This is a genomic window from Mycolicibacterium doricum (assembly GCF_010728155.1).
In the GTDB taxonomy this organism is placed as follows: Bacteria; Actinomycetota; Actinomycetes; order Mycobacteriales; family Mycobacteriaceae; genus Mycobacterium; species Mycobacterium doricum.
This window is the reverse complement of the sequence record NZ_AP022605.1, coordinates 3,142,114-3,198,627: the sequence shown is the minus strand read 5'-3', so window position 1 is coordinate 3,198,627 and position 56,514 is coordinate 3,142,114. Positions and strand designations below refer to the sequence as shown.

Here is a 56,514-nt window from a genome sequence, read left to right as displayed (position 1 = left end):
CCAACCCGAACGGGATGGTGATGATGAGGACAAAGCAGACGATTCCCGCCAGCGCATACCCCAGCGCAAGCCACAGGCCGCCGAAGATCAACCAGATGATGTTGAGTATGACTCGCATATCGGGCGCACTTCTTCCTCCAGCGGTGGCACAAAGCCTACCGATAAGGGTGTGAAGTCGCCGGTCGAGTCCGAGTAGGATCGGCATCGACGCGTCCCGGCGCAAGCGGGACGCTTTTCCTTATGTTGGTGCGAGACGACGAGCAGGTGACCAAAGTGCCGACCGGCAGGGTGAAGTGGTACGACGCCGAGAAGGGCTTCGGCTTTCTGTCCCAGGAGGACGGCGAGGACGTGTACGTCCGGTCCTCGGCGTTGCCCGCGGGTGTCGACGGTCTCAAGGCAGGCCAGCGCGTCGAGTTCGGCGTCGCGGCGGGCCGCCGGGGCCCCCAAGCGTTGAGCCTCACGCTGATCGATCCGCCGCCGAGCCTGAGCAAGACTCGGCGCGAGGCCGAACGTCCCGAGCACAAGCACAGCCCGGACGAACTGCACGGCATGATCGGTGACCTGATCACGCTGCTGGAGAGTGCGATCCAGCCGGACCTGCAGAAAGGCCGCTACCCGGACCGCAAGGTCGCGCGCCGGGTGTCGGAGGTCGTCAAGGCCGTCGCCCGCGAACTCGACGCCTGATCTTTCGTCTTCCGCGCTGGTGCGAAACCACTGCGAATTCCTCGGGATTTCTCCCGCCGGCTTCACACTCGGAGAAGGGGCACACTGCGGCCATGAGCTACGTCGCAAGCGGAGGCGAATTCGACCGCGACACCGACTACATCGAGACCCGGATCACCGCCGACGGCCGCGACGGCTACCCGGTCGAGCCGGGGCGTTACCGTCTGATCGTGGCGCGCGCCTGCCCGTGGGCCAACCGCACGATCATCGTCCGTCGACTGCTCGGCCTCGAAGACGCGCTGTCCATCGGCTTCTGCGGGCCAACGCACGACGAGCGCAGCTGGACCTTCGACCTCGACCCCGGCGGCGTCGACCCGGTGCTGAAGACCCCGCGACTGCAGGACGCCTATTTCAAGCGGTTCCCCGACTACCCGAAGGGCATCACGGTGCCCGCGGTCGTCGAGGTGTCGACGGGCCAGGTTGTCACCAACGACTTCCGACAGATCACGCTCGACTTCTCGACGGAGTGGACCGCCTACCACCGCGACGGTGCGCCTGACCTCTACCCCGACAAACACCGCGACGAGATCGACGAGGTGGCTCAGCGCATCTACACCGAGGTCAACAACGGCGTCTACCGTTGCGGATTCGCCGGTTCACAACGTGCGTACGAGAAGGCCTACGACCGGCTGTTCGCCGCGCTGGACTGGATCGAGGACCGGCTGGCCGGGCAGCGATACCTGGTCGGCGACACCATCACCGAGGCCGATGTCCGGTTGTTCACCACACTGGCCCGGTTCGATCCCGTCTACCACGGGCATTTCAAGTGCAATCGAGCCAAGCTCTCGGAGACGCCTGCTTTGTGGGGGTACGCCAGGGACCTGTTCCAGACTCCCGGCTTCGGCGACACCGTCGACTTCGTGCAAATCAAGCAGCACTACTACATCGTCCATTCCGACATCAACCCGACACAGGTGGTGCCCAAGGGCCCCGCTCTGGCCAACTGGCTGACGTCGCACGGGCGGGAAGCGTTGGGCGGCAGACCGTTCGGTGACGGGACGCCGCCGGGCCCGACGCGCGAGGGCGAGCGGGTGGTCCCCGAGCACACTCCGCTCTAGGGCAGCTCTTAGGGCCACACCATCCGCACGGACCACTCCGCGTGCGGAATCTCGAAGACCTCCCCGGCCTCGTCCTGCACGAGCGTCAGCAGCTGCACGGCGATCCCGGTGAGCCGGCCGCGCTGCGGGTCGACGGTCGGGATCGTCACCGCGAGCCGGGTGTCGGGCCGGAACACCGATTCGGTGGTGTCGGCGGGGCGTTCGTAGACGCGTAGCAGCCGCCACGGCGCCTCGGCGATCGCCGCTGGAACCGACAGCTGCACCGGATCACGTTCGTTCACCGCCAGTTCCCCCTGATGACCGGCGGGCATGCAGTCGGTGGGGTCGATGACGTCGCAGAACTGGAAGGGCCCGACGCGGGTCAACTCTCCGTGGGTGAACGCGCTGATCTGTGGCAGTGCGGGCTCGTGGTCGCGGGTCAGCTGCCCCACGATGAATACCGTGGCCGCGGCCGCCAGCACCGCGACGGCCGCCAGCACGGCCGGTACGCGCTTCACTCGTACGCCACCCCGGCGGCGTCGGGGCGACGGCCTTCCTGTTCGGCCAGCACCGGCCGGTTGCCGCCGAACCCTGGGATCAGCGATTCGCCGCGGTAGCTCACCACGGTCTGGGCCAGCCCGAGAATCAACACGGCCGTGATAGTAGTGAAGCCGATCCACAGGTCGGTGTAGACGAGCACCCCGGTGGCGCCGCCGGCGACCCACGCGAGCTGCAGCAGCGACTCCGAGCGCCCGAACGCCGACGCCCTGGACTCCTCGGGGAGGTCGTCCTGCAGCGACGCGTCCAGCGAGGCCTTGGCGATGGCGCTGGCACCCGAGGTGATCAGCGTGGCGACCGCTGCCACCAGCAGGTTCCCTGTCACTGCGGTCAGCAGCGCGACCGCGGTCACCGCGGTGGCCGCCCGCACCACCAGCCGCGCGGGGTGGCCCAGTTCCAGCCTCGCGCTGGTCATGTTGCCGATGAAGTTGCCGACGGCGGCCGCAGCACCGATCAGGCCGAGGATGCGCAGCTGTTCCCAACCGCTGGCGTCGTGCGATTTCGCGACGAACGCCGGGTAGAGGAACAGGAACCCGACCATCACCTTGATCGTGCAGTTGCCCCACAGCGCCGTGATGGTGTTCCGGCCCAGCGGCTGGCGCGCCTTGCCGGACCGCTCGGGCGGCGGCTCGCGCCGCACGACACCGCTGCCACCGTGGTAGCTCAGCGTCGCGGGCACCTCACCCGCGGTGACCTCCACCCATTTCGGAATCCGCATCGACAGCGCCGCGCCCGCGATCGTCGCGGCGACGAGGACGTACAGCGCACCGGGCAACTGGAACAGGTTGAGCAGGTATTCCGCACCGGCGGCGACCGCACCGCCGACCACGGTGCCGCCCAACAGCCCGAACGTCGTGAGCCGTGAGTTGACCCGCACCAGGTCGATGCTCGGGGGCAGCACCCGGGGGGTGACGGCGCTGCGTAGCACCGAAAACGATTTCGACAGCACCATCATCCCCAATGCGCAGGGATAGAGCACCCACGACTGGTAGCTCCCGGTCACGCCGTCGTAGTTGGCGATCAGCAGCACCACCAGCGCGGTTCGCGCCAGGAACGAGGCGGCCAGCGCGACACGGCGGCCGTGCTGCAACCGGTCGAGGGCCGGGCCGATGAGCGGTGCGATCACCGCGAACGGCGCGATGGTGATGAGCAGGTACAGTGCGACCTTGCTCTTGCTCTCCCCACTGGCCGCGGCGAAGAACAACGTATTCGCCAACGCCACCGCCATCGCGGCGTCGACGGCGAAGTTGGCCACCACCGGCCAGGTGAGGGCCGTCAGGCCCGACTTGTCCGCGCCATCCGCGGTCGCGGCCCGGTGCACCAGGCCGTACATTTTGGACCCCATCTCGCGGCCGCGCAGCGCCGCGGCGCGGGTGACGGTGACCCTGCCCGCAGCCCCACCCACACCGGGCGGCGGATCGTAGTGATATCCGGGAGGGGGCGTCGGCTCGTCCAGCGGGGGCAACCAGCGGTTCGCGCTGGGAGTGGGCTGCCTGCGCGGGCGGCGGTAGCCACCCCCGTCGCTCGGGTAGTTCGCCATTCCGGGGTGGTCGTGGCCGGCGGGCGGCCGCGGAGGGTGGTAACGAGCGTCGCGCCGGGAGTCTTCGTCACTCTTATCGCGTCGGCCGGCCACGCCACGATTGTCCCCCATGGCGCCGACTGGCGGCTTACCGCCGACCGGTGTGGCTTTCCGGTATCGCTCTGCGGCACTATGGGAGGCGATGGACAGTCTGACCGGGACCGCCGCCGACGTGGCCCAACCCCCTGCCGACCTCGAGGCGGTGCTGATGGGCGCCGCCGAGCAGGCCCGCGCTGCGCTCGTCGAGTTCAGCGGACCGGACACGATCGGGGAGTACCTCGGCGCGTCGCTCGAGGATCCGACGTCGGCGACCCACCGGTTCCTGGCCGACATGCCCGGTTACCGGGGCTGGCAGTGGGCGGTCGTCGTCGCCGCGTACCCCGGCGCGGAGCAGGCCACCATCAGTGAATTGGTGCTTGTCCCGGGTCCGACGGCGCTGCTGGCCCCCAAGTGGGTTCCGTGGCATGAGCGGGTGCAACCAGGGGACCTCGGCCCCGGCGACATGCTCGCGCCGCCGCGCGAAGATCCCCGGCTGGTGCCCGGCTACCTCGCCAGCGGTGACCCGCAGGTCGACGAGACCGCGGCGGAAGTGGGGCTGGGCCGCAAACAGGTACTGAGTCGGTGGGGGCGCATCGATGCCGCTCAGCGTTGGCACGACGGCGAGTTCGGGCCCGGTTCGGCGATGGCCCGCTCGACGAAGCGGGTCTGTCGCGACTGCGGGTTCTACCTGCCGCTGTCCGGTTCGCTAGGGGTCATGTTCGGCGTGTGCGCCAACGAGATGTCGGCCGACGGCCACGTGGTCGACTCCGAATACGGCTGCGGTGCGCACTCTGACACCCCGGCGCCGCAGTTCACCGGGTCGCCACTGTACGACCCGTACGACGACGGCGTGATCGACGTCGCCGGCGACGACTGACTACCGCTCCGCGGCGGCCTTGATCTTGGCCAGTGACTCGTTCATCCCGACGACCAGCTCCCGCTCGAAGCTTGGGACGCCGCCGAAGAATGCGTTGACGGTCATGTTCGACACCGCGGTCGTACCGTTCTCGGCGTTGCGGGTCTCGACCAGCCGCGTTCCGGTGTCCGTCGGCTCGAGTTCGTAGCTCCACACCGTCTTGTTGGCATCGACGCGGAACGCCACCTTCTTCTCGGGTACGAACTCGGTGACGGTGCAGGTGGTCGGCCAGACGAGGAACTTGCGCCGGTTGAGGTTGATCGTCTTGGCGCCCGGCCGCAGCGGGCCGAGCACCTTCATGACCCGGCACTGCGGGCTCCACTGCGGCATCCGGCCGAGGTCGGAGACCAGTGACCACACCTTGGTCACCGGGGCGTCGATATCGATCTCCGCACGAAGCAACTTTGCGGCCATGTGTCCTCCTGCGATCGGGGCGGTGAGCTGAGTCCTCAGCGAAGTCCGCTCTGGGCGCCGCGCGCGCCGCGGCGTACGGCGTGACGTTGCCACAGAAAGACGGAAGTGCCAAACACGCCGATGCCCAGCCCGGCGATCGTGAACGGACGCCATTCGTGCAGTGCGGCGACCGTGAACGCCAGCACGGCGGCGATGAGCCACACCGCGGCGATCACGAGAATGACGGGCCGCGGATCGAGCAGGGCGTCCGGCAGTGGGGGTGGCTGCGGTGATTCACTCTCCGGGGCGTGTTCGTCGGCCATCAGTGCCAACCTAGCCCATCGAATAGGGACCGTAGCCAGCGTTGTCGGTTCTGCTCGCGGGTTCATGCCGATCGCGCTGACCTGATGTCGGCGTTGGCCGAGCACAGCGCGTAAGCTTCGCCGCCGTGCGGAGATCGAGGCGTTGACCACCGTCATCGACGTCGGCGACCCCGCCGACCCCCGCCTCGACGACTTCCGAAACCTCAACAGCATCGACCGCAGACCCGACCTGCCCGGCGGCAAAGGGCTGGTGATCGCCGAGGGCGTGCTGGTGGTGCAGCGCATGCTGGCATCGCGGTTCGCCCCCCGCGCGCTGTTCGGGACCGACCGTCGGCTCACCGAACTGGGTGCGGACCTCGACGGTGTCGACGCCCCGTTCTACCGGGCGGACGCCGAGGTGATGGCCAAGGTGGTCGGCTTCCATCTGAACCGGGGTGTGCTGGCGTCGGCGTCACGACCGCCGGAGATCAGCGTGGCCGACGCGCTTTACGGTGTCCGCACCGTGGCGGTGCTCGAAGGTGTCAACGACCACGAAAACCTCGGATCGATGTTCCGCAACGCCGCCGGACTCGGCGTCGGCGCGGTGATCTTCGGGGCGGGGTGCGCCGACCCGCTGTACCGGCGGGCGGTGCGGGTGTCGATGGGCCATGCGCTGCTCGTGCCGTTCGCGCGCGCCGCCGCGTGGCCGGACGAGCTGAAATTATTGCGTGACCAAGGGTTCGGCCTGCTCGCGATGACGCCGGACCCCGCCGCGGACACTCTGGCGACGGCGATGGCCGCGCTGCGTGACGAGAAGGTCGCGGTCCTCGTCGGTGCGGAGGGCCCGGGTCTTACCCAGCGGTCGATGCGGGCCAGCGATCGGCGGGTGCGCATCCCGATGTCACGGGGCACCGATTCGCTCAACGTGGCCACCGCCGCCGCGTTGGCGTTCTACGAACGGGCACGATCCGGCTAGATTGACCCGGTGACCGACGAATCCACGCCGTGGAGCACGGGTTTGACGGTGGCCGCCGGAGTGGCAGCGGTGATTGCCACGGCCGTCATCGTGCTGAGCCTCGGGCTGCTGCGGGTGCACCCACTGCTGGCGGTCGGCCTGAACACGGTCGCCGTGGGAGGGTTGGCGCCGACGGTATGGGGTTGGCGGACCCGGCCGGTGTGGCGCTGGTTCGCGTTCGGTGCGGGCGTCGGCGTGGCGGGCGGATGGATCGCCCTGCTCGCTATCACGCTCAGCGGCTTGGCGCCGGCTTAGCGCTCATCGGGTGTTGTCGGCTCTTCGCGCGAGCGCTCATCGCTGACCGCCGGAGCGCACGCCGAGCAACACGTCCTCCCACCCGGGAACCGTCGGGTGGGCCTTGGCTTTGCGCGACTTCGCCGGCTTGGGTTGGGGTTCCGGCACGGTCCCGGCTGCTGGGGGAGGTTCCGGTTCGGCCGTGAGTTCGGGCTCAGGTTCGGGTTGGTGCAGCGGTGCAGGGGCGGACGCGGCCACGGGTGCCCGCGGGGCGACGGGAGCGTCGAAGTCCAGCTGGGCGAGCGGTGCGACGGGGCGCAGCGGGCGGCTGAAGTCCGGGTCGATGAGCTGGTGAGCCGCCTCGTCGAACGCGGTGACCGTACCGCCGTGCGAGCCGGGGGAGAACCGGAAGTGGGCGACGTTGTCGGACCGGCCGGCCTTCCACGCCACCTGTACCGTCCAGCGTCCGTCTTCGTTGCGCCAGGCGTCCCAGTTCGTCGCGTCCGGGTCGAGCCCGCGGGCGACCAGCGCGGTGCTGACTGTCTCGAGGAGAGTGAGCACCGCCGGGCCGTCGGACAGCACCGGATGCGCGGCGGTCGCGAGCTCGGCGGCCCGTGACCGTTCCAACAGCACCGGGTGGGCAAACCGTTCGACCCGCTCGATCGGCATCCCGGAGGCGTTGGCGACCTGCTCGACCGAGGCCCCGGCGCGGATCTTGGACTGGATATCCCTAGGGCGCAGCGCGTTGTGCACCTCGACATCGATCATGGTCTGGTCGGCGGATCGATTGAACGCGGCCCGGTCCCCGCGGGCCGCGGCGCGGAACCGGTCGTCGATGCGCAGGGTGAACCTCTCGCCGGAGTCGGTCTGGCAGAGCACCGTGTTGCCGTCGACGTCGAGTTCGACGACCTTGAGTTCCCGCACTGCGACCTCCTCCGGGCTCGTTCGCGGCGCCAGGCGCCAGCCCGATTAGCTGGTCAGCCTACTGCGTTACCTGCCTATCACCACGTTGACACGCGGCACCGACTACAACCGTTCGACGACCCAGTCCACGCATTCGGTGAGCGCACTGACGTCCTCGGGATCGACGGCAGCGAACATCGCGACGCGCAACTGGTTGCGGCCGAGTTTGCGGTACGGCTCGGTGTCAACGATCCCGTTGGCGCGCAAGACCTTTGCCACTGCGGCGGCGTCGACGTCCTCGGAGAAGTCGACGGTGCCCACGACCTGCGAGCGCAGCGCCGGGTCGGCGACGAACGGGGTGGCGAAGCTCGACGTTTCGGCCCACGAGTACAGCCGCTGTGACGAGTCGGCGGTGCGCTTGACGGCCCAGTCCAGCCCGCCGTTGCCGTTGAGCCAGTCCAGCTGCTCGGCGAGCAGCACCAGCGTGCCGATCGCGGGGGTGTTGTACGTCTGGTTCTTGACGCTGTTCTCCACCGCGATCGGCAGGGAGAGGAAGTCGGGTACCCAGCGGCCGGACTGCGCGATCGCCTCGATGCGCGTCAGCGCGGCGGGGCTGACGACCGCGAGCCACAGGCCGCCGTCGCCGGCGAAGTTCTTCTGCGGGGCGAAGTAGTAGGCGTCGGCCTGCGCGATGTCCACAGCGAGTCCGCCCGCACCGGAGGTCGCGTCGATGACGATCAACGCGTCGTCGGAGCCGGCGGGGCGCTGCACCGCGACCGCGACACCGGTCGAGGTCTCGTTGTGTGCCCACGCGATGACGTCTACCGACGGATCCGCCTGCGGTGCCGGCGCGCTGCCGGGATCGGCCTTGACGACGATCGGGTCGCCGACGAACGGATTCCTGGCGACGGCCGAGGCGAATTTCGCACTGAACTCGCCGTAGGTGAGATGCAGGGAGCGCTGGTCGATCAGCCCGAACGCCGCGGCGTCCCAGAACGCGGTGCTGCCGCCGTTGCCGAGGATGACCTCGTAGCCGTCGGGCACCGAGAAGAGCGCCTTGACGCCGTCGCGAACCCGGCCCACGAGGTTCTTGACCGGAGCCTGGCGGTGCGAGGTGCCGAACAGGTCCCCGGCGGCCGCGAGCGCGGCGAGTTGCTCCGGACGCACCTTCGACGGCCCGGACCCGAAGCGTCCGTCGCGGGGCTTGAGGTCGGCGGGTATGGAGAGTTCGGCCATGGCTCACCAGCCTAGTTCCCGGCGATTTCGGAGCGGTAATCGACGGTCGGCGCCCGTCAGCGCACTGAAAGCCCGGCGATGCTCAGCAACCCTCAGTCGGCCCATGGACTTCTACCCGATACCTGCGGTACTGTGTACAGGAGACGGCTGAATGTAAACCCGCACGGGAGGTTCTCATGGCTCGCACACGCACCGTCCGCCGGTGGCGTCGCAACATGGACGTCACCGAAGACAAGGCTTACGTGGACACACTGACCACCCTGTCCGAGGGGTCGGTGCGACGGAACTTCAACCCGTACACCGACATCGACTGGGACAGTCCAGATTTCGCTGTGATCGACGACGACCAGCGGTGGGTCCTTCCGCGGACCGATCCGTTCGGGCGGCATCCGTGGTATCAGTCCCAGCCGCTGGAGCGGCAGATCGAGATCGGCCGGTGGCGGCAGGCCAATGTCGCCAAGGTGGGCCTGCAGTTCGAAATCATCCTCATCCGCGGCCTGACGAACTACGCGTTCTGGGTGCCCAACGGCTCACCCGAGTACCGCTACTGCATGCACGAGACGGTCGAAGAATGCAACCACACCATGATGTTCCAGGAGATGGTGAACCGCATCGGCGCTGACGTACCCGGAATGCCGCGGATGCTGCGCTGGCTGTCTCCGTTCATCCCGCTGGTCGCCGGTCCCCTGCCGATCCCGTTCTTCTTCGGCGTGCTCGCCGGCGAGGAGCCCATCGACCACACACAGAAGAACGTGCTCCGCGAGGGCAAGGACCTGCATCCGATCATGGCGCGGGTGATGGCCATCCACGTCGCGGAGGAGGCGCGCCACATCTCGTTCGCCCACGAATACCTGCGCAAGCGCCTGCCGCAGCTACCGCGCCGGCAGCGGTTCGTCCTGTCGCTGTACGTCCCGTTGGCGATGCGGGTGCTGTGCCAGGCGATCATCGTCCCGCCGAAATCGTTCTGGCGTGAGTTCGACATCCCGAAATCGGTGAAGAAGGAGTTGTTCTTCCGCGCTCCGGAGTCGCGGCAGTTCCTGCGCGACATGTTCGGTGACGTCCGGATGCTTTGCCACGAGACCGGCCTGATGAACCCCTTGGCGAAGCTGATGTGGCGCATCTGCCGGATCGACGGACGCCCTAGCCGGTACCGCAGCGAACCGCATCGCCAACACGTCGCCACCGCGGCGTAGGAGGGCGCACGGCCTTGCCCCATGTGATCACCCAGTCGTGCTGCAGCGACGGGTCGTGTGTGTTCGCATGCCCGGTCAACTGCATCCATCCGACCCCTGACGAGCCGGGCTTCGCGACCGCCGAGATGCTCTACATCGACCCGGCGGCCTGCGTCGACTGCGGGGCGTGCGTGAGCGCCTGTCCGGTCGGTGCGATCGCCCCGGTGTCGATGCTGACCGAGGCGCAGTTGCCGTTCGTCGAACTCAACGCCGCCTTCTACCCCGAGCGCCGACCCGACGAGAAGGTGCCGCCGACGTCCAAGCTGGCGCCGGTGCCAGACGCTCCCGTCGTCCACTCGCGTCCCGGCGGCCCGCTGAAGGTCGCCATCGTGGGGTCGGGTCCTGCCGCCATGTACGCCGCCGACGAACTCCTCACCCAACGCGGGGTGCGGGTGACCATGTTCGAGCGGCTGCCGACGCCCTACGGCCTGGTCCGTGCGGGCGTCGCGCCCGACCACCAGAGCACCAAGCGGGTGACGCGGCTGTTCGACCAGGTGACGGCCCGGCGCGAACTGCGGCTGTATCTCAACGTGGAGGTCGGCACGCACGTGAGTCACGCCGACCTGCTGGCCCACCATCACGCCGTGGTATACGCCGTCGGGGCTCCCAACGACCGCCGCCTCGACATCGACGGAATGGGCCTGCCCGGCACTGCGACGGCCACCGAGGTCGTCGCCTGGTACAACGGCCACCCCGACTACGCCGCCCTACCGGTGCGCCTGGACCACGACCGCGCGGTGATCATCGGCAACGGCAACGTGGCCCTCGACGTCGCCCGCATCCTCACCACCGAACCGGACCTGCTGGCCGCCACCGACATCGCCGACCACGCGCTGGCCGCGCTGCGCGCCTCGCGGGTCGAGGAGGTGGTAATCGCCGCTCGTCGCGGGCCCGCGCAATCGGCGTTCACGCTGCCCGAGCTCATCGGGTTGACGGCCACATGCGACGTCGTCCTGGAGGCGGCCGACCATGACCTCGTTCGGCGCGACCTGACCGACGAGACCGACCCGCTCACCCGCAACAAGCTCGAGATCCTCGCGAAGCTTCCCGACGCCTCCGCGCCGGTCACCCGCCCACGGATCCGGCTGGCCTACCGGCTGACACCGCGACGTGTCACGGGCGAGACGCGCGCCGAGGGCGTCGAATTCACCGTCACCGGCACCGATCAGGCGTGCCGCCTGGACGCCGGTCTCGTGCTGACGTCCATCGGCTACCGCGGCAGGCCGATCACCGGGTTGCCGTTCGACGACGCCGCCGGCGTCGTGCCCAATGACGGCGGCCGCGTCGTGGACCCGGCGTCGGGGCGACCGGTCGCGGGCAGCTACGTCGCAGGCTGGATCAAACGCGGACCGACCGGGTTCATCGGCACCAACAAGTCCTGCGCCGCGCAGACGGTGCACCACCTGGTGGCCGACTACAACACCGGGGTGCTCGCCCCGCCGTCGGCCGGCTACCGCGAGCTCGACCGGTTGGTGCGAGATCGCCGGCCCGACGTGGTCGACACCGCGGGCTGGCGCGCGATCGACGCGGCGGAGACCGCACGCGGTGGCGGGCAACGCCCTCGGGTGAAGTTCACCTCGGTCCCCGACATGCTGGAGGCCGCGGCGGCCGCACCGGCGCCGACTCTCGGGCGGCGCCTGCTCGCCGGATTGCTCGGATAGGGCACGTTTCGGTCGGCGGTCGGCGGTCACTCTCGCTCGCGTAAGCGAAATGGGAAGGAGCGACCGCATGCCGAATCCGATCGATGTGCAGAAGACACTGGGCGGGGTCTCGTACCCTTGTTCGAAGGAAGACCTGATCGAGCACGCCAAGAGCAACGGCGCCGACCAGGACATCCTCGACGGGCTGCAGAAGCTACCCGACGGTGAGATCAGCGGCCCGGACCAGGTTCAGAAGGCGGTCTTCTGACTTTCCGGCTGCCCACCCCCGCGCCACCGACAGATCTCATCGGTCAGACGAGGGAGAACCCCGGCGGTAGTGCAACCCGTCCCGTCAGTGCCAGCAGCACCTGCGGACCGCGGTCGGAGATGACCGCGATGTCCGCGGCCAACCGCACCGCGTCGGCCAGCACTTCGGCCGGCGGCGCGTAGTCGACACCCGCCGCCCGCGCGATGTCCAGACCGTGCACGACGAGCTCGAACGTCCGCGTCGGTAGGTAATTGCTCAGCCGGATGCCCAGCCCGCCGATCACCTCGATCAACGGATCATCGGGGACGACGTCTACGTCGGCCCGTGCTCGCGCGAGCAGGCTGGCGACGCTCGCCGCCGGATCCTCCCCGAGATCGCGGCCCGCCTGCCTGCCGCGCTGCGCCACGGCCGCCGGGTCGATCCCGAGCGCGGCGGGGGTCACCTTGACGTAGTACTCGGCGGCGCTGGTGACGTCCTCTCGCGCCGCGGTCGTCTGCAGGTAGGCGCTGACGGTGATCAGCGAGCGCGTGGTGTGGCCGACGAGCGCCCGCAGATCCCACTCACCCAATCCAGGACCGTCCCACGAGGCGGCGGGCAGCCGGCCCACCAGATCGGCGAAACTGTCTGCGGCTCCGGCGAATATGCCGACCGGATCTGCGCTCACTTGGCGGCGATGCGGTCCCAGCCCTCGACAGACTCGGGGCTGCGGGGGTCGGGTCCGACGTAGATCGCCGACGGGCGCACGAGCTTGCCCAGTCGCTTCTGCTCGAGAATGTGGGCGCACCACCCGGCGGTGCGCCCACAGGTGAACATCGCCGGCATCATCGAGGCGGGTACGCGGGCGAAGTCGAGGATCACCGCAGCCCAGAACTCGACATTCGTCTCGATTGCCCGGTCGGGGCGGCGCTCGGCCAGTTCGGCCAGTGCTGCCTGCTCGAGCGCGGCGGCCACCTCGTAGCGCGGGACCTCCAGACGTTCGGCGGCGGCGCGCAGTACGCGGGCCCGCGGATCCTCCGCGCGGTACACCCGGTGCCCGAACCCCATCAGCTTGTCCTTGCGGTCGAGGATGCCCTTGACCACGGCGCGGGCGTCACCGGTGCGCTCGACGTCGTCGAGCATCGGCAGCACCCGCGCCGGTGCGCCGCCGTGCAGTGGGCCGCTCATCGCGCCGACGGCACCGGACAGCGCGGCCGCGACGTCTGCGCCGGTGGAGGCGATGACCCGGGCGGTGAACGTCGAGGCGTTCATCCCGTGTTCGGCGGCGGTCACCCAGTAGGCGTCGATGGCTTCGACGTGCTTCGGATCGGGGTCGCCCTGCCACCGGGTCATGAAACGCGCTGTGACGGTGCTGCATTCGTCGATCGACCGCTGTGGGATCGCCGGCCGGTGGATTCCCCGCGCGGATTGTGCGACGTAGGACAGCGCCATCACCGAGGCACGCGCGAGTTGGGCGCGGGCGGTGTCGTCGTCGATGTCGAGGATCGGTTTGTAGCCCCAGATCGGTGCGAGCATCGCGAGGCCGGCCTGCACGTCAACGCGGACGTCGCCGCTGCGAATCGGCAACGGGTACGGTTCGGCAGGCGCCAGCCCGTCGCCGAACTTCCCGTCGACCAGCAGCGCCCACACGTCACCGAAGGTCACCCGGTTGGCGACCAGGTCCTCGATGTCCACGCCGCGGTAACGCAGCGCGCCGCCGTCCTTGTCGGGTTCGGCGATCTGGGTGGTGAACGCCACCGTTCCCTCGAGCCCCTCGACGAAGTTCTCCGGCACCGACGGCGACGTCTGAGTCATGGCCAGATTCTCGCACCCGGGGCAACAGTCGCCGGGGACCGGTCGGCGTAGCGTTGGCGCGGTGACGGAGGCCGACAACGAGCACTTGGCGTGGATGCGGGTGGAATACGGATCGGTGGAGAAAGACGGCAGCGCCGACCTCGACGTCGACTGGCTGGCCGACGGCTGGGTTGCCCTGCTGCGCAGGTGGTTAGCCGATGCGGAGGCGGCCGCGATCTGCGAGCCGAACGCGATCGTGCTCGGCACCGTCGACGCCGCCCGACGCCCGGTCACCCGCACTGTGTTGTGTAAGAGCGTCGACGACACCGGTATCACCTTCTTCACCAACTACGGCTCCGCCAAGGGTGCAGATCTGGCGGGCGCACCCTACGCCTCGGCGACGTTCCCGTGGTTCGCCCTGGGGCGTCAGGTCCATGTGCGCGGACCGGTGACCAAGGTGTCGGCCGAGGAGACCGCCGACTACTGGTCCAAGCGGCCCCGCGGATCGCAACTCGGCGCGTGGGCCTCGCAGCAGTCCCGGCCGATCGCCTCGCGGGAGGCGCTGCTCGATCGACTCGCCGAGGTGACCGAGCGGTTCGCCGATCACGACACGGTGCCGGTGCCGCCGGACTGGGGTGGCTACCGCATCGCAGCCGAGGTGGTGGAGTTCTGGCAGGGTCGGGAAAACCGCGTGCACAACAGGATCCGGCTGAGCGGGGGGCGCGTCGTGCGGCTCCAGCCCTAGCGGGAGGCGGTTCTTCGTAGTGCCGGTGCAGCCCGCGCTGGCGGGGAACAACCTGTGGGTGCTGCACGGTGTCGTCCGCGTGTTGGCGGCGGTGGGCTTCGTCGCCGCCGCGCTCGCACCGGCGTTCGTGGCTACCGCACCCTGTCCGAAAGTGACAAAGCCCGGAGAACAGGCGATCTGCGCCGGATGGCAAGATCAACTGCTTTTTGCCTCCGGTGGGACTAGCATCCCAACGGTGTCTGATCTCGACGGCGCACCGGTCCTGGGCCTGCGCGAACGGAAGAAGCAGCGCACTCGGACCACCTTGATCAACTCCGCGGTGGAGCTGTGCGACCGACAGGGTTTCGAGAACACCACCGTCGATCAGATCGCCGCGGTCGCCGATGTCTCGCCGCGCACCTTCAGCCGGTACTTCGCGACCAAGGAAGCGGTGGTACTGGCCGCCATCGACGACATCATCGAGGTCGTCGCCGTCGAACTCCGTAAGCAACCGCCTGACATCAGCCACCTCGAGGCGATCTTCCGCAGCCACATCACCGCGTTCACGCGCACCAAGTCGGCACCGCCGACCGGTCTGACCGAGCAGCGGCTGCTGGCGTCGGCGCGCATCGTGACGTCGTCGAAGGCGCTCATACACGCCTCGACCCGATTTCGCCTCGGCGCGGTGAACTTCGCACTCGTCGAGCGCATGGGAACCGGACCCGACGACCGGCGGCTGCAACTGGTGGCCGCGGTGTGGGGCGCGATCATGATGGCCGCACTCGCCGATTTCGGTCCGGACATCGACCGGGGAACCATGACCGTCGACGGCATCGTGTCCCGCATAGAGATGGCGTATGCCCGATTCCTCGACGTCACCGCCGACGTCAGGCAGCTGGTCTGAGCAACTGCCCGCCCCCCGCAAGCACGTCCGTCACGATGGGGCTACCTTTTGTAGACGAGGGTCTGCATCCGCGGAGCGACGATGAAGGGATTCCCGTGGCCGAAAATCCGTCCAGTGCGACTGAGCGCGCCAAGCTGAGCTACCCCGGCGGCGAGCTTGAGCTGGATATCGTCCCGGCCACTGAGGGTGCCGACGGCATCGCACTGGGGTCGCTGCTGGCGAAGACCGGCTACGCCACTTTCGACGGCGGTTTCGTCAACACCGCATCGACGAAGAGTGCGATCACCTATATCGACGGGGACGCCGGAATCCTGCGCTACCGCGGTTACCCGATCGAGCAGCTGGCCGAGAAGTCGACGTTCATCGAGGTGAGCTACCTGCTCATCTACGGTGAGCTGCCGACCGCCGACCAGCTCGAGGACTTCACCACCAAGATCCAGCGGCACACCCTGCTACATGAGGATCTCAAGCGCTTCTTCGACGGGTTCCCGCGCAACGCCCACCCGATGCCGGTGCTGTCGAGCGCGGTCAACGCGTTGAGCGCCTACTACCAGGACTCGCTCGACCCGATGGACAAAGGCCAGGTCGAGCTGTCGACGATCCGGCTGCTGGCCAAGCTGCCGACGATCGCCGCCTACGCGTACAAGAAGTCCGAGGGACAGCCGTTCCTGTACCCGGACAACTCGCTGACGCTGGTGGAGAACTTTTTGCGGATGACGTTCGGCTTCCCGGCCGAGCCCTACGAGGTCGACCCCGAGATGGTGCGGGCGCTCGACATGCTGCTGATCCTGCACGCCGACCACGAGCAGAACTGCTCGACCTCGACGGTGCGGTTGGTGGGGTCGTCGCAGGCCAACCTGTTCACCTCGATCTCGGGCGGCATCAACGCACTGTGGGGCCCGTTGCACGGCGGCGCCAACCAGGCGGTGCTGGAGATGCTCACGAAGATCCAGCAGTCCGACGGTGACGTCCGCGAGTTCGTACGCAGGGTCAAGGACCGTGAGGACGGCGTGAAGCTGATGGGCTTCGGTCACCGCGTCTACAAGAACTACGATCCGCGCGCCCGGATCGTCAAGGAGCAGGCCGACAAGATCCTCGGCAAGATAGGCGTCGAGGACGAGCTGCTCGACATCGCGAAGTCGCTCGAAGATGTCGCGCTGACCGACGACTTCTTCGTCGAGCGCAAGCTGTACCCCAACGTCGACTTCTACACGGGCGTGATCTACCGGGCGATGGGCTTCCCCACGCGGATGTTCACCGTGCTGTTCGCGCTCGGCCGGCTGCCCGGGTGGATCGCGCACTGGCGGGAGATGCACTCCGAGCCCGGCAAGATCGGCCGCCCGCGGCAGATCTACACCGGCTACACCGAGCGCGACTACATCGACACCTCGAACCGCTAGGTCATTTTTCGCCCAAACGAACAAACGGGCGGGAAAGTGCGAGTGATCTTCGCCACTACGTCATTCTCGGCGTGGGGGTTGCTTCGCCGATAGTTGTAGTTTCACAATCGTTGTGTGATTGACACTGTCGGCATGAGCACGCGGCGCAAGACTGTCATCCTGGTCTCGTGCTGTCTGAGCCTGCTGATCGTTTCCATGGACGCCACGATTGTCAACGTCGCGATCCCGGCGGTCCGCTCGGATCTGCACGCCACACCGTCGCAACTACAGTGGATGGTCGCCGTCTACACCCTGGTGCTCGCGTCGCTGCTCATCCTGGCGGGCGCGACGGGGGACCGGTTCGGGCGGCGCCGGGTGTTCCAGATCGGGCTCACCGTCTTCGCACTCGGATCGCTGCTGTGCAGTCTCGCGCCCAACATCGAGACGCTGATCGTGGCGCGACTGTTGCAGGCGATCGGCGGTTCGATGATGAACCCGGTTGCACTGTCGATCGTTTCGCAGATCTTCACCGGACCGGTGGAACGCGCCAGGGCGTTGGGCATCTGGGGATCTGTGGTCGGCATCGCCATGTCACTGGGGCCGATCGTCGGCGGTCTGCTCATCGAGACGGCCGGTTGGCGGGCGGTGTTCTGGATCAACCTGCCCATCTGCGCGGCGGCGATCATCCTGACCGCGGTGTTCGTGCCCGAGACCAAGTCGACGACCATGCGCAACATCGATCCGATCGGTCAGGCGCTGGCCGTGGCGTTCCTGTTCGGGACCGTGTTCGCGCTGATTGAGGGGCCCGGTCTGGGTTGGACGAATCCGGTCACACTCGTCGCGGCCGTGGTCGCCGTAGTGGCGTTCGTGTTCTTCCTGCGCTACGAGTCACGCCGCCACGACCCCTTCATCGACCTGCGCTTCTTCCGGAGCATCCCGTTCAGCGCGGCGACGGTGACCGCGGTGTCGGCGTTCGCCGGCTGGGGCGCGTTCCTGTTCATGATGTCGCTGTATCTGCAGGGTGAGCGTGGCTACTCCGCCATGGAGACCGGTCTGATCTACCTGCCCATCGCGATCGGCGCGCTGCTGTTCTCCCCGCTATCCGGCCGGATGGTGGGGCGGTTCGGCGCTCGGCCGTCGCTGCTGATCGCCGGCGTACTGATCACGGCGGCCTCGGCGATGCTGAGCTTCCTGACCGCCACCACCCCCGTCTGGGAACTGCTGATCGTCTTCGCCGTCTTCGGTATCGGGTTCTCGACGGTCAACGCGCCGATCACCAACGCCGCGGTCAGCGGGATGCCGTTGGAGCGTGCCGGCGCGGCGTCGGCGGTGACGTCGACCAGCAGGCAGATCGGGGTGAGCATCGGTGTGGCGCTGTGCGGTTCCGTCGCGGGTGGAGCGCTGGCGGGCACGTCGACGGACTTCGCCACCGCGGCGCGGCCGCTGTGGTTCGTGTGCGTCGCACTCGGCCTGGTCATCACCGCGCTCGCGGTCTACTCGACGTCGGGCCGGGCGATGCGGTCCGCCGACCGGCTGGCGCCGCTGATCTCAGGGGATGTGGTGTCGCAGGGGGTGCCCCGTGCCGCGTAATCCGCTCGCCGACGAGGTCTGGAATGCGTTGACATCCTTGGTCTTCGACAACCGGGACAGCTGGCGGCGCGCGGTGGTCGAGCAGACCGGTCTGCCGTTCAGTCGCGTCCGGGTGTTGCGACGGCTGGGCCGCCAGCCGATGACGGTGAAAGAGGTGGCGCAGGCGGCGACCCTCGACGCCCCGGCCGCCACGGTCGCCGTCAACGATCTGGAAGAGCGCGGCCTGGTGGTGCGCGAAGTCGACCCGGCGAACCGCCGTTGTAAGACGGTGTCGCTGACCGAGGCCGGTTGCGCGGTGCTCGCAGGGATCGAGGCCATCGACGATCCCGCCCCCGACGTGCTGGCGGCCCTGGACGACGACGAACTGCGCGCACTGCGGACGGCGCTGGCGAAGCTCACCTTCGAGACGAGCTGAGTAATCAATCCGGGTCAGCGTGACGTTGTAGCGGCGCACCCCGTCGGTCGGCGCGATGTCGCTATGGTGCGGCGGCATGCGTGGCGTCGCGGCGTCGCGGTGGCCGGTGTGGCGATCACAAGCCCCGCGGCGGCCCCGGCCGGCATCCAGGTGGCGTTGCCGCAGGCCAACCTACGCTGAGCTGTCCAGCACAGCCATTGCCGCATTGTGGCCACCGATCCCCGACACCCCGCCTCCCCGACGGGAACCTGAGCCGCACAGCATTATTCGCGGGTGACGGGTGGCAACGCCCCAGCGCTGGGCCGCGGTGTCCAGCGGTTCGTCGGCCTCGGCGAACGGCCACTGCAGGCCGCCGTGGAAGATGTTTCCCCCGGTCATGTTCAGACTGTGTTCCAGGTCGGTGGTGGTCTTCGTCTCGATGCACAACCGACCCGCCGCATCCTCCATGACCACATCCTGAATCGGTTCGGCGAGAACTGAATTCAGTGATGTGAGCGCGGCGGAGGTCAGCGTGTTGCGGATCCGCTCGTCGTCGCCGTCGGCCGGTAGCGAATGCGGGGTGTGCAGCCCGAACACGGTGAGGGTCTGGGCGCCCACGGCACGCAGCTCATCGGAGAGGATGGTCGGGTCGGTCAGCGAGTGGCAGTAGATCTCACAGGGCAGTGGCTGCGGGACCTCACCGTCCGCCGCACGGTCGTGGGCCGCGTCGAGCTGGCGCAGCGTCTCGTTGACGTGGAACGTCCCGCCGAACGCCTGCTCGGCCGTCACCGTGGTATCGCGCAGTTTCGGCAACCGCCGCAGCATGAGGTTCACCTTCACCTGACAGCCGGGCATCGACGACGGCGCCGGCTCGTCCAGCAGGCCGGCCAGCACGGCGGGGGTGACGTTGGCCAACACGAAGCGGGCGCCCACCCGGTGTTCCCGTCCGTTCGCCCGGTAGGTCAGCTCACCGTCGGGCGTGACGGTGGTGACCTCGGCGCCCGTGGTGATCTCCGCGCCGAAGCCGGCAGCCGCCGCGGCCAGCGCACCGCTCACGGCGCCCATTCCGCCAACCGGCACGTCCCAGCCGCCCGTGCCGCCGCCGAGCAGGTGGTAGAGGAAGCAGACGTTCTGCACCAGCGACGGATCGTCGGTACGGGCTAAGGTCCCGATCAGCGCGTCGGTGGCCATCACCCCCCGCACCAGATCGCTGCGTGCGGCCGCGGTGATCGCGTGCCCGATGGGCGCCTCGGTGACCGCCTGCCACGTGTCCGCGTCGCCTCCGGCCAACACATGGCGACGCACCTGCTCGCGCGTCATCAGCGGTGTGGTCAGTGTCGGCCACACCCGTTCGGTCACGGTGCGGAAGCGGCGGTAGAAGTCGGTGAAACCGGCCTCGTCGCCGGCGGCGCCGATGGCGTTGAACGTGCTGGTCGGCCCGATCAGCAGGCCGGTGTGCCCGCCGGTGGCCGGGTCGGGCGTGTACGAAGAGTAACGACGTTTGACCAGACGGATCCGCGCGCCGAGGTCGTCCAGGATGCGCCTGGGGAGCAGGCTCACCAGGTACGAGTAGCGCGACAGGCGGGCGTCCACGCCGTCGAACGCATGCGCCGACACCGCGGCACCACCGACATGGTCTAGCCGTTCGAGCACCTGGACCCGACGGCCCGTCCGCGCCAGATAGGCGGCGGCGACCAACCCGTTGTGGCCGCCACCGACGATCAACACGTCGTAGGTGGCGCTCAGTTCAAGTAGCCCTCGACCTCGTCGGCCGGACGTACCTCCGCCTCCCGTGGGTCCTTACCGCTGTCACGTAGCGCGCGCCGCTGGCGCAGCAGATCCCAGCACTGATCGAGCTGGATCTCCACCGCACGCAATCGCTGATGTTCTTCGCTCTCGTCGATCTCCCGTTCCTGCAGGGCCTCGCGGAGCTGCTGTTCCTCGGCGACGAGCTTGTTCACCTGAGCCAGGATGTCTTGGTCTGATGCCACGGCTCCAGTCTGCCCGACTACCGTGGGGATGTGACTGTGAACCCAGGGCAGAAACCCGAGATCGACTTTCCGGACGGCCCGGCCCCGGCCGAGTTGGTCATCGAGGACCTGGTCATCGGTGCGGGCGCCGAGGCCGTACCCGGTGCCAACGTCGAAGTGCACTACGTCGGCGTGGAGTACGACACGGGCGAGGAGTTCGACAGCTCGTGGAACCGCGGCCAGTCGATCGAGTTCCCGCTGCAGGGGCTGATCCAGGGTTGGCAGGACGGCATCCCGGGAATGCGCGTCGGCGGCCGTCGCAAGCTGACGATTCCGCCCGCCCAGGCCTACGGCCGCGCCGACGGCGGTCACCGGCTTTCCGGCAAGACGCTGATCTTTGTCATCGACCTGCTGGCCACCCGCTAGCTAAGCCCCGACAGTCGTGAGCTCATGAGCAAGGAATCGCGAAACCTTCGCCCACCAGCTCACTTTCGAGCCGGGTCAGCCACCCGGCCCGGGTAGGCGCAGCAGCAGCCGCGCCCCGCCCAGCGGGCTGGACTCCAGTGTGGCGGTGCCGCCGTGCAGCTCGGCCTGCTGTGCAACCAGCGCCAGCCCCAGCCCGGAGCCGGAGTGCGACGCCGTCGACCCGCGGGAGAACCGCTCGAACACCCGGGTCCGTTCCTCCTCTGGGACGCCGACACCGTCGTCGTCGATCGCGATCTCCACCCCCGCGCGGGAACTGACCGCCGACAGTTGCACCCGGTTCGCGCCGCCGTGTTTGACGGCGTTGGCGATCGCGTTGTCGACGGCCAGCCGCAGCCCTGCGGGAAGTCCGACGATGATCACCGTCGGCGCGGGAACCAGCGTCACCTCCAGGTCCGGATACACGCGCATCGCGTCGTGGGCGGCCCGGTCGAGCAGTTCGGTGATGTCGACGGGCACGTGGTCATCGGAGGTCGACAGTTCACCCTGGGCGAGGCGTTCCAGCGCGGACAGCGTCGCCTCTATGCGCGACTGCGTCCGAATCACGTCGTTGACCACCTCTTTACGCTGGTCGTCGGCGAGGTCAAGGGTGGCGAGCACCTCGAGGTTGGTCCGCATCGCGGTCAGCGGCGTGCGCAGTTCGTGGGCCGAGACCGAGGCGAAATCGCGGGCTGACGCGAGCGCGGCCTTGGTCCGGTCCTGTTCGGACCAGATCCGTTCGAGCATGCCCTTGACGGCCTCGGCGATCTCGACGGCTTCGGATGCGCCGCGCACCTCGACGTCGGGCGCTTCGTCGCCCGCGTCGATCTGACGGGTCTGTTCGGCGAGGCGTTTGAGCGGGCGCACCGCGAACGCGGCCAGCAGCCAGCCCAGCAGGGTGGCCGCCCCGACGGCCAACGCGCAGATGATGATCACCCGCCGGTGCAGGTTGTTGGTGTCGGCGATGGTGGCGTCGTAGGTGGCGCCTACTGCCACCGTCATCGGCTCGGGGTAGCGGATGTCGACCGTGCGCACCCGGTAGCGGACTCCCTCGACGTAGGTGTCGGCGTAGCCGGCGGGCGCCTCGGGCAGCACGACCTCGGAATTGGAGGTGACCTCGCCGTCCGGTCTGCGCACCGTGATCACGACGTCCTGGTTGTTCGGCGACTTCGGGATGGTGTCGAGGCCGCGAGGTAGGAACGGGATCGCGAAACCGGCCGCCTCGTCGAGCCGGCGGTCCAGCCGCTCCTTGCGGTCGTTGGTGATGCCGACCCACACCACGGTCCCGACGATGATCACGACGATCGCCGCACCGATCGCCGTCGCGAACGCCACCCTGGTCCGCAGTGACGGGGTGCGGCGGAAGATCCGGGACAGCAGACTCACTATTGCTGTCCTACCTATTGCGTCCGGAGCACGAACCCCACACCGCGCACGGTGTGGAGCAGCCGGGGTGCACCGCCGGCCTCGAGCTTGCGGCGCAGGTATCCGATGAACACGTCGACGACGTTGGTGTCGGCCGCGAAGTCGTATCCCCACACCAGTTCGAGCAACTGGGCGCGGGAGAGCACGGCGGTCTTGTGCTCGGCGAGCACCGCCAGCAGGTCGAATTCGCGTTTGGTCAGGTCGACGTCGACGCCGTTGACGCGGGCACGCCGCCCCGGGATGTCGACCTCGAGCGGGCCGACCTGAATGGTCTCCGACGAGAACGTCGCCGACGAACCACGCCGGCGCAGCAGCGCCTTGACCCGCGCCACCAGTTCGGCCAGGACGAAGGGTTTGACGAGGTAGTCGTCGGCGCCGGCCTCCAGACCGGCCACCCGGTCGTCGACACTGCTGCGCGCGCTGAGCACGCAGACGGGCACGTCGTTGTCCATGGCGCGCAGCGCCGTCACCACGCTGACGCCGTCGAGCACCGGCATGTTGATGTCGAGGACGATCGCATCCGGGCGCGTCTCGGTGGCGCTGCGCAGCGCCTCGGCGCCGTCGACAGCGGTGGAGACGTTGAATCCGGACAGCCGTAACCCGCGCTCCAACGACGCCAGCACGTCAGGATCGTCGTCGACGACCAGTACCCGGGGTGACCCCACACCACTGTCCATGGGAGCAATCTTGCCTGAAACAGAGGTCAGGCTGGGGGAGGCTGCCCGCCGGATCGCCGTCCCTCCTCACGCAACTGTGCGACCTCCCCGCGCAACTCCGTGATCTCGTCGAGCAGCCTGCCGATGTGCGCGGTGGTCACCGTGCGCCCTGCGTCGTCCTCGTCTGCCACCCGCTGCACGATCCACGACGCCAGCGTCGCGGTGATCGACCCGACGAGGCTGATTCCGCCGATCATCAGCAACACTGCGATGACCCGCCCGGTTGTGGTGACCGGGGTAAGGTCGCCGTAGCCCACGGTGGTGATCGTGGTGATCGACCACCACACGGCCTGACCGAAGTGGGTGATGTGGGCGCCGGGTTGTCCGCGCTCGCTCTCGAGCACCGCCAGCGACGCGACGAACACCAGCAGCACCGCACCGGCGACGGTGTACATGACCACCCGGCCGCGGATGGCGTTGCCGACCGCGCGCTGCATCACGGTGATGAGCGTGACCAGCCTCAGCAGCCGCAGCGGACGGAGCAGCGGCAGGATCACGACGGCCAGATCGAAGAGGTGCCGGTAGAACCATCGCCACCGGTCTCGCGCCAGTCCCAGCCGCACGAGGTAGTCGCCCACGAACAGCGACCACGACACCGCGGTCACCGCGCGTGTGACGTCCGCGCCCGCGCCGTGCGGCCGGACCAGCACGTCGACGGCATAGGCGGCCAGGAAGAGCAGGGCGACGCCCGCCAACGGCCACTCCGTTCGACGCTCCCACTTCTCAATCCTGTTCTGCGGAGTTGTCACGGTTGGGGTGCTTACCCGCGCCCGGGCTCGCTGAACCGGCGCAGTCGGCCGGGAACAATTGACCTCACCTTTTGTTGAGGTTCTACGGTGGATCAATGAGTATCGAAATGGTCGCCCGGCAGACCCTCTACCGCCAGGCGCACGCCCGCGGCGGGGATCTGCGCTCGCTGGCCGACCGTGCGCTGCTGCGCCGCATCTGGCGCTTCGCCGACCGCCACCACCGCAGGCTAGCCGCCTTCGTGGCGGTCAGCGTGGTCAGCGCGACGCTGGCGGTGGCCACCCCGGTGCTGGCCGGCCGCGTGGTCGACGCGATCACCCGCGGGGGCGCACCGTCAGTGGTGGTCGGGTTGGCGCTCGTCATCGCCGCCGCCGCGCTCGCGGAGGCAGCCGTGTCGCTGCTGACGCGCTGGCTGTCGTCGACCATCGGCGAGGGCCTCATCTTGGATCTGCGCACCGCCGTGTTCGCCCACGTCCAGAAGATGCCGGTGGCGTTCTTCATGCGCACCCGCACGGGGGCGCTGGTCAGCCGCCTGGGTAACGACGTGCTGGGCGCGCAACGTGCGTTCTCCGACACGCTGTCCGGTGTCGTCGCCAACCTGGTCACGCTGATGCTCACCCTGGGGGTGATGCTCGCGATCTCATGGCAGATCACCGTCGTCGCACTCGTGCTGGTGCCGGTTTTCGTGCTGCCCACCCGCCGCATCGGCGCCAGGATGGCGCATCTGTCGCGCGAGCGCGCCATCCACAACGCGACGATGAATAACCAGATGACTGAACGCTTTTCGGCGCCGGGCGCCACGCTGGTGAAGCTGTTCGGACGCCCCACCGCCGAAGCCCACGAATTCGCCGTGCGCGCCGGACGGGTCCACGACATCGGGGTGCGCTCGGCGATGCTGCAGTCGACGTTCATGAACTCGCTTACCCTGATGTCGGCGCTCGCGCTGGCGCTGGTGTACGGGCTGGGCGGGGTGATCGCGCTCGGCGGGCATCTGCAGGCCGGAGAGATCGTGTCGCTCGCGCTGCTGTTGACCCGTCTCTACGCGCCGCTGACCGCGCTGGCCAATGCGCGGGTCGAGATCGCCAGCGCGCTGGTGTCGTTCGAGCGCGTCTTCGAGGTGCTCGACCTGGAGCCGATCATCCGGGAGAAGCCCGACGCGGTTGCGGTGCCCGACGGCCCGGTGCGTGTGGAGTTCGATCATGTGCGGTTCTCGTATCCGACGGCGGACAAGGTCTCGCTGGCCTCGCTCGAGGAGGTGGCGGTGCTCGACGATCGCGACGACGGCGAGGTGCTGCACGGAATCGACTTCACCGCGGAGCCGGGCCAGTTGGTCGCGCTCGTCGGCTCCTCGGGGGCAGGCAAGTCGACGATCGCGGCCCTGTTGGCCCGCCTCTACGACGTCGACTCCGGCGCCGTGCGGCTGGCCGGTGTCGACGTGCGCGACCTGACCTTCGCATCGCTGCGCGACACCGTCGGCATGGTGACCCAGGACGGCCATCTATTCCACGACTCCATCCGGTCCAACCTGCTCCTCGCCGCGCCGGACGCGGGACCCGATGGCGCCGCCTCGGCGGCGCCGACTGACGACCAGCTGTGGGAGGTGCTGCACCGGGCCAGCCTCGCCGACGTCGTCGCCGCGATGCCCGACGGGCTCGACACGGTGGTCGGTGAGCGTGGATACCGTCTGTCCGGCGGGCAACGGCAACGGCTGACCATCGCCCGCCTGTTGCTGGGGAGGTCACGGGTGGTCGTGCTGGACGAGGCGACGGCGGCACTGGACTCGTCGTCGGAGGCCGCGGTCCAGCAGGCGCTCGGTGAAGCGCTGGCCGGGCGGACGTCGCTGGTCATCGCGCACCGCTTGTCGACGGTGCGGGCCGCCGACATGATTCTGGTGGTCGAGGACGGCCGGATCGTCGAACGCGGCACCCATCGTCAGCTCATCGGCCGAGGCGGCCGGTACGCCGAGTTGTACGAGACCCAGTTCGGTCCGCAGGAGTCCGGTCCGCAGGAGTCCGAGGCGGTTGCGTGACGCTTTCCGCCGTGACGTTATCGGCTTGCCGCCGATGGGAAGATGGACTTTAGTGTCCCATCCCGACTCTCGCGCCCTCGTTTCGGCGCCCGCGATCGCTGCTCGGCGCCTGCGGCCGAGGGCCAGCTCCGACCTGTGGCGGCTCCTGCCGTACCTGATGCCCTACCGGGCGCGCTGGATCGCGATGTTCGTCGTCGCGATCGCCAGCCTCGGCGCGACGATTTCGATTCCGCTGATGACCAGGGCCGTCATCGACGGGCCGGTGCGCAACCAGGACCAGCAGGGCCTCTGGGTGCTGGGCGCCGCCGCGATGGGCGTCGGCATCACCGAGGCCGTGCTGTGGTTCATCCGCCGGTGGCTGGTCTCGCGGGCCACCATGGGCGTCGAGGCCGACATCCGCAAGGACCTCTACGCCCGGCTGCAGATCCTGCCGATGAGTTTCCACGGCCGCTGGCAGTCCGGACAGCTGCTGTCGCGGGTGATGAACGACCTGTCCACGATCCGGCGGTTCCTGTCGTTCGGGTTGGTGTTCCTGGTCCTCAACTGCCTGCAGATCGTCGTCGTCACCGCAATCCTGCTGTCGATGTACTGGCCGCTGGGCGTGGTCGTGTTGGTGTCGATCGTGCCGATCACGTTGACGGTCCTGCACTTCCAGCGCGAGTACACTCGGCTCTCCCGGCTGGCGCAGGACCAGTCCGGCCACGTCGCCACCCACGTCGAGGAGTCGGCGCTGGGGCTGCGGGTGGTGAAGTCGTTCGGCCGGGAGGACTACGTCTACCACCGATTCGACCGGCAGCTGACCGATCTCTACGACACCCAGGTCGGTCGGGTGTCGGTGTCCGCGAAGTTCTGGACGCTGCTCGAGGTCATCCCGAACCTGGCGCTGATCGTCGTGCTCGGGTTCGGCGCGTACGCCGCCGGCCACGGCTACGTCACCCTCGGCACTCTGGTCGCGTTCATCACGATGATGCTGTCGTTGGTGTGGCCGATCGCCTCGCTCGGCTTCCTGCTGTCGATGATGCAGGAGTCCTACACCGCGGCCAACCGCATCGCCGAAATCTTCGACGCGCCAAGGGAGATCACCGACGGCCCGTGCAACGAGACCCCGCGCGGCGGCCGTCTGGAACTCGTCGACGTCGGGTTCAAGTTCCCCGACAGCGACAGGGTGGCGCCGCCCGCCGAGCCGGACAACTGGGCACTGCGCCACGTCACCTTCACCGTCGAACCGGGGGAGACGCTGGCGCTGGTCGGGTCGACGGGCTCGGGCAAGTCGGTACTGGCGTCGCTGCTGTCGCGGCTCTACGACGTGACCGAGGGGTCGATCCGCGTCGACGGCGTCGACATCCGGGAACTGTCGCTGCCCGCGCTGCGCCAGGCGGTCGCGACGGCGTTCGAGGACCCGACGCTCTTCTCGATGTCGGTCGCGGAGAATCTACGATTGGGCCGCCCCGACGCGACCGACGCCCAGATCGCGGAAGCCATCGAGGTGGCCGCCGCGGAGTTCGTCTACGACCTGCCGTTCGGGCTCGACACCCGCATCGGCGAACAGGGGATGAGCCTGTCCGGCGGCCAGCGGCAACGTCTATCGCTGGCCCGCGCGATACTGGCCGCCCCCCGGATCCTCGTCCTCGACGACACGCTGTCCGCACTCGACGTGCACACCGAGGCCGTCGTCGAGGAGGCGCTGCGCCGGGTGCTGCACGCCGTCACCGGCATCGTCGTCGCGCACCGGGCGTCGACGGTGCTGCTCGCCGACAAGGTGGCGTTGCTCGAGCACGGGACGGTCACCCACGTCGGCACGCATGCCCAACTTCTCGCCGACGTGCCGCAGTACCGCTACCTGCTGGCCGCCGACGACGAACTCGACGACGGCGCCGAGCGCATCGCCACCTGGGAGGACGACGACGCACGCGAGCGCATCGAACACTCCTACACCGAACAGGAGGCGACCGAAGCGGCGAGCGCCGATCCGCGGTTCGTGACCTCGGAGGCCGAACGCCGATGACCGTCACCGACTGGCGCGGACGCGTCGAAGAGAACACCGGCGACGACCTCCCGATCGACGAGAGCGTGCCTCGCCGCCGCGAGGCGCGGGCGCTGCTGGGGAACCTGCTCAAGCCGTACCAGGCCCCGCTGATCCTGCTCGCACTCGTCGTGGTCGTGGAGAACGCGGCACGGCTGTCGGTGCCCCTGCTGGTACAGCGTGGGATAGACCACGGCATCCCACCGCTGCTGGAAGGCGGGTCGGCGCGCGAACTCATGCTGATCGTCGGCGCGCTGTGCGCGGTGGTGCTCGTGCAGGCCGGCGGACGGATGTTCTTTCTGCGGCGTTCCGGCAAGATCGGCCAGAAGGTGCTGCTGGAGTTGCGCCGCAGGGTGTTTCGGCATTTCCAGCGCCTCGACATCGCCTTCCACGACCGGTACACGTCCGGCCGGGTGGTGAGCCGGTCGACCAACGACGTCGAAGCCATCCAGGACATGCTGGAAACGGGCTTCGACAGCCTGATCACGGCGGTGCTCACGCTGGTCGGCACGTCGGTGCTGCTGGTGACGCTCGACGCGAAGCTGGGGCTGATGTGCCTTGCCGCGTTCCCGGTCCTGGTGGCGCTGGTGTGGTGGTTCCGCAACGAGTCGGCCAAGACGTACCGCAAGGTGCGTGAGAGCGCCGCATTGGTGATCGTCCAGTTCGTCGAGACGATGACGGGCATCAAAGCCGTCCAGGCCTACCGCCGCGAACCACGCAACCAGCAGATTTTCGAGGACATCGCCGACGAGTACCGCGAGATCAACGAGCGGACGTTCCGGCTGCTCGCGGTGTTCATGCCGGGGGTGAAGCTGGTCGGCAATATCACCACCGGGGTGGTGCTGCTCTACGGCGGCTCCCGGGTGCTGCACGGCGAGATGACGATCGGGACGCTGACCGCGTTCCTGCTGTATCTGCGGATGTTCTTCGAACCGATGCAGGAGATCTCGCAGTTCTTCAACACCTTCCAGTCGGCGTCGTCGGCGTTGGAGAAACTGGCCGGTGTGCTCGCCGAGCAGCCGGGCATCGAAGACCCCGCCGACCCGGTGCGCCTGGACACCGTGCGCGGCGAGATCTCGATCGACCACGTGACGTTCGGCTACTCACCGGACCGGCCCGTGCTGCCGGGGCTGACCCTCACCGTGCCCGCGGGGCAGACCGTCGCGCTGGTCGGCACGACGGGTGCGGGCAAGACCACGATCGCCAAGTTGATCGCCCGGTTCTACGACCCGACATCTGGCTCGGTGGCCCTCGACGGCACAGATCTGCGTCGGCTGTCGCAGAGCGAACTGCGCAGGCACGTGGTGATGGTGACCCAGGAGAACTTCATGTTCGAGGGCACCATCGCCGACAACATCCGATTCGGCAATCCCGAAGCCACCGACGACGAGGTTCGCGCGGCGGCGGAGGCGGTCGGCGCTGACCGCTTCATCGACACGCTGCCCGCGAGGTACGACACCGACGTCGCCAAGCGTGGCGGCCGGCTCTCGGCAGGGCAGCGTCAGCTGGTCGCGTTCGCGCGGGCGTTCCTGGCCGATCCGGCGGTGCTCATTCTCGACGAGGCGACGTCGTCGCTCGACATCCCGAGCGAGCGGATGGTGCAGCGGGCATTGGAGACCGTGCTCAGTGACCGCACGGCGCTGGTGATCGCGCACCGGTTGTCGACCGTCGCGATCGCCGACCGGGTGCTGGTGCTCGAAGGTGGTCGCATAGTCGAAGACGGCGCGCCGGAGGAGTTGATCGGCCGCGACGACGGCCGCTACGCGGCGCTGCACCGGGCGTGGGAGCAGTCGCTGGCCTGAGGGCAGGCACGGAGAGGTACAGGCACGGAGAGGTAATGGTCGTCACCGGGTCGCACTTGTGTTCGGGTGACGCGCTTAATGGCGCCCGTGAGCGGGCATAGGACCGTCATGAGTGAGGACGCAGGCGTCGCGCCGCAGGAGAACCCGCAGAAGGATCAATCGCAGTGGGTCACCGGTGGCGAGCCGATGACCGGCCCGCAGCGCAGCTATCTCAACACCCTCGCCCAGGAGGCGGGGGAGGAGATCCCGGAGAACCTGACCAAGGCGCAGGCATCGGAGATGATAGACCGACTACAGCAGCAGACCGGACGGGGCAAGTGATGACAATCAGCGCAGAGGACGTACGCCAACTACTCGACACCGACGGGGAGGCGGTGCTGGTGCTGATCGAGGGCCGCACCGAGGTGGTGACGGACGGGCAGCTGGGCTCGGAGCGCTACCAGGGCGCGCTCGAGATCATCTCCCGCCACGAACTGCTCAAACGCACCGGCGGTGCGTCGCTGGACGACCGCGGCCTCGAGGAGCAGGCGGCCGCGCTGAACACCGCGGTCGACGAGCTCGGCGGCTGAGTCACGGCAACCCGATGCGCCGGTAGCGATCGAGCCGCCGCTGCAGCCGGGTCTCGGCAGGCACGTCGCGCAGCAGGTGTAGTTCCGCGGCGATGGTCGCCGACAACCGGTGGGTGAACTCCAGCGGCTCGTCGGCGGCATCCGGATGTTCGCCGACGACCGTGTCGACGATGCCGTTGCGTAGCAGATCCGCCGACCGGACACCCTGGGCTGCGGCGAGTTCCGCCGCATGGTCGAGGTCGCGGTAGACGATCGCGCTGGCACCCTCGGGCGGCAGCGGTGCCAACCAGCCGTGCTGTGCGGCCAGCACCCGGTCGGCGGGCACCATCGCCAGCGCGGGCCCACCGGAACCCTGTCCGATCAGCACCGACAGCGTGGGGGTGTCCAACGTGACGAGGTCGGCCAGGCAGCGCGCGATCTCCCCGGCTAGCCCGCCTTGTTCGGCTTCGACCGTCAACGCCGGTCCCGCGGTGTCGATGACCAGCACCAACGCCAGGTGCAGTCCGGCCGCCAAGGCCATCCCGCGGCGCGCCTCGCGCAGCGCCGCAGGCCCGACCATGCCGCCGATCACCCGCCGCTGGCCGAGGACGACCGCGGGCTGACCGCCGAACCGGGCCAGGGCGAGCAGCGTGGTCGCCGCCTCGCCGCGGCCGGTTCCCGACAGCAGCACACGATCGGTGGTGCCATGCCGTAAGAGGTGACCCACCCCCGGACGGTCCGGACGCCGCGATGCCTCGACCGACGTCCACGCCGGCACGTCGGCCGGCGGTTCGGCCGGGGGTGCCTCGGGCGGCGGCCCTGGGGCATCGGAGACGACGGTGAGCGCGCGGTTCAACGTCGCGCGCAGCATGTCCAGCGGCACCACTGCGTCGATCACTCCGTGCCGGTGCAAGTTCTCCGCGGTCTGGATGCCCGACGGAAAAGGTTCGCCGTACAGGTGCTCGTAGACGCGTGGACCGAGGAACCCGATCAGCGCGCCGGGTTCGGCGGCGGTGACGTGGCCGAGGGAACCCCAGGACGCGAATACCCCGCCGGTCGTAGGGTGGCGCAGATAGACCAGGTATGGCAGGTGTGCCTGTTTGTGCAGCTGAACCGCGGCGGTGATCTTGACCATCTGCAGGAACGCGACCGTGCCCTCCTGCATCCGGGTGCCGCCCGACGACGGCGACGCCACCAGTGGGAGCCGTTCGGCGGTGGCGCGCTGCACCGCGGCGGTGATGCGTTCGGCGGCGGCCACTCCGATCGAGCCGGCGAGGAAGTCGAATTCACCCGCGACCACGGCGACCCGGCGGCCGAAGACCAGGCCCTCACCGGTCAGCACTGCTTCGTCGAGCCCGGTGGCCTCCGCCGCAGCAACCAGTTCGGCGCGGTAGGAGTCGCTGGTGGCCACCGCCAGCGGTGGGGCGTCCCAGCTGCGGAACGACCCCTCGTCCAGGACGGCGTCACGCAACTGCAGGGCACCGATCCGGCTCACGGCGCAAGGCTATCCGGCTGCTGGCGCGCAACTGTGGCGAAGTGGCGTCCGGCTCGCCATAATTGGCACTCAACAGATGAGAGTGCTAGTTCAGGTGAAGTCGACAGAAAGGAACCCCGTTGAGCAGCAGCGCTTTTGTCTCCTCATCCGACATGGTCTCCTCGTCCGACATGGTCTCGGCGTCCGACACCGTCTCGCGCCCTTTGCGTGTCGTGCTGGTCGCACCGCCCTACTTCGACGTCCCGCCCAAGGGGTATGGCGGCACCGAGGCGGTGGTGGCCGACCTGGCCGATGCGCTGGTCGCCCGCGGCCATCACGTCACCCTGCTCGGGGCCGGCACGCCCGGTACGGCCGCCGAGTTCGTACCAGTGTGGGAAACGACACTTCCGGACCGTCTCGGCCAGCCCTACCCGGAAGTGATGCACACGTTGAAGGTTCGCCGGGCCGTCGCCGACATCGTGGAGCGCGTCGGCGCCGACATCGTGCACGACCACACCTTCGCCGGTCCGCTCAACGCGCAGGCCTACCGCGCGCTCGGCTTGCCGACCGTCGTGACCGTGCACGGGCCGATCGACGCCGACCTCGAACCGTACTACCGCGAACTCGGCGACGATGCCGGGCTGATCGCTATCAGCGATCGGCAACGTGAGCTCGCTCCAGATCTCAATTGGGTTGGTCGAGTGCACAATTCGGTGCGCACCGAGGACTGGCCATTCGCCGCCGACAAGAAGGGCTACGCACTGTTCCTGGGACGGTACGCCCCCTACAAGGGCGCCCACCTCGCGCTGGAGGCGGCTCACCGGGCCGGGATCCCGCTCGTGCTGGCGGGCAAGTGCGACGAACCGGGCGAGAAGGCGTATTTCGACCAGTGCGTCAGGCCGTTGCTCACCGAGAACGACCACGTCTTCGGTCCCGCTGATGCCGCTGCCAAGCGGGAGTTGTTGTCCGGCGCGCGCTGTGTGCTTTTCCCGGTGCAGTGGGAGGAACCGTTCGGCATGGTGATGATCGAATCGATGGCCTGCGGCACCCCGGTGGTGGCACTGCGCAGGGGAGCGGTGCCGGAAGTGATCGTCGACGGGGTGACCGGCATCATCTGCGACGACCCAGCTGAGTTGCCCGACGCCATCGCTGCAGCCGCTGCACTCGAACCCGCCGCATGCCGGCGGCACGTTGCCGCGAATTTCAGCGTCAGCCAGTTCGGGTCCGGTTATGAGCGGATCTATCGGCGCATGGTCGACCGGCGCCCCACGCCAGGCAACGGGGTCACGCCGCGTCGGGTAGTAGGGGACCAGCATCGCTGCGACGAACGGGCCAGCGCATGACCACCGCGCTCAACACCGGCGAGTCGGCGAGCATCGGCCCCGGTGGTGACACGGTCACGTTGGTCGAAGGCGGCACGTTCTGTCTGTCGGACCGGCGGGGAGACATTCGCGAAGGCGGATCGCACGGGCTGTTCTTCAGGGACGCCCGTGTGTTGTCCCGCCTGGAGTTACGGGTGGACGGACGGCCGCCCGAACCGCTGGCGGTTCACACACCCGAGGCGTTCGCCGGACAGTTCGTCATGCGTCGCGGGCCGCGACCGGGGTTGGCCGACAGCACGCTGCTGGTGGTCCGTGAACGTCTCATCGCCGACGGCATGCGGGAGACGGTTTCGCTGCACAACCTCGACGACGAGGCGACCGTGGTGTCGATCGAACTGCTCGCCGATGCGGACTTCTCGGACTTGTTCTCCGTCAAGGAAGGCCGCGCGGCGACGAGTGGCGCGGAGATGTCCGTTGTCGATGACGAGTTGGTGCTGCACGACCGAACCGACATGGTGCGCGGTGTGCGGGTGACCGCATCGAGCGGCCCGGTGGTGGCGCCGGGCGTTTTGAGCTGGCGGGTGGTTGTGCCGCCCCGGCAACGCCGGGAGCTCGAGGTGGTGGCGCAGCCGACATGGGCGCACCAGAGCGTGGCGAGCCGCTTCCGCAGGGGTGAAGAGCTCGAGGACAGCGCGCCTGCCCGCAAGATCGAGGCCTGGCGGGACACCACGACGACGGTCGAAACCGCTCATCCGATCCTCATGCAGGCGTTGAACCGCACCGAAAGCGACTTGGGAGCGCTGCTGATCGACGACGAGGCCGGAGGCCGACCGTTCGTGGCGGCCGGCGCGCCCTGGTACATGACGCTGTTCGGCCGAGACAGCCTGCTGACCGCATGGATGGCGCTGCCGCTGGACGTCGGGTTGTCGGTGGGCACTCTGCAGCAACTCGCCGAGACGCAGGGTCGCCGGGTCGACCCGATCACCGAGGAACAGCCGGGCCGGATCATGCACGAGATCCGTCGTGGTCCGGCCAGCGCGGACGCCCTCGGCGGCAATGTCTACTACGGCTCCGTGGACGCGACCCTGCTTTTCGTGATGCTGCTGGCCGAGGCGTGGCGCTGGGGTGCCGACGAGGCGGCCGTTCATGCCCTGCTGCCCGCCGCTGACGCCGCGCTGGAGTGGGCCGAACACTACGGCGACGGTGACGGGGACGGCTTCGTCGAGTACCGGCGCGCCACCGACCGCGGGCTGATCAACCAGGGCTGGAAGGACAGTTTCGACGGCATCAACGACGCGGCGGGCCGAGTCGCCGACGCGCCGGTCGCCCTGTGTGAAGTCCAGGCGTACCACTATGCGGCGTTGCTGGGCCGTGCGGAGCTGGCCGAAGAATTCGACGACCCTGCCGCCGCGGCACGCTCACGCGCCAGGGCGGAGCGCCTGCGGCAGCGGTTCGTCGACGCGTTCTGGCTTCCCGAGCAGGGCTGGTACGCCGTCGCGCTGGACAACCGTAAGCACCCTGTCGACGCCCTGACCAGCAACGTCGGCCACTGTCTGTGGACCGGTATTGCGCCCGACGAGCACGCCGAACGCCTCGTCGAGGCGCTGGCGAGCGACGACATGGATTCGGGTTTCGGCCTGCGGACCCTGGCCACCACCATGGGCGCCTACAACCCGATGAGCTACCACAACGGGTCTGTCTGGCCGCATGACACGGCGATCGCGATCGCGGGGTTGATGAGGTACGCCCACGTCCGCGGCGCCGTAACGCTCGCGGAGCGACTCGCCACCGGGCTGCTGGACGCTGCCGGCGCGTTCGGCGGCCGGCTGCCGGAGTTGTACTGCGGGTTCGCTCGTGCGCAGTTCGCCTCGCCCGTGCCGTATCCGACGTCCTGCTCACCGCAGGCGTGGGCCAGCGCGGCGCCGCTCCTTTTGGTGCGGTCGTTCCTCGGTCTGCAGCCGCATGTGCCGCAGCGACGACTGGTCGTGAGTCCTCGCCTGCCTCGGGACTGGGGCCATGTGGCCCTGACCGACCTTCGTCTGGGTGACGTCAGGGTGCAGGTGCGGGCAGAAGGAGACGTGGTCAAGGTGCAAGGGCTCGGCGAACCGTGGCAGGTGGTGACGCCGGACGCGAAATGACGGTGGCTATCGTGTGACGGTAGATACAGTGGCGGCATGATCGGTGTCACCCGCGACGGCCAGGTGCTGACCCTCGAGATGCAGCGGCCAGAGCGCCGCAACGCACTCAACAGCGAGCTGGTCGACGGTCTGCGTGAAGCAATCGAGAAGGCTGCGACCGAGGACGTCCGTGCCATCGTCCTGACGGGGCAGGGCCATGTGTTCAGCTCGGGCGCGGACCTGTCCGGCGGCCAGGGCATCGCCGAAGAGTTGCCCGACAAGGCGAGGGCGCTGAACTTCGCCATCGACCGGGCGCCGCTCCCGGTGATCGCCGCGATCAACGGCCCGGCGATCGGCGCGGGCGTCATCCTGTCGATGATCTGCGACCTCCGGGTCGTGGCGCCCGACGCCTACTTCCAATTCCCAGTCGCGAAATACGGTATCGCTCTTGATAACTGGAGCATCCGGCGGCTGACGTCGCTGGTCGGGGCCGGGCGGGCGCGGGGCATGCTGCTGGCGGCCGAGCGGCTCACGGCCGACCTCGCGCTGCAGACCGGGATGGCCAACCGGTCCGGCACGCTCGCCGACGCGCAGGCGTGGGCTCAAGAGATCGCCGGATTCGCGCCGCTGGCGCTGCAGCACGCCAAGCGGGTGCTCAACGACGACGGCGCCTACCAGGATCCCTGGCCGGCGCACCAGGAACTGTTCGACAAGGCATGGGCCAGCCAGGACATCATCGAGGCTCAGGTCGCGCGCATCGAGAAGCGGCCACCGAGGTTCCAGGGAGCCTGACATGTTGGGTGCGGCGCTGCGGTTCGGCTTCGGTACGGCCTCCGTGCTGGCCGGCGGCTGGGTGCTGCGGGCGCTGCAGGGCACGCCCGCCGCGCTGGGCGCAACGCCCGCCGAGATCTACCCGGTCGCCAAACGCTCCGCTAACTACCGCGGCGCGGCGTTCGTGAACCTCGAACCGGCCGCCACCATAAGCTTGGGCGCCGAACAACGCCGGCTCCTCACTCGTGAACTGCTCACCGGACGCGACAGCGGCAGGCCCGGTGGGCCGATCCCGGTCGTGACACCGGCGGCTCCTGACGCGGAGGCGTCGGGTCTGGCGGTCTACTGGCACGGGCACTCGACGACACTTGTCGAGGTCGACGGCTACCGCGTGCTCACCGACCCGATCTGGAGCAGGCGCTGCTCTCCGTCGCGCACCGTCGGTCCACACCGCCTCCACGAGCCGCCGGTCTCCTTGGAACAACTGCCCGCCGTGGACGCCGTGCTGGTGAGCCACGACCACTACGACCACCTCGACGTCGACACGATCCTCGGGCTGGCGCGCAGTCAACGCGCGCCGTTCGTCGTACCGCTCGGGGTGGGTGCGCACCTGCGCAAGTGGGGGATATCCGAGGGCCGGATCGTCGAACTCGACTGGAACGAGAGTCACCGCATCGGCGAACTGACGCTGGTGTGCACCCCGGCCCGGCACTTCTCCGGTCGGCTGTTCAGCCGCAACACCACGCTGTGGGCGTCGTGGGTGATCGCCGGTCCGAAGCACCGCACGTTCTTCGGCGGGGACACCGGTTACACCGCCAGCTTCAGCGGGATCGGTTCGCAATATGGACCGTTCGACTTGACGCTGTTACCCGTCGGCGCCTACCACCCGGCCTGGCCCGGCATCCACATGAACCCCGAGGAAGCCGTCCGCGCGCACCAGGACATGACGGATGCGGGCGGTGGCGTGCTGCTGCCCATCCACTGGGGCACCTTCCGGCTGGCGCCGCACCCCTGGGCCGAACCCGTCGAGCGGTTGCTGTCGACGGCCGGTCCGGCTGGCGTCAGTGTCGTGGTGCCCAGACCGGGGCAGCGCGTCGAGCGTGGCGCGTCACCGCCGATAGACCGGTGGTGGCAGCTCTGAGCGGCTAGCGTGCAGGCTGTGAAGCGCCGACTTCTGCCGTTCGTCGCCCTCGCCGCGACGCTTACCCTGGTCGCGGGATGCGACTCGGCGTCGACGGAGGAGCCGCAGTCGGCGCAGCCGCCACCGGCCACGCCGCAGTCCGACGTGCCACCGCCACTCGTACCCGCCATGCCGCTGCCGGACGGCGCCGTGGACAAGGCGGTCGCGCAACTCGACGGGATGGCCGAGGACATGCTGGCCAAGACGGGGATCCCCGGAATGGCCGTGGCCGTTGTCCACGGCGGAACGACCTTGTACGCCAAGGGATTCGGTGTCACCGACGTAAATACCGGCGCAAAAGTGGACCCGGATACGGTGTTCCAGATCGCGTCGCTGTCCAAGCCGCTGGGCGCTACGGTCGTCGCGCGTCAAGTCAGCGAGGGAGCTATCGGCTGGGACACCCCGATCGTGTCGAAACTGCCCTGGTTTGCACTGTCGGACCCCACGTTGACCCAGATGGTCACCGTCGGAGACATGTACTCGCACCGCTCCGGGCTGCCCGATCATGCCGGCGATTTGCTCGAAGACGTCGGCTACGATCGCCGCGCCATCCTCGAGCGGTTGCGCGAGCTTCCGCTGGCGCCGTTTCGCGACTCCTACGCCTACACCAACTTCGGGGTCACCTCCGCCGCGGAGGCGGTCGCCACCAGTGCTGGCACACCGTGGGAGACGTTGGCCGAGGAGGTGCTGTACCGGCCGCTGGGGATGAGGTCGACGAGTTCGCGTTTCGCCGACTACGAGAAGCGCGCCGACCGCGCGGTCGGCCACATCCACGTCGACGGCCGCTACGAGCCGCGCTACGTCCGCAACCCCGACCCGCAGAGCCCCGCAGGCGGGGTGAGCTCGTCGGTCAACGACCTCGCCAAGTGGCTGGCCATGGTGCTCGCGGACGGTAAAGCCGGCGGTCAGCAGCTCGTCGAGCCCGATGCGCTGCTGCCCGCCGTCACACCGCAGAGCGTCTCGAGCCCGGCCAGCGAACCGGCGATGCGCACCGGCTTCTACGGATTCGGCTTCAACGTCGGCACCACGTCGGCCGCGCGCGTCGAATTCAGCCATTCGGGCGCCTTCGAGCTCGGGGCGGGGTCCAACGCGCTGTTCCTGCCGTCCGCGGACGTGGCGATCGTCGCGCTGACCAATGCCACCCCGGCGGGCGTCCCCGAAGCGCTGACCGCGCAGTTCGCCGACCTCGTGCAGTTCGGAGAGGTGCGTCAGGACTGGTTCGGCCTCTACAACAAGGTGTTCGCCGACATGGAGAAGCCGGTCGGGTCGCTCGTCGGTCAGGAGGCGCCCGCCGATCCCGTTCCGCCGGCACCGCTTCCGTCCTACGCAGGCACCTACAACAACGGCTTCTGGGGCCCCGCGGAGGTCACCGAGGCGGGCGGCACGCTCGGTCTGCGGGTGGGGCCGCGCGGTGAGGTCTGGCCGCTGACGCATTGGGACGGCAACGTGTTCACATTCAGCTTCGTCACCGAGAACTCCCCGCCGGGGTCGGTCTCCAAGGCGACCTTCGACGGGAACCGGCTGACGCTGGAGTACTTCGACCAGGAACGCAACGGGGTCTTCGCGCGATGAGCGCTTGCGCGAAGAGCCGAGTGCCGCGATGAGCGCTTGCGCGAAGAGCCGAGTGCCGCGATGAGCGCTTGCGCGAAGAGCCGAGTGCCGCGATGAGCGCTTGCGCGAAGAGCCGAGTGCCGCGATGACGGCGGCTCCGGCCGTAACCGTCGCCGGGCTGACCGAAGACGAGGTCGCCCGCCGCGTCGCCGCGGGCCAGTCGAACGACGTTCCCACGCGGGCCGCGCGCACCACCGGTGAGATCGTCCGCGCCAATGTCTTCACCCGCATCAACGCCATCCTCGGCGTGCTCCTGGTCATCGTGTTGTCCACCGGATCGGTCATCAACGGCGCCTTCGGCCTGCTGATCATCGCGAACAGCGCGATCGGCATCATCCAGGAGCTGCGGGCCAAGCGGACGCTCGACAAGCTGGCCATAGTCGGGCAGGCCAAACCGCTGGTGCGACGGCGCACGGCGTGCGGACCGGTGTCCCGCCCCTTGAGCCCGAGCGAGGTGGTGCTCGATGACATCGTCGAGCTGGGCCCGGGCGACCAGATCGTCGTCGACGGTGAGGTCGTCGAGGACAACAACCTGGAGGTCGACGAGTCCCTTCTCACCGGCGAGGCCGACGCGATCGCCAAAGACGCCGGCGACACGGTGATGTCGGGCAGCTTCGTGGTGGCCGGATCCGGGGCCTACCGGGCCACCAAGGTGGGGCGCGAAGCCTATGCCGCCAAACTGGCCGACGAGGCCAGCAAATTCACGCTGGTGAAATCGGAACTACGCAGCGGGATCAACCAGATCCTGCGGTTCATCACCTACCTCTTGGTGCCGGCCGGCTTGCTCACCATCTACACCCAGCTGTTCACCACCGACACGGGGTGGCGGCGGGCGGTGCTGGCCATGGTCGGCGCACTGGTGCCGATGGTGCCCGAAGGTCTGGTGCTGATGACGTCGATCGCATTCGCGGTCGGTGTGATCCGGCTGGGCCGCCGGCAGTGCCTGGTCAACGAACTGCCTGCCATCGAAGGGCTGGCCCGCGTCGACGTGGTGTGCGCCGACAAGACGGGCACGCTGACCGAGAACGGCATGCGCCTCAGTGACGTCGAGACGTTCACCAACGATCCCGTCGAGGACGTCCTGGCGTCGATGGCTTCCGATGACGCCCGCCCGAACGCGAGCATCCGGGCCATCGCGGAGGCCTACCCGAACCCGCCCGGCTGGACCGCCACCGCCGTCGCGCCGTTCAGATCGGCCACCAAGTGGAGCGGGGTGTCCTACGGCGCGCACGGCAACTGGGTGATCGGTGCGCCCGACGTGTTGCTCGACCCGTCGTCGCCGGTCGCCGAAAGGGCCGAGGCCATCGGCGCCCACGGCCTGCGGGTTCTGATGGTGGGTTCCTCCGACGTGCCGGTGGACGATCCGGCTGCACCGGGCGCCGTGACCCCGGTCGCGCTGGTGGCGCTCGAACAACGCGTGCGGCCCGACGCCCGAGATACGTTGGACTACTTCGCCGCCCAGAAGGTGTCGATCAAGGTCATCTCCGGTGACAACGCACTGTCGGTGGGCGCGGTGGCCGGCTCGCTGGGGCTGCACGGCGACTGCATGGACGCTCGGCACCTGCCCGACAAGATCGACGAGCTGGCCGAGGAGGTCGAGTCGCACACCACGTTCGGCCGTGTCAGCCCGGACCAGAAGCGGGCGATGGTGCATGCCCTGCAGTCGCGCGGCCACACCGTGGCGATGACGGGTGACGGCGTCAACGACGTGCTCGCGCTCAAGGACGCCGACATCGGCGTGGCGATGGGTTCGGGTAGCCCGGCCACCCGGTCCGTCGCGCAGATCGTGTTGTTGGACGACAGGTTCGCCACCCTGCCGTATGTGGTCGGCGAGGGCCGCCGGGTGATCGGCAACATCGAACGCGTCTCGAACCTGTTCCTGACCAAAACCGTCTACTCGGTGCTGCTGGCGGTCCTCGTCGGGGTGGCGGGCCTGGCGTCCGAGATCTTCGGGACAGACCCGTTGCTGTTCCCGTTCCAGCCGATCCACGTGACGATCGCCGCCTGGTTCACCATCGGCATCCCGGCCTTCGTGCTGTCGCTGGCGCCGAACAACGAGCGCGCGCAGCCCGGATTCGTACGTCGGGTGATGTCCTCGGCGCTGCCGTCGGGTCTCGTGGTGGGGGTCGCGACGTTCACGTCGTACCTGTTGGCCTACCAGGGCCGCGCCGCCAGCGAGACGGAGCAGATCCAGGCATCCACCGCGGCGCTCATTACGTTGCTGGTGACGGCCGTTTGGGTGCTCGCCGTGGTGGCCCGCCCCTACGAGTGGTGGCGGGTCGCCCTGGTCGCGGTGTCGGCGCTGGCGTATGTGGTGATCTTCTCGATCCCGTGGGCTCAGGATTTGTTCATCCTCGACCCCACCGACGTGGCGACCACCTCGATGGCGCTCGCGGTGGGCCTGGTCGGGGCGGCCGCCGTCGAAGCGCTCTGGTGGTTGCAGGGAAGGTTGCCGGGGGAGCACCGACGGCTGTGGCGCGAGCGGTCGGTGTTGGCGGTCGGCCGGTAAGGTCGTGTCATGGCATTCCTCGACAAGGTGAAGAACTGGGTGTCGAAGAACCCCGACAAGGCCGGCAGCGCGATAGAGAAGGCCGGCGACCTCTTCGACCAGAAGACCAAGGGCAAGTACGCCGACAAGGTGAACAAGGCCCAGGGCGCGGCGCAGAACTACGTCGACAAGAGCGACCCTCAGGAGCAGCCGCCGGTCAGCCCACCGAATCCGCCTCTGCACCCCTGACTCATGGCGAAGCTGTCCGTCTCCGTGGACGTCCCCCTACCGCCGGAGAAGGCGTGGGAGTGCGCCTCTGACCTGTCGCGATACAAGGAATGGCTGTCTATGCACCGGGCGTGGCGGTCGAAGCTACCCGAGACGCTGGACAAGGGCGCCCGCATCGACTCGATCGTCGAGGTGATGGGCATGCCGAACCGGATCCACTGGACCATCGTGCACTACAAGCCCCCGCAGGCGATGACGCTGAACGGCGACGGCAGGGGTGGGGTGAAGGTCAAGCTGATGGCCAAGGTGAAACCGTCCGATGAGGGGTCGACCGTCACGTTCGACATCCACCTCGGTGGCCCCGCGCTGTTCGGGCCGATCGGCATGCTCGTCGCCGGTGCGCTCAAGAGCGACATCCGCGAGTCACTCGACCGGTTCAAGGCGGTCTTCGCCCCGGCCTGACGCGATCGCCCAAACGAACACACGGGCGAAAAAGTGCGAGTGGAAACCGCCAAAACGTCGATCTCGGCGACCGGCACGGGTTCCGCCACCGGTGTGCGTCATCGGCGTCGACCACAGTGGGACCTGCAGGTGGGGGTCTAGAAGCGCACTTCGAGCAGTTGTCCCGCGCCCGGCGTGCCAACGGCCTTCGCCAGCTGGATATTACGGCTGGTTAGGGCCATTGTTCCGGGGTTGGGTGAGCCATCGTTCCGTTGCGGGGTGAGCCACTATGCCGGTGGCGGATGAGCCGTGGTGCCGCTGATGTTGTGGGTGCGACCGTTCGTCGGTCCGCGTCATTGGGACGCGGACGTGACGAAAGGGGTCGCCTTCGATGGTCGACTACAAACAGATCCTGCGGCTACGTGCAGAAGGGGTGAGTCAGCGCGGTATCGCCGATGTGCTGGGCTGCTCGCGCAACACCGTGGCGTCGGTGTTCGCAGCCGCAACTGCGGCCGGCGTGGGCTTTGGGAGGTGGCGGACCTCGCTGCTGACGAGGTCCGCCACCGGTTGTTGCCCGCACCGATCAGGCCGGACTCAGACCGTGTGGCGCCGGATTTCGAGCATGTGCACCGCGAACTCGGGCGCCCGTCGGTGACGCTGTTGCTGTTGTGGAATGAGTACGTCGCGGCGTGCCGGGCCAGCGGTGGAGTGCCGTATCGGTACTCGTTCTTCAACGAACAGTACCGCCGCTGGGTGGCCGCGACGGGGGCATCGATGCGCATCGTGCGTACCCCGGGCGAATCCATCGAGGTCGACTGGGCCGGTGATGCGATGAGCTTCGCCGACCCGCTGACCGGTGCGGCGACCGAGGCGTGGCTGTTCGTGGCCGCGCTGTCGTTTTCGGCTTTCACGTATGTGGAGGCGTTCACCGATATGACGCTGGTGTCGTGGATCGATGCGCATGTGCACGCATTCGAGGCTTTTGGCGGCACGGCCCGACTGCTGGTCCCGGACAACCTTCGCACCGGCGTATCGCGGGCCGACCGCGACGCGATTATCGATCGCATCACCACCAACGCCCATGCCACCGTGCTGACCTGCGACGAATCAATGCGCAAGCACTTCGGCCTGCCCGGCTGACCAGCCGCCGGTGGGGCGGACCACCAGCTGGCCCGTCCCACCGGCACTACCCCAAGCCCAAGACGCACGCGGCTCGCCCCACACCGGAGCAGCGGCCCACCAATCAGCGGCGCGATGGCTCACCCAACAGCGGAACAGTGGCCTTCACTGAGCGTGATATCCAGCCAGCGGGAAGACCGCGGTGGTCCACGTCTGCATCGACCCGAAAGCGAACTCGCAGAAAAAACCCGGAAGTAGACAGATTCCGCACTTGGTATGCAAAACGCATCCAGTAGGCCGGTGGATAGGGAAAACTTTGACCCATGCGTGAGTATCTGAAGTTCTACATCGACGGCCAGTGGGTCGAGCCGCTTCGTCCGAATGCCCTGGAGGTCGACAACCCGACCACCGAGGAGGTGTCCGGCCGGATCGCGCTGGGGTCGTCAGCCGATGTCGACCTGGCGGTCAACGCCGCCCGCCGGGCGTTCGCAACGTGGTCGCAGACCACCCGCGAGGAGCGCCTCGACGTGCTGCAGGCGATCCTGGCGGAGTACCAGCAGCGCGCCGGTGACCTCGCCGATGCAGTGTCCGAGGAGATGGGTGCGCCGGCGTCGCTGGCGGCGGGCCCCCAGGTTGGCATGGGTCTCGGGCATCTCATGACGGCGATCGACGTGCTGAAGAACTTCGAGTTCGAAGAACAACACGGCTCGACGCTGGTGGTGAAGGAACCGGTCGGAGTATGCGGGCTGATCACCCCGTGGAACTGGCCGATCAACCAGATCGCCTGCAAGGTGTACCCGGCGCTGGCCACCGGTTGCACCATGGTGCTCAAGCCGTCGGAGGTCGCCCCGTACTCGGCGCAGATCTTCACCGAGATCATCGACGCTGCAGGTGTTCCCGCCGGTGTCTACAACCTCGTCTTCGGCGACGGCCCGGGCGTCGGCGTCCCGCTGTCGAGCCATCCGGACGTCGACATGGTGTCGTTCACCGGGTCGACGCGCGCCGGGATCGAGGTGGCGCGCAATGCCGCGCCGACGGTCAAGCGGGTGACGCAGGAACTCGGCGGCAAGAGCCCCAACGTCGTGCTCGACGACGACGACTTCGCCAAGAGTGTGGCCGCGGGGGTCTCGGTGATGATGATGAACAGCGGTCAGAGCTGCAATGCGCCGTCGCGCATGCTGGTTCCGAACTCACGCATGGACGAGGCCATCGAAATCGCCAAGCAGACCGCCGGTGCGGTCAAGGTGGGTGATCCCAGCGACAAGACCGCGATCGGACCGGTCGCCTCGAAGGCGCAGTTCGACAAGATCCAGGGCCTGATCCAGAAGGGCATCGACGAAGGCGCGACGGTCGCCGTCGGTGGCTGCGGACGCCCGGAGGGCCTCGACAAGGGCTACTACGTCAAGCCGACGGTGTTCGCGCACGTCACCAACGACATGACGATCGCGCGTGAGGAGATCTTCGGGCCGGTGCTGTGCATCCTCGGCTACGACGACCTCGACCAGGCGATCGAGATCGCCAACGACACCGACTACGGGTTGGCGGGCTACGTCTCGGCGGCCGATCTGGACAAGGCCCGCGAGGTCGCCCGTCGCATCCGCGCCGGCTCTGTCGCGATCAACCACGGGTTCGACATGAACGCTCCGTTCGGCGGCTACAAGCGCAGCGGCAACGGCCGTGAGTGGGGGCAGTTCGCGTTCGACGAGTTCCTCGAGGTCAAGGCCGCGCTCGGGTACGCGCCGGAGGCCGCTTCGTAACCCCAACGGCCCCAGGCCGCCGCCGCTAATGGCCCGTCTCCGTGTATGGTGCCGGTGCCGGTGCCGGTGCCGGCGTGCTCAGGAACCTGGCTCCCCGCGCACCTGCCACGGTGCGTCGCTTCAGGGCTGATCTAGCGGGAAGATAGCGTCATGCCGAGCCCTCCCGTCTACGTCCAGGCGTGCATCAACGGTGCCCGCACGCCCGATCAGCACCCCGCGCTCCCGGTCACCCCCGACGAACTGGCGGTGGCCGCCGTCGCCGCCCACGAAGCCGGGGCGCAGTCGGTGCACCTGCACCCCAAGGGGACCGACGGAGCCGACTCGCTGGATCCCGAGATCGTCGGGGCAGCTGTCGTCGCGGTTCGCCATGCCGCACCGGGCCTTCCCCTCGGGGTGACGACGGGCTTCTGGGCGCTGCCGGATGCGCGGGGCCGCCACCGCACGGTGGAGAGTTGGTCGGTGCTCCCGGATTTCGCCTCGCTGAACTGGCACGAGCCGGGGTCGCCCGAGTTGGCCGAACTGCTACTGAGCAAGGGTCTCGGCGTCGAGGTGGGGATCTTCCACGCCGACGCGGCCCAGTCGTGGGCGGCCTCCGAGCTGGCGCCGCACTGTCTGCGGGTGATGATCGAACTGCAGGAGGACGGCGACACCGACACCGCTGACGCGCTGCTCGACATCGTGCGGTCCGCCGACTCGCCAGCGCCGATATTGCTGCACGGACTCGACCAAAGTTGTTGGCCCCTGCTGCAACACGCGGGTGCGCGCCGTCTGCAGACACGTATCGGTCTGGAGGACACGCTACTGCTGCCCGACGGCTCCGCTGCCCCGGACAACGCCGCGCTCGTGGCGGCCGCCGCCGACCTGCTCAGTCGCTGACAGCGCCCAACTCGAAGTCGGCGAAATCGAAGCCGGGTACCACCACACAACTCACCAGGGTGGGCTCGTCGTCCCGCGGCCGGGCGCGCTGCCAGTGCCGCGGGGGCACGACCAACTGGGGGCTTTCCCCGGCGTCGATGTCGCTGCCCAGCAGATGTGCTGTGGCCGAGTGCTGGTGGGACCCAATCTCGAGTGTCAGCGGGCTGCCGCGGTGATACAGCCACAGTTCGGCGCTGCGCACGGTGTGCCACGCTGACTGCTGACCCGGCATGAGCAGAAACAGGACCGCGGTTCCTGCGCTGCGCGGACCGGTGTAGTCCGGGGGTAGCGCGGATTGGGTGACGGTGAGATCGCTGCGCCAGGTCTCCCGGTACCAGCCGCCCTCGGGGTGCGGCGACAGGTCGAGCTGCTGTGCCCACTGCGGGAGTTCGCTCATCGCATGCACCGCCTTGGTTGAGGTCACCTCAGCCTAGAGATGATCCGCCCCGTGGTCGACGCCGACGCACGAGCGCGCACGCTAGTCTCATCGCATGCTGCGTCCGGGGTGGCTCGTCGCGCTGTTCGCGGCGGTGCTCGCCGTCAGCGCGTGGCTGCCGTGGCTGACCACCGCCGCCGACGGCGGTGGACATGCCAGCGCGATCGGCGGAACAGTCGGCAGCCTGGTGCTTCCGAGCCGCTTCGGTGCCGGGCAGTTGATCGTGCTGCTGGCGTCCGTACTGGTGGTGGCCGGCGCGATGGCGGCCCGGGGTCTGTCCGAACGGGCGGCTTCTACTGCGGCCGTGGGTCTTTCGTTGCTGATCGTCGGGATGACGGCGTGGTACTACCGCATCAACGTCCACGATCCGGTGGAACCCGGCTACGGGCTCTACGTCGGTGGGGTCGTCGCCGTCCTCACCCTGCTGTGTTCGGTGTGGTCACTGGTCGCGGCGATGTCGCGGCGCCCACGCTGAGACGACACGGCTGCGGGTGGATCATTGATCCACCCGCAGCCTCGGGGAGCCGCCCCGGTCGCGCGGTTACTCCGCGTCGACGGTTGTCGGTTTGATGGACTTCTGACCGCCGCCATGGGCGACGTCGATCTTGCGCGGTTTGGCGCGTTCGGCCATCGGAATCGTGACGGTGAGCACGCCGTTCTCGTAGGTCGCGGAGATCGCCGCCGTGTCGACGCCCTCACCGAGCGACAACTGCCGCCGGTAGCTGCCGAAGAACCGCTCGTTGGCAAGCCACTGCGCGGAGTCATCGGATCGGGCCGTGCGATGCGCCGAGATGGTGAGCGTGCCGTTGTCGACGTTGACGTCGACCGAACCGGGGTCGACGCCGGGAAGGTCGGCGGTCAGCACATAGTGGTCGTCGATCTTGCAGAGGTCCATCGGCATGAACCTGGGAGTGCGGTTTGATCCGGTCTGGCTGCTCAGCAAACCCCGGGTCAAGGTATCTAGGTCACTGAACGGATCAAAGCGAAGCACAGCAATCCACCTCCTCGTCGATCCGAAGCCCGCCACCCTGGCGGGCAGCCAAATCACTGTGCGCCCTCAGATTAGCACTCGACATATGAGAGTGCTAGCCCTTTTTTGGCGGTGTCGGAACAGAGGGGCACGTTCCGGGGCTTCGACGGGTGTGAAGGGGACGGGCGCGAAGGGTTGGTGATGTGCCGGCCGCCGGAGTGGCGGGGCGGGGGTTCCATCCCGGGCGCGCACGGGGTGCCCGTGGGTCTCAACGGTGGGGCGGCCCCGTCGGCTCGAGGTCTGAACCGACGAGACCTCAGCGGGTGTGGTGGTCGACCGCCACATCCGCCTGCGGCAACAAATGCCCCGACGTAGGGATCACAAACCTATTCGGTGTGCGTTGCAGCCACATCGGGAAGACTGGGCTGCATGACGATGCCGCAGAGCCAGGACCTCGCCATGCGCATGGCGGAGTTGGCGCGCACCCTCGCCTCGCCTCGCGGCCTCGACGAGATTCTCTCCAGTGTCACGGCAGCGGCCAAGGAACTCATCCCGGGCGTCGACGCGGCGGGTATCCTGCTCGTCGGTCGCGGGGGCACGTTCGAATCCGTGGCTCAGGTCACCGACGTACCTCATCAACTTGACGAACTGCAGATGAGGTACAACGAAGGGCCGTGTGTGCAGGCCGCGCTCCAAGACGTCGTGGTGCGCACCGACGACTTCCGGGAAGAGACGCGTTGGCCGCAGTACGCCCCCGCGTGCGTGGAGGTCGGGGTCCTCAGCGGGCTGTCGTTCAAGCTCTACACCGCCGACCGGACCGCCGGTGCACTCAACCTGTTCGGGTTCAGCCCCCGGGTGTGGGACACCGACGCGGAAACCACCGGCACGGTGCTGGCCGCCCACGCGGCCGCCGCGCTACTCGCCCACCGTGAAGGGGAGCAGTTGAGGTCCGCGCTCTCCACGCGTGACAGGATCGGCCAAGCCAAGGGCATCATCATGGAGCGCTACAAGGTCGACGACGTCCAGGCCTTCGAGATGATGCGCCGACTGTCACAGGACGGTAACAAGAAGCTCACCGAGATTGCACAGCAGGTGATCGACACCCGCAGCTGATCAGCGGTTGTGGTGGCCGTGCTTCCAGTGGCCGTTGCCTCGGCCGCGCGGTCCGCCGTCATACCACTCGTCCCATCGCGGCGCGTCGACACAGGCGGAGGCGAACCCATACGGACCGCTGACGCAGACATCCGGTCCTGCGGAGGCGGGGGCGGCTCCGGCGAGGGCGACGCCGATCCCAAACGCCATCGCCCCGGTTGCCAGTGCCGCGGTCTTCGGCATTTTGGATCGGATCACGCGAACACCCTAGCCGCGCTTTCGAATGGTGAACAACCGCCGCCACTAACGCTTTCGCCGATTCAGTGTTCGCGGCGAGACTGCCGCAGATCACGAATCGGCGGGCGAACGCGCCTGTATGCAGTCTCGGCGTCGCGACCCCGCAAAGTGCCCCCGGCAGGATTCGAACCTGCGACACCGGCTTTAGGGCGAACTCTTACTTCTCAATGCTTTCTGCCGATGTGCAGAAGACACGACGGTGGCACCAGTCGTTGAAGCGTGGGACGGTTGGCAGCCGTCGCTCCGTGACTTCACCTGGGGCGCGGTCGGAACCGAAGTGAAGACCACAACCGGATCCGCATCGACGCACGACATTCAGGGAACGCATCAGGTTGAGTTGGCAGACGGAACGGGTGGCGTATTCGTCGCCGCGGTACTGGTCAGGGCCCGCGTCTGGCTTGTTCGCCCCCCAGGTTCCTCGAATTCCGCCCTTGTTGACTTGCTTTTGAGTCACAGGGACTATGAAGGGCAAATCCGCCAATTTCCCTTGGACAGGAGCCCCACTTCCATAGCGGATGCCGATCCAGAAGTTTGGGCGTTGGCGGTGTTTGGTCACCAGGTCGGTCATCGACCACAACGCATCACGCCGACCTGTCACGAATAGGCCGCGGACACGGCGGGAGAGGCACGCCTCCCATAGCCGGAAGTACGCCGGGATGGCGTAAGGACAGTCTCTGCGAACCGGCGAAGCCGGCCCGCTCTGGGGCGCAGCTGGGCGATACAGGTGGTAGCCGTCAGGCATCGATTGGATCGCGTTCACCCGCGCCTGGACCTGCGACCACAGCTCGCCCTGCCAATTGTCGACACCCGGCTGATACGCGTCGAAGGAAAGTTGGTCGAGGAGGCTGGCAGCCTCAACAAGTGACAGAGGTTCAGTCAGAATGCGACCACGCAGTCTGCCTCCAGCTGTCACATCGTCCGATACGCCCTGGGAGAAGAGGTCGTAGACGAGTTTCGTGTTTGGATCCTCGTCTTCACCGCTGTTGACGATCGGGACGAACGGTTTGCGACCGGGATGTAGCGGCTTGTTTCCCAGGTTGGCGATCTTCCCGGTGGCAAGGAACCCCTCGCCCTGCAGCACTACGGGGAGTGGAACGTCTGAGTTGTCTTGCATAGACCCCGAGATCACGTTGCGAAGAGCCTCGTCGACATCGTGGTAGTCCGCAAAGAAGACGTAGACGTTCGATAGTGAGTGCCCGCCGCGGTGGTAGAGAATATTCGGGACGTTTTCGAGGATGAAACGCTGCGGGCGCTTGACCCGGAGGATCTTCAGCACTTGGAAGAATAGGTGCCCCTGAAGTGTGTGCTCGAAACCCAATTGCTCGCCGGCTTTCGAGAACGGCTGACAGGGAAATCCAGCGGTGAGAACGTCATGGTCAGGAATTTCTGCCCTGATAGTTGTGGCGGATTCAAGTTCGTTGATGTCCATCCACGCTGCCAGACCGAAATTTGTCGCGTAAAGCGCGTTAAGTGTCGGTTCCCACTCGGCGGCGAACACCCCTTCGCCCCCGAGGTCACGAAGCGCCACGTGGAAGCCACCAAGACCCGCGAAGAGATCGATGAAGCGAAACGCCGCCTTCGCCTTGTGCAAGCCCCCAGTCCTCTCACTCCGTTGCTGTCGTACACACTAATGGTGGACACCGACAGATACCGATGGCCGCTCACCACGGCCTCGCCGCCAAATTCAAGCATGTCTCGGACGTACTTCGGTCAGAATCGTGTATGTGTCGCTCGGACCAATTGATGGGCTTAGTGTGCTGCAGCTTGGCGCCTAGGATCCATACGCGGTTACCGAGCACGAGGGGCCGTACCCTTGTTGGGTTCAACCCCCATCGGGTAAGGTGGTGGAATGAGTGAGATGATCCGCACTGACAGCCGCGGTCGTGTCACGCTGGCGGGCCACCCGGACTCGACCTATTTGCTCCGCGAGGAACCGGGCGGGGTGCTGGTGTTGGAACCGGCCGTGGTCATGTCGGCGGCCCAGGCGAGCTATCTGGCGCTCCCGGTTGCCGACCGTGCGCGTATCGAGGAGTTCGTCGACGACCCGTCCACTGCTGTGAAACGCACGTATAAGCGGCGCCGGTAAGTGGGCATCGAGTACGCACCCGAAGCTGCTGCGCAGCTCGATGCGCTGGAGCAATCTGTGGTTCCCCCGAAATCGTGGAGGGTTTCCTATGCCGCTTCCGGCTTGGTCTTGGATTCCCTGATCTCGTAGTTGACGGGCGAGAGCCCATCGGCGGCACTGTGCCGGCGTTGGTGATTGTAGAAGGTGTAGCACCAGTCGATAACCGCAGCCTGCGCATGAATGGTATCACGGAAACGATTGCGCGACAGCACTTCCCATTCCAGCGAGGAGAAGAACGCCTCCGCTGCGGCATTGTCGAAACACGACCCGACCCGGCCCATCGACTGCCGAATCCCCAACTGCCGGCACAGCGTGGTGAACGCGTGTGCGGTATAGGTGCTGCCGCGGTCGGTGTGGAATATCACCCGCTCGGACTGCTCATCGCGCCAGATCACCTGGCGGCCGCCGCGCGCGGCCACGGCCATCTTGATCGCCGCACACGCCAAGTCGGCATCCGGATGCAGGCCCATCGCCGCCCCCAGCAGCCGGCGGCTATAGAGGTCCAGCACGGTCGCCAAATACAGTTTCTGCCCGCACTCAGTGGGGATCTCGGTCATGTCACCGACCCACTTCCGGTCCGGCGCCGCCGCGGAGAAATCTCGTTGGACCAGGTCAGGGAACTTCGGTGCCGTCTTGTCCTGCTTGGTGAGCCCGTTACGGCGCTTGATCTGGCGCGCCACCAAACCCTGGCGGCGCATCGAGTGGGCCACCGTCTTCTCCGACACCTCCCAACCCAGATCACGTAGATCAGCGATCAGCCGCGGCGACCCATGCAGCCCCTTGGCCGCGGTGAACGCCGCCGCCACTGCCGTATCGAGGCGCGCGCGGCGCCGATCGGTGTCGGTGTGCAACCCATCGGCGGATTCAGCACGGGTGATCCACTTGTAGAACCACGACACGCTGACACCCAACAGCACACATGTGATCGTATGCGGCACTCGATATTTGGTCCTCTGGTCGGCGATGAAACGTGCCACGCTCACTTCGTCGCCTCCTTCACCCACAGGACCACTGATCGCTTGAGGACATCGCGCTCCATCCGCAGCTCGGCGTTCTCGCTGCGCAGGCGTTTGAGCTCCTCGACATCGTCGCGGGACAACTCAGCCCGGCCCTCGCGGGCCTCGCGGTCCTGGGCCACCCAATTGCCCAACGTGCCCTCGTGGACCCCCAGGTCCCGCGCCACCGCCGCGATCGACTTACCCGTCTCACGCACGATCCGAACAGCCCCCTCACGGAACTCCCGGTCGTACTTCTTCCGCTTCTCTGACATCACTACCCCTTATAGCTGATGCCTCCACGGTCTCGGGGGAATGTCAATCTGCCGACGATGAGACCTGGGACGCAATCTGCGACGTGCTCGAACTGATCGACCAGAACCCGGACAGTGCCCCGGCCCGGCGCGAAGAAATCACGGGATCGAACGGCTCTAAATCTAAAATGTGGAAGGTGCCGGTGCGATCCTTATCCGTCGACGATCTCGCTGTGTTGTGGAGTCGCGGCTTGGCTGGTGACTATGTGGTGTTCGTCGGCGTGATGCCGATCGCGAGATAGGGGCGCACCCAACCGACCAGCGACATAGTCCCGATGGACACGGCGCAAGCCGAGGTCAGTGACGTTGATATTCGCGATCGAAGCCAGGTGCCGGTGAGCGTCACTCAAGGCGGCGGAATTTGCAGCGGCCACTACATATCCGGCCGAATGCGGCGCTGATGGATTGCCGCCAACGCCGCCTCCAGCGCGCCAAAATTCGGCGGGTTGTGGATTCTCGCTGTGGTTTCGGGGTCCAACTCGTAAACACCGGCGATTGGCCCTTGAGCAAAGTGCTCCCGGAGCGCGACGGTCTGCCAATCGTTGTCGACAGCGCCGTTCATCCGCTTACGCAGTTCGAGGCCCAGTTGGTCGCGAGCGGATTGTTCACTCGCGCCGCTGACATCCCATTCCGCGCCCGGGTATCGCGCCGTCCACCTGGATCTTTCACGTAATTGGCAGTCGATGGGTGTCGTGAATGTGAAAGGTGCGCTGCCTCAAGGATAATCATGGTTTCCATGCCGTAGCTATCCGAGAAGGGAGCGCACCTGACAGATGCACGATAACAGTGATTGGTCGAAGAGTCTGCGTGTGGAGGTGCGCGGCGGCGATGTGGTCGGGCATGCCGGGAACGTGATCCCGCGGATGCTCGCCGACGCGACCGGACTTACCGAGGCGTTGTCGGCGGCGGTGTCGCGGCCGGAGGTGACCCACGACCGGGGCGCGGTGTGGCGCGACGTGGCGGTCGCGATCGCCGGCGGCGCGGAGAACCTGGCCGGGTCCGCGGTGCTGCGGGATCAGGGGCGACTGTTCGGGCCGGTCGCGTCGATCCCGACGATGTGGCGGTCGCTGAACGAACTCGACCACGCGGCGCTGGCGCGGATCGCGACGGCGCGCAACAAGACCCGGGAACGGGTGTGGGAGCTGATCGCGGCACGGCACGGCCGGATCCCGCCCGCGCGCACCTGCTACGGGGATCTGGGGCCGGTGATCGTGATCCGCATCGACGCCACCCTGGTCACCGCGCACTCGGACAAGGAGTGCGCGGCCGGGAACTTCAAGGGTGGCTACGGTTTCCACCCGTTGACGGCGTGGTGTGACAACACCGGGGAACTGCTGGCGATCATCGCGCGGAAGGGAAACGCCGGGTCGAACACCGCCGAAGACCACGTCGCGATCATCGACGCCGCGGTCGCCGCAATCCCCGGCGCGGTGGCGGCCCAACCTGCTGGTCACCATCGACGGCGCCGGGTCCAGCCACGCCGTCATCGAGCACCTCACCGCGCTGAACAACCGGCCGGGCTGGTCGGTGGCCTATTCGGTCGGGTTCGATCTGGACGAGCGGGCCCGCACCGCGATCGGCCACACCCCCGAGGATGTGTGGTCACCGGCGCTCGACCCGGCCGGCGATCCGCGCGAGGACGCCCAGGTGGCCGAGCTGACCGGGCTGCTGCGGGACTCCGCCGGCGGGGACCGGTTGGATGGCTGGCCCACCGACATGCGGATCCTGGTGCGGCGGGAGAAGATCGAGCACGGCACCCAACTGTCGCTGTTCGAACAACTCAACGGATACCGCTACCAGGTGACCGCCACGGCCACCCGCGGCGGGCAGGTGCAGCGGCTCGAGGCCCGCCACCGGGTGCACGCCCGCGTCGAGGGGTTCATCCGCAACGGCAAGGCGACCGGTCTCGCCAGGTGGCCGTCGGCGTCATTCGCCATCAACACCGCCTGGGTCACCGCCGCCGCCATCGCGATCGACCTGCTGTGCTGGACCCGGCTGCTGCTCCTCGACGGGCCGCTGGCCAAGGCCGAGCCGCACACGCTGCGTTACCGGCTACTGCACGCCGCCGCCCGGCTCGTCTCCCACTCCCGCAAACTGATCCTGCGGATCCCCGAAACCTGGCCCTGGGCGCAGGAATTCGCCGACGCGTTCAACCGCGTCCTGGCCATCCCCTGACGCACCGCGCCGTTGTCACGACGACCCCAAAGTGACGACCCCAAAGTAAGGAGCGAACCACCCACCGGGACCGTGGAACCCGGCGCCACCGCACGACACGCGGCGCCGAGACATACCCGGAACCATGAAATCAAGATCAAGACGGCCGGTCAGCAACCGCCACCGTCCAACCCGGCCTACCGTGAAATTCTGAGGCCAGAGCGGAATACTGACCCTCGTTCGGAGTTCCAACCGGGCTCGGGTCATCGAAACTCGTACACGGGCGAGCAGTGGAAGGTGGAAGTCGGGAATTTCGCAATCCCAAGATCGATCGAGAGACATCATCGACCACCTCGAAGAAGCCCGAGGCCAACTGGGGACGCCAATCGGCGTACGTCCGCTGCGGCCACGCCAGTTTCCTGACAGGGGCACTGATGACCTCTGCTGCTGAACTGACACCCAAATATGATGGCGTACCCGGTACGGTCGAACGTGCTCATGTACCCATGGTTGTCGATGAGCGGACAGCGTTCCAGCGGCATGCCTACGTATTCAAAGACCCAGCTAGAGGACTAAATCTGTTGGCCGTGTCGGCGCTGCGACCTACACTCGCCCTATGACAGATCATCTGGAGGTCCGCATATCCCAGGTGCTGCCTGCGCTGCCGCCCGATATCGTCGCCAAAGCGTTCCAGGCCGGCGCAACGGTTGGTGATCTTCTACATGTGTCCGCGCTGACGGGAACCGCCCTCACAAAGGCGAAGCTCTATCTACCGCAGATCCGCCGCGACGCGGTGCGCGCTTACTACGACCCCAGAGACGATGTCCGCCAAGACGCCCTCGCCGTGTTGGCGATGTCACCCGCGGCCAGGTTCGCGGAGAAGGCTACGCTTCAATTGCGTTCTCTCCGAGCCGACCTCGACGCCAACCGGAGCGCAATCGGCGCACTTTGTGGAACTCAACGGGTTGAGTGCGAGCGCCTTGCATAACTCAACGATCGAATCGTGCGCGCGGCATCGTCTTCAGTCTTGGGCTCTAGGTCCTTGATAAAGCTTGTATCGGAACATGATTCAGTGATCGAAGTTCTTCGGGCCAACTTTGGCAAGCTCCTTGCTCTGACAGAATCCCGTGGCCGCATGCTTACCCGTGCCACCGAAGTGATGGACTCCGCGCTGGCTCTAGCCGGTTGCGGAGTTACCGATATCCACTCTTCCGGCGGTACAAATCGAACGCCACGGACAATCTACAAGCGCGCCGCCCGTCTCGGCCGAACCCAGACCCATCGGTTGAAAGACGAATGGGTGGCCGACTGCAGGGCGCTACTCGGTCGGCTCGCTGACTACGCTGACGCAGCGGAAGCACTTCGGCAGTCAATCGACGAGAGCTTTGCCGTCCTCCAACTTGCACCAGGTCGGACAACGCTCACGCTGTCTCCAGAACGCCGCGCTTGGACCGATCCTTACTGGACAACCACCGATCCACGAGGCACACGTGGTGATTCACCGTGAATCACGTCGGCTGACCCACGTGATCTCGTAGACCTGAAAATGACGCTCAGAACCGAAACTTGGTATACCTCAGATCTCCATATCGGTCATCGGCTCGTAGCCAATCTCCGTGGGTTTGCCGAGACGACCGACCACGACGCCGAGATCGCTGAACGATGGGACCGACTCGTAGGCGACAACGATGTCGTGTGGGTTCTCGGTGACATCTCGGGCGGCGGACGGTCCAGTCAGCTGCGTGCGCTCGCATGGCTCGCGGACCGCCCGGGGACCAAGCACTTGGTGGCGGGCAATCACGATGGTGTCCATCCGATGCACGTCGATGCTCATAAATTGCTCCCGGCGTACCTACAGACATTTGCTTCTGTTCAGCAGTCAGCGCGTCGCAAGTTAGCCGGGCGCTACATCTTGCTCTCACACTTCCCGTACCTCAACACTTACGAACAGAACGCGCGCGACTCCCGATTCAACCAGTGGAAGATGGCAGATCTCGGTGCTTGGCTGTTGCACGGTCATATCCACAGTTCACAGCGACTCGCCAAACGCGCCATCCACGTTGGGCTTGATGCGTGGGGTCTTTCGCCTGTATCGCTCAACGTGATCGCCGAGTTAATTCAGAAAGATCGCACGGATGTCGCAGGGGATA

At 67.7% G+C, this 56,514-nt stretch carries 59 protein-coding genes and 3 pseudogenes (2 of these 62 cut by a window edge); 40 read left to right on the top strand and 22 right to left on the bottom strand.

Translation table 11 applies throughout. The annotated features are described in order from the left end of the window. Positions 1–118 carry the beginning of a YccF domain-containing protein gene (locus tag G6N07_RS15585; RefSeq protein ID WP_085192584.1) on the bottom strand. Its footprint begins 287 nt before the window's first position, so 118 of the gene's 405 nt are visible here — the first part of the coding sequence; the start codon lies at positions 116–118; the stop codon falls past the left edge of the window. A gap of 155 nt (positions 119–273) precedes the next feature. Between G6N07_RS15585 and G6N07_RS15580 the strand changes: the two genes are divergently transcribed. Together G6N07_RS15580 and G6N07_RS15575 are read left to right on the top strand one after the other, a co-directional pair. Next, positions 274–684: a cold-shock protein gene (locus G6N07_RS15580; protein WP_085192622.1), complete on the top strand. Its 411-nt coding sequence runs from the start codon at positions 274–276 to the stop codon at positions 682–684. Positions 685–776: 92 nt separating this feature from the next. Then, positions 777–1,781 (top strand): glutathione S-transferase family protein, encoded by a 1,005-nt coding sequence (locus tag G6N07_RS15575; RefSeq protein ID WP_085192585.1) that lies wholly within the window; start codon positions 777–779, stop codon positions 1,779–1,781. Positions 1,782–1,789: 8 nt separating this feature from the next. On the opposite strand, the gene G6N07_RS15570 is transcribed toward G6N07_RS15575, so the two are convergent. Together G6N07_RS15570 and G6N07_RS15565 are read right to left on the bottom strand one after the other, a co-directional pair. Continuing rightward, positions 1,790–2,278, bottom strand: a complete 489-nt coding sequence (locus G6N07_RS15570; RefSeq protein WP_085192586.1) for a DUF2771 domain-containing protein — start codon at positions 2,276–2,278, stop codon at positions 1,790–1,792. Beyond that, positions 2,275–3,969 carry an MFS transporter gene (locus tag G6N07_RS15565; protein WP_085192587.1) on the bottom strand — a complete coding sequence of 565 codons (1,695 nt, stop codon included), beginning with the start codon at positions 3,967–3,969 and terminating at the stop codon, positions 2,275–2,277. The genes G6N07_RS15570 and G6N07_RS15565 overlap by 4 nt, the downstream gene beginning before the upstream one ends. 70 nt (positions 3,970–4,039) lie before the next feature. On the opposite strand from G6N07_RS15565, the gene G6N07_RS15560 reads away from it, so the two are divergent. After that, the gene (locus G6N07_RS15560; RefSeq protein WP_085192588.1) at positions 4,040–4,813 is read left to right on the top strand and encodes a DUF3027 domain-containing protein; all 774 of its coding nucleotides are present in this window, start codon (positions 4,040–4,042) and stop codon (positions 4,811–4,813) included. Here G6N07_RS15560 and G6N07_RS15555 read toward each other — a convergent pair whose 3' ends face one another. Together G6N07_RS15555 and G6N07_RS15550 are read right to left on the bottom strand one after the other, a co-directional pair. Next, positions 4,814–5,266, bottom strand: coding sequence for an SRPBCC family protein (locus G6N07_RS15555; RefSeq protein WP_085192589.1), 453 nt, complete (start codon positions 5,264–5,266; stop codon positions 4,814–4,816). Positions 5,267–5,301: 35 nt separating this feature from the next. Beyond that, positions 5,302–5,568: a DUF2530 domain-containing protein gene (locus G6N07_RS15550; RefSeq protein WP_165756781.1), complete on the bottom strand. Its 267-nt coding sequence runs from the start codon at positions 5,566–5,568 to the stop codon at positions 5,302–5,304. A gap of 142 nt (positions 5,569–5,710) precedes the next feature. Between G6N07_RS15550 and G6N07_RS15545 the strand changes: the two genes are divergently transcribed. Together G6N07_RS15545 and G6N07_RS15540 are read left to right on the top strand one after the other, a co-directional pair. Beyond that, positions 5,711–6,523: a TrmH family RNA methyltransferase gene (locus G6N07_RS15545; protein WP_085192591.1), complete on the top strand. Its 813-nt coding sequence runs from the start codon at positions 5,711–5,713 to the stop codon at positions 6,521–6,523. A 9-nt stretch (positions 6,524–6,532) separates the two neighbouring features. Beyond that, positions 6,533–6,817 carry a DUF2537 domain-containing protein gene (locus G6N07_RS15540; protein WP_085192592.1) on the top strand — a complete coding sequence of 95 codons (285 nt, stop codon included), beginning with the start codon at positions 6,533–6,535 and terminating at the stop codon, positions 6,815–6,817. A 36-nt stretch (positions 6,818–6,853) separates the two neighbouring features. Here the strand turns inward: G6N07_RS15540 and sepH are convergent, their stop codons facing one another. Then, on the bottom strand, positions 6,854–7,720 hold the full coding sequence (sepH, locus tag G6N07_RS15535) for a septation protein SepH (protein ID WP_085192593.1): 867 nt from the start codon (positions 7,718–7,720) through the stop codon (positions 6,854–6,856). 102 nt (positions 7,721–7,822) lie between these two features. Then, the gene (gene serC / locus G6N07_RS15530) at positions 7,823–8,935 is read right to left on the bottom strand and encodes a phosphoserine transaminase (protein ID WP_085192594.1); all 1,113 of its coding nucleotides are present in this window, start codon (positions 8,933–8,935) and stop codon (positions 7,823–7,825) included. A gap of 176 nt (positions 8,936–9,111) precedes the next feature. Between serC and G6N07_RS15525 the strand changes: the two genes are divergently transcribed. The 3 genes from G6N07_RS15525 (at position 9,112) to G6N07_RS15515 (ending at position 12,075) form a co-directional block, all read left to right on the top strand. Continuing rightward, on the top strand, positions 9,112–10,128 hold the full coding sequence (locus G6N07_RS15525) for an AurF N-oxygenase family protein (protein ID WP_085192595.1): 1,017 nt from the start codon (positions 9,112–9,114) through the stop codon (positions 10,126–10,128). A gap of 14 nt (positions 10,129–10,142) precedes the next feature. Next, a complete protein-coding gene (locus G6N07_RS15520) occupies positions 10,143–11,828 on the top strand; it encodes an FAD-dependent oxidoreductase (protein ID WP_085192596.1) in 1,686 nt (561 codons plus the stop codon). A 67-nt stretch (positions 11,829–11,895) separates the two neighbouring features. Beyond that, complete coding sequence (locus G6N07_RS15515; protein WP_085192623.1) at positions 11,896–12,075, top strand: DUF2795 domain-containing protein; 180 nt, start codon at positions 11,896–11,898, stop codon at positions 12,073–12,075. A 43-nt stretch (positions 12,076–12,118) separates the two neighbouring features. Here the strand turns inward: G6N07_RS15515 and G6N07_RS15510 are convergent, their stop codons facing one another. Both G6N07_RS15510 and G6N07_RS15505 read right to left on the bottom strand, forming a co-directional pair. Further along, positions 12,119–12,739, bottom strand: coding sequence for a maleylpyruvate isomerase family mycothiol-dependent enzyme (locus G6N07_RS15510; protein ID WP_085192597.1), 621 nt, complete (start codon positions 12,737–12,739; stop codon positions 12,119–12,121). Beyond that, complete coding sequence (locus G6N07_RS15505) at positions 12,736–13,866, bottom strand: citrate synthase 2 (protein ID WP_085192598.1); 1,131 nt, start codon at positions 13,864–13,866, stop codon at positions 12,736–12,738. Before G6N07_RS15505 ends, G6N07_RS15510 begins: the two co-directional genes overlap by 4 nt. Positions 13,867–13,927: 61 nt before the next feature. On the opposite strand from G6N07_RS15505, the gene pdxH reads away from it, so the two are divergent. The 5 genes from pdxH (at position 13,928) to G6N07_RS15480 (ending at position 18,857) form a co-directional block, all read left to right on the top strand. Then, positions 13,928–14,590: a pyridoxamine 5'-phosphate oxidase gene (gene pdxH / locus G6N07_RS15500; protein WP_085192599.1), complete on the top strand. Its 663-nt coding sequence runs from the start codon at positions 13,928–13,930 to the stop codon at positions 14,588–14,590. Between the two features lie 235 nt (positions 14,591–14,825). Then, positions 14,826–15,473 carry a TetR/AcrR family transcriptional regulator gene (locus G6N07_RS15495; RefSeq protein ID WP_085192624.1) on the top strand — a complete coding sequence of 216 codons (648 nt, stop codon included), beginning with the start codon at positions 14,826–14,828 and terminating at the stop codon, positions 15,471–15,473. Between the two features lie 95 nt (positions 15,474–15,568). Further along, the gene (locus tag G6N07_RS15490) at positions 15,569–16,873 is read left to right on the top strand and encodes a citrate synthase (RefSeq protein WP_085192600.1); all 1,305 of its coding nucleotides are present in this window, start codon (positions 15,569–15,571) and stop codon (positions 16,871–16,873) included. Positions 16,874–17,005: 132 nt separating this feature from the next. Then, a complete protein-coding gene (locus G6N07_RS15485; protein WP_085192601.1) occupies positions 17,006–18,442 on the top strand; it encodes an MFS transporter in 1,437 nt (478 codons plus the stop codon). Next, positions 18,432–18,857: a MarR family winged helix-turn-helix transcriptional regulator gene (locus G6N07_RS15480; RefSeq protein WP_085192602.1), complete on the top strand. Its 426-nt coding sequence runs from the start codon at positions 18,432–18,434 to the stop codon at positions 18,855–18,857. Before G6N07_RS15485 ends, G6N07_RS15480 begins: the two co-directional genes overlap by 11 nt. A 171-nt stretch (positions 18,858–19,028) precedes the next feature. Here G6N07_RS15480 and G6N07_RS15475 read toward each other — a convergent pair whose 3' ends face one another. After that, positions 19,029–20,564 carry a phytoene desaturase family protein gene (locus tag G6N07_RS15475; protein ID WP_244949072.1) on the bottom strand — a complete coding sequence of 512 codons (1,536 nt, stop codon included), beginning with the start codon at positions 20,562–20,564 and terminating at the stop codon, positions 19,029–19,031. 14 nt (positions 20,565–20,578) lie between these two features. Then, complete coding sequence (locus G6N07_RS15470) at positions 20,579–20,827, bottom strand: DUF2630 family protein (RefSeq protein WP_085192604.1); 249 nt, start codon at positions 20,825–20,827, stop codon at positions 20,579–20,581. 36 nt (positions 20,828–20,863) lie between these two features. Here G6N07_RS15470 and G6N07_RS15465 point away from each other — a divergent pair, with 36 nt between their 5' ends. Then, positions 20,864–21,232, top strand: coding sequence for an FKBP-type peptidyl-prolyl cis-trans isomerase (locus G6N07_RS15465; RefSeq protein ID WP_085192605.1), 369 nt, complete (start codon positions 20,864–20,866; stop codon positions 21,230–21,232). Between the two features lie 75 nt (positions 21,233–21,307). Here G6N07_RS15465 and G6N07_RS15460 read toward each other — a convergent pair whose 3' ends face one another. Genes G6N07_RS15460 through G6N07_RS15450 form a run of 3 tightly spaced genes read right to left on the bottom strand, consistent with a single transcriptional unit; the run spans position 21,308 to position 24,158 of the window. Further along, a complete protein-coding gene (locus G6N07_RS15460) occupies positions 21,308–22,654 on the bottom strand; it encodes a sensor histidine kinase (protein WP_085192606.1) in 1,347 nt (448 codons plus the stop codon). Positions 22,655–22,668: 14 nt separating this feature from the next. Then, positions 22,669–23,379 (bottom strand): two-component system response regulator PrrA, encoded by a 711-nt coding sequence (prrA, locus tag G6N07_RS15455; protein ID WP_197913042.1) that lies wholly within the window; start codon positions 23,377–23,379, stop codon positions 22,669–22,671. A 17-nt stretch (positions 23,380–23,396) separates the two neighbouring features. Next, a complete protein-coding gene (locus G6N07_RS15450) occupies positions 23,397–24,158 on the bottom strand; it encodes a potassium channel family protein (protein WP_085192608.1) in 762 nt (253 codons plus the stop codon). Between the two features lie 95 nt (positions 24,159–24,253). On the opposite strand from G6N07_RS15450, the gene G6N07_RS15445 reads away from it, so the two are divergent. The 5 genes from G6N07_RS15445 (at position 24,254) to G6N07_RS15425 (ending at position 30,579) form a co-directional block, all read left to right on the top strand. Then, complete coding sequence (locus tag G6N07_RS15445) at positions 24,254–26,185, top strand: ABC transporter ATP-binding protein (RefSeq protein ID WP_085192609.1); 1,932 nt, start codon at positions 24,254–24,256, stop codon at positions 26,183–26,185. Positions 26,186–26,237: 52 nt separating this feature from the next. After that, a complete protein-coding gene (locus G6N07_RS15440; RefSeq protein ID WP_404822140.1) occupies positions 26,238–28,190 on the top strand; it encodes an ABC transporter ATP-binding protein in 1,953 nt (650 codons plus the stop codon). Beyond that, a complete protein-coding gene (locus tag G6N07_RS15435) occupies positions 28,187–30,010 on the top strand; it encodes an ABC transporter ATP-binding protein (protein ID WP_085192611.1) in 1,824 nt (607 codons plus the stop codon). The genes G6N07_RS15440 and G6N07_RS15435 overlap by 4 nt, the downstream gene beginning before the upstream one ends. A gap of 108 nt (positions 30,011–30,118) precedes the next feature. Further along, positions 30,119–30,331, top strand: coding sequence for a DUF3072 domain-containing protein (locus tag G6N07_RS15430; protein WP_085192625.1), 213 nt, complete (start codon positions 30,119–30,121; stop codon positions 30,329–30,331). Continuing rightward, on the top strand, positions 30,331–30,579 hold the full coding sequence (locus G6N07_RS15425; protein WP_085192612.1) for a hypothetical protein: 249 nt from the start codon (positions 30,331–30,333) through the stop codon (positions 30,577–30,579). Before G6N07_RS15430 ends, G6N07_RS15425 begins: the two co-directional genes overlap by 1 nt. Position 30,580: 1 nt before the next feature. On the opposite strand, the gene G6N07_RS15420 is transcribed toward G6N07_RS15425, so the two are convergent. Then, a complete protein-coding gene (locus G6N07_RS15420) occupies positions 30,581–32,053 on the bottom strand; it encodes a carboxyl transferase domain-containing protein (RefSeq protein WP_085192613.1) in 1,473 nt (490 codons plus the stop codon). Between the two features lie 152 nt (positions 32,054–32,205). On the opposite strand from G6N07_RS15420, the gene G6N07_RS15415 reads away from it, so the two are divergent. The 12 genes and pseudogenes from G6N07_RS15415 (at position 32,206) to G6N07_RS15360 (ending at position 45,942) form a co-directional block, all read left to right on the top strand. Beyond that, positions 32,206–33,375 carry a glycosyltransferase family 4 protein gene (locus G6N07_RS15415; RefSeq protein WP_085192614.1) on the top strand — a complete coding sequence of 390 codons (1,170 nt, stop codon included), beginning with the start codon at positions 32,206–32,208 and terminating at the stop codon, positions 33,373–33,375. Then, positions 33,372–35,492, top strand: a complete 2,121-nt coding sequence (locus G6N07_RS15410; RefSeq protein ID WP_085192615.1) for an amylo-alpha-1,6-glucosidase — start codon at positions 33,372–33,374, stop codon at positions 35,490–35,492. Before G6N07_RS15415 ends, G6N07_RS15410 begins: the two co-directional genes overlap by 4 nt. A 36-nt stretch (positions 35,493–35,528) precedes the next feature. Beyond that, a complete protein-coding gene (locus tag G6N07_RS15405) occupies positions 35,529–36,263 on the top strand; it encodes an enoyl-CoA hydratase (protein ID WP_085192616.1) in 735 nt (244 codons plus the stop codon). 1 nt (position 36,264) lies between these two features. Continuing rightward, the gene (locus G6N07_RS15400; RefSeq protein ID WP_085192617.1) at positions 36,265–37,383 is read left to right on the top strand and encodes an MBL fold metallo-hydrolase; all 1,119 of its coding nucleotides are present in this window, start codon (positions 36,265–36,267) and stop codon (positions 37,381–37,383) included. Between the two features lie 9 nt (positions 37,384–37,392). Next, positions 37,393–38,994 carry a serine hydrolase gene (locus G6N07_RS15395; protein ID WP_085192618.1) on the top strand — a complete coding sequence of 534 codons (1,602 nt, stop codon included), beginning with the start codon at positions 37,393–37,395 and terminating at the stop codon, positions 38,992–38,994. Positions 38,995–39,118: 124 nt separating this feature from the next. Continuing rightward, positions 39,119–41,542, top strand: a complete 2,424-nt coding sequence (locus tag G6N07_RS15390) for an HAD-IC family P-type ATPase (RefSeq protein ID WP_085192619.1) — start codon at positions 39,119–39,121, stop codon at positions 41,540–41,542. A 9-nt stretch (positions 41,543–41,551) separates the two neighbouring features. Next, entirely contained in the window at positions 41,552–41,770 is a 219-nt protein-coding gene (locus tag G6N07_RS15385) for an antitoxin (RefSeq protein WP_085192620.1), read from the top strand. Positions 41,771–41,773: 3 nt separating this feature from the next. Beyond that, entirely contained in the window at positions 41,774–42,211 is a 438-nt protein-coding gene (locus G6N07_RS15380) for a type II toxin-antitoxin system Rv0910 family toxin (protein ID WP_085192621.1), read from the top strand. Between the two features lie 370 nt (positions 42,212–42,581). After that, a pseudogene (locus G6N07_RS21085) lies at positions 42,582–42,671 on the top strand (helix-turn-helix domain-containing protein); the annotation flags it as partial. Between the two features lie 50 nt (positions 42,672–42,721). Further along, positions 42,722–43,330: a hypothetical protein gene (locus G6N07_RS15370; RefSeq protein ID WP_244949071.1), complete on the top strand. Its 609-nt coding sequence runs from the start codon at positions 42,722–42,724 to the stop codon at positions 43,328–43,330. Positions 43,331–43,632: 302 nt separating this feature from the next. Then, positions 43,633–45,066 (top strand): aldehyde dehydrogenase family protein, encoded by a 1,434-nt coding sequence (locus G6N07_RS15365; protein ID WP_085192735.1) that lies wholly within the window; start codon positions 43,633–43,635, stop codon positions 45,064–45,066. A gap of 150 nt (positions 45,067–45,216) precedes the next feature. Further along, entirely contained in the window at positions 45,217–45,942 is a 726-nt protein-coding gene (locus tag G6N07_RS15360) for a 3-keto-5-aminohexanoate cleavage protein (protein WP_085192736.1), read from the top strand. On the opposite strand, the gene G6N07_RS15355 is transcribed toward G6N07_RS15360, so the two are convergent. Next, positions 45,932–46,378 (bottom strand): cupin domain-containing protein, encoded by a 447-nt coding sequence (locus G6N07_RS15355; RefSeq protein WP_085192743.1) that lies wholly within the window; start codon positions 46,376–46,378, stop codon positions 45,932–45,934. The two genes, G6N07_RS15360 and G6N07_RS15355, sit on opposite strands and share 11 nt — an antisense overlap. A 94-nt stretch (positions 46,379–46,472) precedes the next feature. On the opposite strand from G6N07_RS15355, the gene G6N07_RS15350 reads away from it, so the two are divergent. Further along, positions 46,473–46,892: a hypothetical protein gene (locus G6N07_RS15350; protein WP_085192737.1), complete on the top strand. Its 420-nt coding sequence runs from the start codon at positions 46,473–46,475 to the stop codon at positions 46,890–46,892. Between the two features lie 66 nt (positions 46,893–46,958). Here the strand turns inward: G6N07_RS15350 and G6N07_RS15345 are convergent, their stop codons facing one another. Then, complete coding sequence (locus G6N07_RS15345) at positions 46,959–47,408, bottom strand: Hsp20/alpha crystallin family protein (protein ID WP_085192738.1); 450 nt, start codon at positions 47,406–47,408, stop codon at positions 46,959–46,961. Positions 47,409–47,816: 408 nt separating this feature from the next. Here G6N07_RS15345 and G6N07_RS15340 point away from each other — a divergent pair, with 408 nt between their 5' ends. After that, entirely contained in the window at positions 47,817–48,500 is a 684-nt protein-coding gene (locus G6N07_RS15340; RefSeq protein ID WP_085192739.1) for a GAF and ANTAR domain-containing protein, read from the top strand. Here the strand turns inward: G6N07_RS15340 and G6N07_RS15335 are convergent, their stop codons facing one another. Beyond that, positions 48,501–48,737, bottom strand: a complete 237-nt coding sequence (locus G6N07_RS15335; protein ID WP_085192740.1) for a hypothetical protein — start codon at positions 48,735–48,737, stop codon at positions 48,501–48,503. It lies immediately after the preceding gene. A gap of 238 nt (positions 48,738–48,975) precedes the next feature. Here G6N07_RS15335 and G6N07_RS21080 point away from each other — a divergent pair, with 238 nt between their 5' ends. Further along, positions 48,976–49,380, top strand: coding sequence for a hypothetical protein (locus tag G6N07_RS21080; protein WP_372507509.1), 405 nt, complete (start codon positions 48,976–48,978; stop codon positions 49,378–49,380). A gap of 582 nt (positions 49,381–49,962) precedes the next feature. On the opposite strand, the pseudogene dcm reads toward G6N07_RS21080, so the two are convergent. Continuing rightward, positions 49,963–50,367 (bottom strand): annotated as a pseudogene (gene dcm / locus G6N07_RS21075) (DNA (cytosine-5-)-methyltransferase); the annotation flags it as partial. A gap of 258 nt (positions 50,368–50,625) precedes the next feature. Here dcm and G6N07_RS15320 point away from each other — a divergent pair. Further along, positions 50,626–50,862: a hypothetical protein gene (locus G6N07_RS15320; RefSeq protein ID WP_085192742.1), complete on the top strand. Its 237-nt coding sequence runs from the start codon at positions 50,626–50,628 to the stop codon at positions 50,860–50,862. 86 nt (positions 50,863–50,948) lie between these two features. Here G6N07_RS15320 and G6N07_RS15315 read toward each other — a convergent pair whose 3' ends face one another. Both G6N07_RS15315 and G6N07_RS15310 read right to left on the bottom strand, forming a co-directional pair. Then, on the bottom strand, positions 50,949–51,884 hold the full coding sequence (locus G6N07_RS15315) for an IS3 family transposase (protein ID WP_163784221.1): 936 nt from the start codon (positions 51,882–51,884) through the stop codon (positions 50,949–50,951). Continuing rightward, positions 51,881–52,171, bottom strand: coding sequence for a transposase (locus tag G6N07_RS15310; RefSeq protein WP_163784219.1), 291 nt, complete (start codon positions 52,169–52,171; stop codon positions 51,881–51,883). The genes G6N07_RS15315 and G6N07_RS15310 overlap by 4 nt, the downstream gene beginning before the upstream one ends. Here G6N07_RS15310 and G6N07_RS15305 point away from each other — a divergent pair. Continuing rightward, positions 52,165–52,452: a hypothetical protein gene (locus tag G6N07_RS15305; RefSeq protein ID WP_163784298.1), complete on the top strand. Its 288-nt coding sequence runs from the start codon at positions 52,165–52,167 to the stop codon at positions 52,450–52,452. The two genes, G6N07_RS15310 and G6N07_RS15305, sit on opposite strands and share 7 nt — an antisense overlap. 131 nt (positions 52,453–52,583) lie before the next feature. On the opposite strand, the gene G6N07_RS20495 is transcribed toward G6N07_RS15305, so the two are convergent. Continuing rightward, positions 52,584–52,772, bottom strand: a complete 189-nt coding sequence (locus G6N07_RS20495; protein ID WP_244949069.1) for a hypothetical protein — start codon at positions 52,770–52,772, stop codon at positions 52,584–52,586. 211 nt (positions 52,773–52,983) lie between these two features. Here G6N07_RS20495 and G6N07_RS20745 point away from each other — a divergent pair. The 4 genes and pseudogenes from G6N07_RS20745 to G6N07_RS15285 form a co-directional block, all read left to right on the top strand. Further along, positions 52,984–53,532 (top strand): annotated as a pseudogene (locus G6N07_RS20745) (transposase); the annotation flags it as partial. After that, complete coding sequence (locus G6N07_RS20740; RefSeq protein WP_263858044.1) at positions 53,525–54,385, top strand: transposase; 861 nt, start codon at positions 53,525–53,527, stop codon at positions 54,383–54,385. The pseudogene G6N07_RS20745 and the gene G6N07_RS20740, both read left to right, overlap by 8 nt. 595 nt (positions 54,386–54,980) lie before the next feature. Then, positions 54,981–55,352, top strand: a complete 372-nt coding sequence (locus tag G6N07_RS20490) for a hypothetical protein (RefSeq protein ID WP_235849923.1) — start codon at positions 54,981–54,983, stop codon at positions 55,350–55,352. Positions 55,353–55,910: 558 nt separating this feature from the next. Continuing rightward, a protein-coding gene (locus tag G6N07_RS15285) for a metallophosphoesterase family protein (protein ID WP_085192474.1) crosses the window boundary here: on the top strand, positions 55,911–56,514 show its 5' portion. The gene runs 5 nt beyond the window's last position; only the first 604 of its 609 coding nucleotides appear in the window; the start codon lies at positions 55,911–55,913; the stop codon falls past the right edge of the window.

Coding starts and splice junctions, on each gene's coding strand:
- G6N07_RS15385 (WP_085192620.1), top strand. CDS start 41,552: ATGGCATTCCTCGACAAGGTGAAGAACTGGGTGTCGAAGAACCCCGAC.
- G6N07_RS15550 (WP_165756781.1), bottom strand. CDS start 5,568: ATGGCCGACGAACACGCCCCGGAGAGTGAATCACCGCAGCCACCCCCA.
- G6N07_RS15380 (WP_085192621.1), top strand. CDS start 41,774: ATGGCGAAGCTGTCCGTCTCCGTGGACGTCCCCCTACCGCCGGAGAAG.
- G6N07_RS15405 (WP_085192616.1), top strand. CDS start 35,529: ATGATCGGTGTCACCCGCGACGGCCAGGTGCTGACCCTCGAGATGCAG.
- G6N07_RS15360 (WP_085192736.1), top strand. CDS start 45,217: ATGCCGAGCCCTCCCGTCTACGTCCAGGCGTGCATCAACGGTGCCCGC.
- G6N07_RS15575 (WP_085192585.1), top strand. CDS start 777: ATGAGCTACGTCGCAAGCGGAGGCGAATTCGACCGCGACACCGACTAC.
- G6N07_RS15525 (WP_085192595.1), top strand. CDS start 9,112: ATGGCTCGCACACGCACCGTCCGCCGGTGGCGTCGCAACATGGACGTC.
- G6N07_RS15445 (WP_085192609.1), top strand. CDS start 24,254: ATGAGTATCGAAATGGTCGCCCGGCAGACCCTCTACCGCCAGGCGCAC.
- G6N07_RS15485 (WP_085192601.1), top strand. CDS start 17,006: ATGAGCACGCGGCGCAAGACTGTCATCCTGGTCTCGTGCTGTCTGAGC.
- G6N07_RS15425 (WP_085192612.1), top strand. CDS start 30,331: ATGACAATCAGCGCAGAGGACGTACGCCAACTACTCGACACCGACGGG.
- G6N07_RS20490 (WP_235849923.1), top strand. CDS start 54,981: ATGACAGATCATCTGGAGGTCCGCATATCCCAGGTGCTGCCTGCGCTG.
- G6N07_RS15505 (WP_085192598.1), bottom strand. CDS start 13,866: ATGACTCAGACGTCGCCGTCGGTGCCGGAGAACTTCGTCGAGGGGCTC.
- G6N07_RS15555 (WP_085192589.1), bottom strand. CDS start 5,266: ATGGCCGCAAAGTTGCTTCGTGCGGAGATCGATATCGACGCCCCGGTG.
- G6N07_RS15350 (WP_085192737.1), top strand. CDS start 46,473: ATGCTGCGTCCGGGGTGGCTCGTCGCGCTGTTCGCGGCGGTGCTCGCC.
- G6N07_RS15435 (WP_085192611.1), top strand. CDS start 28,187: ATGACCGTCACCGACTGGCGCGGACGCGTCGAAGAGAACACCGGCGAC.
- G6N07_RS15400 (WP_085192617.1), top strand. CDS start 36,265: ATGTTGGGTGCGGCGCTGCGGTTCGGCTTCGGTACGGCCTCCGTGCTG.
- G6N07_RS15430 (WP_085192625.1), top strand. CDS start 30,119: ATGAGTGAGGACGCAGGCGTCGCGCCGCAGGAGAACCCGCAGAAGGAT.
- G6N07_RS15310 (WP_163784219.1), bottom strand. CDS start 52,171: ATGTCAGAGAAGCGGAAGAAGTACGACCGGGAGTTCCGTGAGGGGGCT.
- G6N07_RS15320 (WP_085192742.1), top strand. CDS start 50,626: ATGAGTGAGATGATCCGCACTGACAGCCGCGGTCGTGTCACGCTGGCG.
- G6N07_RS20495 (WP_244949069.1), bottom strand. CDS start 52,772: ATGAACGGCGCTGTCGACAACGATTGGCAGACCGTCGCGCTCCGGGAG.
- G6N07_RS15410 (WP_085192615.1), top strand. CDS start 33,372: ATGACCACCGCGCTCAACACCGGCGAGTCGGCGAGCATCGGCCCCGGT.
- G6N07_RS15365 (WP_085192735.1), top strand. CDS start 43,633: ATGCGTGAGTATCTGAAGTTCTACATCGACGGCCAGTGGGTCGAGCCG.
- G6N07_RS15390 (WP_085192619.1), top strand. CDS start 39,119: ATGACGGCGGCTCCGGCCGTAACCGTCGCCGGGCTGACCGAAGACGAG.
- G6N07_RS15340 (WP_085192739.1), top strand. CDS start 47,817: ATGACGATGCCGCAGAGCCAGGACCTCGCCATGCGCATGGCGGAGTTG.
- G6N07_RS15515 (WP_085192623.1), top strand. CDS start 11,896: ATGCCGAATCCGATCGATGTGCAGAAGACACTGGGCGGGGTCTCGTAC.
- G6N07_RS15560 (WP_085192588.1), top strand. CDS start 4,040: ATGGACAGTCTGACCGGGACCGCCGCCGACGTGGCCCAACCCCCTGCC.
- G6N07_RS15565 (WP_085192587.1), bottom strand. CDS start 3,969: ATGGGGGACAATCGTGGCGTGGCCGGCCGACGCGATAAGAGTGACGAA.
- serC (WP_085192594.1), bottom strand. CDS start 8,935: ATGGCCGAACTCTCCATACCCGCCGACCTCAAGCCCCGCGACGGACGC.
- G6N07_RS15415 (WP_085192614.1), top strand. CDS start 32,206: ATGGTCTCCTCGTCCGACATGGTCTCGGCGTCCGACACCGTCTCGCGC.
- G6N07_RS15355 (WP_085192743.1), bottom strand. CDS start 46,378: ATGAGCGAACTCCCGCAGTGGGCACAGCAGCTCGACCTGTCGCCGCAC.